This window comes from Pontibacter ramchanderi, from assembly GCF_002846395.1.
In the GTDB taxonomy this organism is placed as follows: Bacteria; Bacteroidota; Bacteroidia; order Cytophagales; family Hymenobacteraceae; genus Pontibacter; species Pontibacter ramchanderi.
The window spans coordinates 461166-518836 of record NZ_PJMU01000003.1; the positions used below are offsets into that span (position 1 = coordinate 461166).

Here is a 57671-nt window from a genome sequence, read left to right on the forward strand (position 1 = left end):
ACTGGCTCTGGTTCAGGCTCAGGTGCTTTTTCCTCGTTCGGAAAATTGAAGTTTTTGAAGCTGATTGTTTGCGCTGCCGTGATAAACACGAACAACGACACCGCGATCAGGATGGCTAGTCCGACACTACGTTTGAACATTACGGGGTACCTTTGGTTGGAAGAATGGCACGAAAATATGGTTAAACCGATAGAAATAAAAATATTTCGCAACACAATATTCAGATTATAAATATGTTGCAAACTATATTCAGGTACAGAATATAGCATCAAACACTTTTCAAGGCATCATCTCCAATTGTACATTTCCACATATATAGCAATGCAAATAACTAGCAATCAGAAAATTAGAGCTAAATAAAACTGGAGGATGCGGCGGCTCTTCTGAATAAAAAAATCTTTTATAACTTTGACCCTTATGAAAGCACTAGAAGGAAAAGTAGCCCTCGTAACCGGGGCATCAAAAGGTATAGGTCGCGCCATCGCCGAGAAATTGGTAGCGATGGGCGCACAGGTAGCATTCACCTACCTCTCAAGCGTTGAAAAAGGCCAGGCCCTGGAGCAGGAACTGACTGCCAACGGCGGCAAAGCCAAAGGTTTCCGTTCCGACGCCTCTGACATGGCGCAGGCTGAAAAGCTGATCGAGGATGTGGTAGCCGAGTTTGGCAAGATCGACATCCTGGTGAACAACGCAGGTATCACGCGCGACGGACTGCTGATGCGCATGACCGAAGAACAGTGGGATGCGGTGATCAATACCAACCTGAAATCTGTATTTGCTTTAACCAAAGGTGCCACCAAGCACATGATGCGCGCCAAGAGCGGCTCGATCATCAACATCACGTCCGTGGTAGGTATAAAAGGTAATGCCGGACAGGCCAACTACTCTGCTTCTAAAGCAGGCATCATCGGCTTCACCAAGTCGGTAGCGCTGGAGTTGGGTTCGCGCAACATCCGCTGCAACGCTGTAGCCCCTGGCTTCATCGAAACTGAAATGACCGGCGAGCTCGACCAGAAAGTGGTAGACGAATGGAGAAAAGCTATACCTCTGAAGCGTGGCGGTACGCCAGAAGATGTGGCCAATGCCGTAGCCTTCCTGGCATCAGACCAGTCATCGTACATCTCTGGCCAGGTGCTGCAAGTAGACGGCGGCATGCTGACGTAATAAGTGAGTGATTTTTGATTGAGTGAATGATTGAGGCACTAAAAATTTCTCATTATTCATTCATCATAAGTCATTAATAAAAAGACCAATGCTGTGGCGTTTACGTTAGTAGCATTGGTCTTTTTGTTTTATCTTTAATCTTGAGATTATTTGATTCTTTAGAAGGAGTACTTCTCAAACTCCTAAACTTTTTAACTCCCAAACTCTTTGGATTCTTTCCGCCTCATAACGACCTATTCGCCCTGGCTGATCCTGGCCTGTCTGGCTGTTGGTGCGCTCTATGCCTGGCTGCTGTATAGCAAGCGTATGCCCTGGTCGAAAGGTATAAACTATACCTTGGCGGCAGTGCGCTTTGTGGTGGTGAGTTTTCTGTGCTTTCTGCTGCTCGGCCCCCTGGTACGCTACGTCAAAAACAGCACGCAGGCGCCCACTATCGTGTTCGCTATGGATAACTCACAGTCTGTGGCGCTGTTTTCGGACTCGGTACAGCTGCAGCAGGCGCAGCAGGCCTTACAGAGTTTGCGTGACAAACTGCAGGAGCAAGGGATACAGACCGAAGTGCGGGTGCTGGGCGCATCCGATGCTCCTCAAAACTTAAGCGACCTAAAGTATGAGGCCGAGAGCACTAACCTGAGCGAATTGCTCCGCAACGTGCAGCTCGACTTTGAGCAGCAGAACCTGGCTGGCGTTGTGTTGCTCACGGATGGCATCGTGAACCAGGGCACCTCTCCTACCTACAGCAACTACAGCTACACCATCTACCCGGTCGCCGTCGGCGATACTGTGCCTAAGAAAGATATTGTGATGGCCTCTATGCGCTATAACAAGGTAAACTATAGTGGCAATCGTTTTCCGCTGGAGGCCGAGCTGCAGCAGCAGGGTTTCGATGGCAGGACTGTGACGGTGCAGCTGAAGGAAAACAAAAAAGTAATTGACCGCAAAACCGTGACCCTCAAAGCCGGCCAGCCACTGCAGCAGGTGCCGTTCCAGGTAATGGCCAGTGGATTAGGCAAGCGTCACTACGAGGTGGAAGTGCTGCCACAGCAGGGTGAGTTTACGGAACTGAACAACTCGCGGAGCGCTTACATCGATGTGGTAAAAGGCAAGATTAAAGTACTGGTGGCCGCCGCTTCTCCGCACCCGGACATCAAGGCGCTGCGTGCTGCCATCGAGTCGAACGAGAACTATGAAACGGAGCTGTTTATACCTGGACTGACTACCCTGAAGCAGCAGGACTATGATGTAGCGGTGCTGCACCAGTTGCCGGGCCGCACAGCCGGTGGCGATGCCGCGCTTAACCTCGTGCGCCAGAAGAACCTGCCCGCTCTTTACATCGTGGGCCCGCAAAGCGACATTGGCAATTTCAACCGCCTCAACGTCGGCATCCGCATCAACACACCAGGCCAGTCCGACGAGGTAACCAGCGTCATCAACCCGAACTTCAGTACCTTTAAAGTAGCTGAAGAGGCCACCGAGCGACTGCAGCAGTATCCGCCTGCTACGGTGCCTTACGGCGATTATCAGCTCACGCCTAATACGGAAACGGTGCTCTACCAGCAGGTAGGCCGCGTGCGCACGAACAAACCGCTGCTCACCGTGCAAACTGTGGGAGACAGACGCAATGCAGCCCTGCTGGCATCTGGTACCTGGCAATGGCGCCTCACCGAAACAGCCACCCACGAAAACGCCGCTGTATACGACAAGCTGATCACCAACCTGGTGCAACTGCTCACCGCTCCCCGCAACAAAAAGCGCCTGAACGTATACCCGCAGCTGAACGAGTACAGCAACTCCGACGAAATCCGATTTTCCGCTGAAGCCTATAACGAAGCGCTGGAGCCCATCTATGGTCAGAACATTACCCTCAAGATTCGAGACGCGGAAGGGGCAGAGAAGTCCTTTGAGTTTGCCAACGGCGAGAACCAGTCCGGGGTGAATATCGGCACCTTGCCGGGCGGCCGCTATACCTACAACGCCTCGGCCCGCATCAACGGGTCGCTGCAGCAGGACAAAGGCGAATTTGTGGTAGAAGAACAACAACTGGAAGCGCTGCATGCCGTGGCCGACCACAACCTGCTCTACCAACTGGGAACCAATACTGGCTCCAAACTCTACTACCCGGCCCAGCTGCAGCAGCTCGAGCAGGACATCCTGCAGGCAGAGCACAAAGACCTGATTTACAGCACGGAATCCCTGAATGACCTGGTAGACCTGAAGTGGCTGTTCTTCGTGATCCTGGCGCTGGTATGTAGCGAGTGGTTTGTGCGGAAGTACAATGGAAGTTACTAGCTTTACTGTAGCATGATGAAAGATCCGGCATTCCCCCACCCTGTTGTACTCGAAACAGAGCGCCTCTACCTGAGCGAACTAACGCCTGCCATCTACCAGCACCTGTTCACCGCCTGCAGCGATGCGGAAATAAGCGCTTACCTCGGGCTGAAGAATGCGGCTGAGTTGGCAGAGGAGAAAGACAAGTATAGCAAAGGGCTAACCACCTATTTCCACTCCTTCAAGAATTTCAGAATCCTACACAAGGAAAACGGTACGGTGCTCGGCCGCTGCGGCTATCATACCTGGATTGTGAGCCACCGCCGGGCCGAAGTTGGCTACGCCCTGCTCGAGGACAGCTACAAACAGAAGGGCTACATGAAGGAGGCCCTGGGCCCCATCATCGCCTATGGCTTCGAGGAGATGGGCCTGCGACGCGTCGAAGCCCTGGCCGCCGATTACAATACGCCTTCCATTAAACTGCTCAAACGGTTTGGGATGCAGCTGGAAGGCGTGATCCGGGAGCATTATGTGGTGAATGGCCTGAACGAAGACTCAGTGCTCTACTCCATCATCCGCCCCGATTACGACCGACTTAAACAATCATGGAACCTACAGTTTCAAATTCGTTATCCGGAGAAGGTGTAAATAATTAAATTGCTGAGGGTTAGGTGCAGCATTGGGTGGGTCGCCACCTCTGCCTACAGGAAAACGGAAAGGCTACGTAGCCCCACTACTTCATACCTCAACTTTCTACCTTCCCAACTTTTTACCTTTTTAACCCTAAGTACCTCTCAACTCTTAAATTCTTAAACTTGAAATACATTCTCGTTAATAAGCCTTACGAAGTCCTGACACAGTTTACCGACGAAGCTGGCCGTGCCACGCTCAAGGATTTTGTGCATGTGCCGAACATTTATCCCGTTGGCCGACTGGATTACGACAGCGAGGGCCTCGTGCTGCTCACCGATGACAAAACGCTGCAGCATCGTCTGTCTGACCCGAAATTCAAAATTGAGAAAACCTATTGGGTGCAGGTGGATGGTATACCTACCGAAGAAGCGCTGGAGGAACTGCGGCGCGGTGTGACGATCAAAAATACAAGGACGGCCCCTGCCAAGGCCATGCTTTTGGAAAACGAACCACAGGTATGGGAGCGCTCCAAACCAATTCGTTTCCGGAAAGAAATCCCGACGAGTTGGGTAGAAATTAAAATATCGCAGGGCATGAACCGGCAGGTGCGCCGCATGACCGCCGCGGTAGGCTTCCCGACCCTGCGCCTGATCCGGCCGGCCATTGGGCCACTTAACCTGGGCAAACTGCAACCCGGCGAATACCGGGAACTGACCGAAGAAGAAGCGGCCAGGCTTAAAAGCCTGACTGCGGGCAGTAGTTTTGGAACCAGTAACAGACCAAAGGGAGCCGGAGGCGCGATTAACAGACCAGGCAGTGCCCGCAAAAGCAATGGTGGCAGGCACTACGACAGCCGCAACAATTCCAGCCGAAAGAAGCGTATCGACCGATAACTTATTTTTTGAGTATATCCTGCACAATCTTCACAGCATGCTCCCGGGAGTTTTCGATAAACCACACATGCGTTTCCATGCCGCCGCACACTACGCCCGCCAGGTATAGCCCGGGCAAATTGGTTTCCATGGTCTCGGGGTTGTGATATGGGTGCCGGTAGAAGTCATCCGACAGCTTCACCCCCACCTTCTCCAAAAAGGCAAAGTTGGGCTGGTAGCCGGTCATGGCCATCACAAAGTCGTTGGGGATCGTTACTTTGCCCTCCGGCGTCTGGATATCAACTTCCTGCTCCCGAATTTCGGTCAGCTTGGAGTTGAAATAGGCCTTGATACTGCCTTCAGCGATCCGGTTTTCCAGATCGGGTTTGATCCAGTATTTGATGCGGCCCAGCTCGCTTTCGCGCACCACCATGGTAACTTCAGCCCCCTTGCGCCAGGTCTCCAGGGCTACGTCGGCCGAGGAGTTATTGGCTCCCACCACCAGTACTTTCTGCTTGTAATAGTAATGCGGGTCGTAGTAGTAATGGCGCACTTTGGGCAAATCCTCGCCAGGAATAGCCAGCAGGTTGGGGATGTCGTAAAAGCCGGTTGCCAGAATTACATAACGTGACTGGTAGTTGCCTTTGCTGGTGCTGGTCAGGTATAGCGCACCCTCCCGGCTTATACCTGTCACTTCTTCAAACAGCAGGATGTTCAGTTGCCCGATGTCAGCCACCCGACGGTAGTACTCCAGTGCCTCGCTTCGGTTAGGTTTGGGGTGAATCGACGGAAAGGGAAAGCCGCCTATCTCCAGCCGGTCAGCCGTGGAGAAGAAGGTCATGTTGAGCGGGTAATTGAAAAGGGAATTGGTAATGGTGCCTTTCTCGATGATCTGGTAAGAAAGCCCTGCCTTTTCAGCTTCCAGTCCGCAGGCTAAACCAATGGGGCCGCCGCCTACTATCAATATATCGAATGTGTTATTCACTGTTACGTGCCTGGTTATGGTAGAAAAACTGCCGCATGCTGGAGTTTATGAAAGAGTAATACGCAAGTTAGCTCAATTTACTCACGTTCTTTTCCCATGGCATAGGCAATGCCTCCCCACATGTGCTGTAGAAAAGCTGGCTCACTGTAACTTTCTTCGGTATGGCCCAGGCCGGTATAGAAAGCCCTGCCCCCATCGTAAGCATGGTACCAGGCAATCGGGTGATCATTCCCGTGCTTGCCCCCTCTGTAAGTTGATTCGTCGAGTTTGGCCAATACCTGTACCTCCGGATTCAGGTTTTTGAAATTATACCATTCATCGGTCCGATCCCATCTGGCTGGTAGTCCTGCTGTGGCCGGGTGGGCTTGGTTCACCACAGCTACCACTGCCCGTTGCACTTCAGGATGGCTTTCGAACTGCGCTCCAACAAGTTTTGTGTACCAGGGCCAGTCATACTCGGTGTCAGCTGCGGCATGTATACCCGCAAAGCCTCCTCCACCCCTGATATAATTTTCGAAGGCTGTTTGCTGCTCGGGGTTCAGTACATCAAGCGTCGTGTTCAGAAACACAACAGCCTGATACTTTTGCAGGGAATCTGCCACAAAATAGGTTGCATTCTCGGTTGTGTCTACTTTTACCTGATGCTCCAACCCTAGCTTCAGCAGCGCCTCCTTGCCAGCATGTATAGCGGCATGCCGAAATCCCGCTGTTTTGGAGAAAACAAGAATGCGTAGCTGATCTTCCTCAGGCTGTGTCGACAAAGGATGATCTTTTGAGTTACAGGCTTGAAAGCTGCCAGCTAAAAACCATACCAGCAGGTATAGGAGCAGGGTATACTTCATAGGTGCAAGTAAATAAGGTCTATAGGCTCCATCAAAAGCACTATACTAATTCCGGAATCCCGATTCTTTTTAAGAGATCATAAGTACCATCATAAAACGCAGGTTGCCTGCTGTGATCTTCACTATCACCATAAGGTATAAACAGTACCATACCCTGGCGAGCCCTTGTTAACAATACGCGATACGCATTAGCCAGGTAAATAGAAGCGAGCCGACTGTTGACATTCTGCCATTTCGTGCCTTTAAATTTCCGGCAAACCCACTGGTTATTCTGATACGAGAAATCACCGTCCCAGCATACGCAGCTCCAATCCAACTCTAGTCCCTGTATATCAAACTCGGTAGCTACTTCTTCCAAAAAGTAAGAAGCCCGCACATCCTCTTTATCGTTCAAAAACCAGATGGGCGCTTCGATTTTACTTTTCACATGCACACCAAAGGGCTTCAGTCTATACCCTCCGGAAGACGCCAGTAAGCCATACCTTTCTGAGCCACGGGCCTGCCCTTTTAGCCATCTTTTGGCTTTGGCGAGATCTCTGGTTAGAACAATGGGATAGTTATGCTGAATGGCTCCATACAGACTTGCAGCTTCCTGCTCTTCTCCAGCTATCAGCGCACGCACAAAATCCGACAATCTTTCAGAGCGAAACGACCTCACCGAGACAGCCAGATGAAGATCGTCCCGTGCAAAAGCCTTTTCAGCGGCCAATTCATGGAGCAAATTCTGGCTCCAGGTATACTCATACTTATCCAGCACATGACTGGAGTAATACACTTCCCAGTCCGGAAAATTCTGCTGCAGTGCCTGAAACCACGCACCTAGCCCGGCTTCTCCGGTGTTAATCTCCTGGCCGCCGCCAATCAGGCAGACAATCGTACACCAGTCCTGGTGCCTATCCATGACACTGATCAAAAACTCCGGTTCTGATTTGTCAAAATCAGCGACTCCTTTTTTGCGCCGCATAAAGCTGGATGCCTGCTCGGCTGTCCAGGCGCGCTGTGCCTCATCAAACACGACTACTTTTTCAATCGGTGGCTTTTCATTATCCACCAGCGCAGCGTCTCTGAAATGATGGATGTTCTGAATAAAACTCTTTACGTTTCGCTCGGCATCTATCTTTGAGAGTTTCTCTCCCGCCCCTTTGGCCTCCTCCACCCTGTTCCGGCTCAAAGCCTCCCGAAGCACATCAACCAAAGGCCCATTACCAGATAGAAAAACAGCATGCTCCTCCTCAGCTACTTTGTTGCGCTCGGTCGCAATGTTGAGCCCAGCCAATGTTTTGCCAGCACCAGGCACGCCGGTAACGAAACAAATCGCCTTGAGCGAATTTGTCTTGGCACGGTCGATAATGTCGGCTATACAGGCTGCAGTTTTGGAGAGATTTTCTGCTCCTGCATCCGATCGGGAGATTTCCTGCACGCTGTGCCCCCTATACAAAGCCTGCGCTGCCTCTACAATAGTAGGGGTTGGTTTGTATGCGGCCTGTTGCCAATCATTTACACAGAATTGCTGTGGCGCAACGTTTGCCAGCACTGCATCGATGACGTGGGGTAAGGTATAGCTGTTGGCTTTGAGTGGCAAGAACACATGGTCATCATGGTGCCGAATCTCGTTTTCAACTGATGGGGCTGAGGTGGAGACCAGGATCGGGACGATCATTTTGTCGTGGCTTGCAGCATGAAAATTCTTCAGGTCGAGTGCATAATCAGTCACCTGATCCAGGGCATGTTTCGGGTAATGCTTCTCTCCCACTTTATACTCGATCACAAAGATGACCCCGTCGATCACCAAAACATTATCCACCCGCTTTCCCATTCTAGGTATAGCAAACTCGAAAAAGATGTTTCCGCTACGGCAGGAATTAAGACAAGTCTTCAGGTGATCGATCTGGAAGACCCACGCATTTTTCTGCTGATCCTCCAGCGCATGCCCATGGTTTTTGCTCAGTAACCCGAAGATCTTTTCGCTCTCGTCGGTTAAAAAACTAGCTAGTGTACCTGCGTAGTACGATCTCATGTTGGGTCTTTTAGACAAGTAAAGGAATGAAAGCAGACGGCCTTTGAGCCTAATGTTACATATATTGAGGATTCAATATAACAAATGTTTTACAGGGCTGCTCTTTCTTCCATAATTGGGTTCAAATCCTTAGCTTTAGACACACAAGCTAATCTACGCGAACCTTTACCTACAACTACACAATGCAAAAACGTATACTTTCAGCAGCCCTGCTGGTGGCCCTGAGCGGGGGCGCTGTGCAGGCTCAGAAGAAAGCACCCAAGCAGCCTGCCTACACACCCGCCAAAGAACGACTGCAGGCATTCGACAAGCGGCAGCAACTCGAGCAAAGCTCCCTGGCCCGCAACGTGGCCTTCCGCAACGTGGGCCCGACCGTACAGAGCGGCCGCATCACCGACCTCGATGTAAACCCGAAAGACCCCACCAATTTTTACGCAGCCTATGCCTCTGGCGGACTTTGGAGAACTACAAATAACGGCATCTCCTTTGAGCCGATCTTCGATAACGAGGCGGTGATGACCATCGGTGACATTGCCGTGGACTGGAACAACAACGAAACCATCTGGATAGGCACAGGCGAAAGTAACTCCTCCCGCTCGTCATACTCGGGCGTGGGCGTATACAAGAGCACCGATGGTGGCAAAACCTGGCAGCACATGGGCCTCGACGACACGCACCACATCGGCCGCATCGTGCTGCACCCCACCGACCCGAACACCCTTTGGGTAGCGGCTGTGGGGCATCTGTACTCGCCCAACAAAGACCGTGGCGTTTATAAAACCACCGACGGCGGCAAGACCTGGAAAAAAACGCTGTACACAGACGACAACACAGGCGCCATTGACCTGGTGATTGACCCGAAAAACCCGAACAATTTGTATGCGGCCATGTGGCACCGCGAGCGCCGCGCCTGGGACTTCGTGGAGGGCGGCAAAACCTCTGGTATACACAAGTCCACGGACGGCGGCAACACCTGGACCCGAGTGAGCACCGAGGGCAGCGGCTTCCCTACTTCTGCCGGCGTGGGCCGCATTGGTCTCGACATCCATCCGGGCAACCCGAACATCCTTTACGCTTTCCTGGACAACCAGGAGCTGCGCCAGGTGGAGAAGAAAGAGCCGAAAGCCGGTGAACTGCAGAAAGACCAGTTCAAAAACATGAGCACAGAGGCATTCCTGGCGCTCAACGATAAGGACCTGAACAACTACCTCGACAACAATCGCTTCCCCGCCAAGCATACCGCCAAAACGGTAAAAGCCGATGTGAAGAGCGGAAAACTGAAACCGGCTGCTTTGGCCTCCTACCTGGAGGACCCGCTGGCCGTGACCACGGAAGCTCCGGTGAAAGGTGCTGAGGTATACCGTTCTGACGATGCAGGAAAGACCTGGAAGAAGACGCACGAAAAGCCGATCGACGACATGTACTCGAGCTACGGCTACTACTTTGGGGTGGTGCGTGTGGCGCCTTACAACCCGGATAAGATCTACATTTTGGGTGTGCCTATCCTGACTTCGGACGACGGTGGTAAGACGTTCCGCAACATCGAGGGCGACAACGTGCACTCCGACCATCAGGCCCTGTGGGTGAGCCCTGACAAGCCGGGCTACATCATCAACGGTAACGACGGTGGCCTGAACATCACCTACGACGACGGCAAGACCTGGGCGATTGCCAACACACCGGCCGTGGGCCAGTTCTATGCCGTGGCTGTGGACATGGAGAAGCCTTACAACATCTATGGCGGTCTGCAGGATAACGGTACCTGGTATGGACCGAGCAACTACAAAGCCAACACCTCCTGGACGCAAAGCGGTCGCTACCCGTACCAGCGCCTCGGCGGTGGCGATGGCATGATGGTGCAGATCGATACCCGCGACAACAACACGATCTACCTCGGCTCGCAGTACGGCAACTACGCCCGCGTGGACAAGCGCACAGGGCAGCGTGTAACCGTGAAGCCAACGCACGAACTGGGCGAGACACCGCTGCGCTTTAACTGGGAAAGCCCGATACACCTGAGCCGTCACAACCAGGATATTCTGTACTTCGGCTCCAACAAATTCCACCGCTCCATGAAGAAGGGCGAGGACATGCAAACCCTCTCAGGCGACCTGACCAACGGCGGCCTAAAAGGCGACGTGGGCTACGGCACGCTAACCAGCATCGACGAATCTCCGCTGAAGTTCGGCCTGCTCTATACGGGCTCCGACGACGGCGCGATTCATGTGTCGAAAGACGGCGGTTATACCTGGGAGAACATCTCCAAAAAACTGCCGCAGCACATGTGGGTATCTACGGTCGTGGCCTCTAACCACAGCGAGAACCGTGTGTATACCTCGCTCAACGGCTACCGTTGGGACGATTTCACGCCCTACCTGTATGTGTCGGAAGACAACGGCAAGAAGTGGGAGCGCCTGGGCACCAACTTGCCTGCCGAGGCCATCAACGTGGTGAAGGAAGACCCGAAGAACCCGAATCTGTTGTACGTAGGCACCGACCACGGTCTGTACGTTTCGCTCGACCGCGGCAAGACCTTCATGCAGATGCGCAACGGCATGCCGGCTGTGTCGGTGCACGACCTGGTGGTGCACCCGCGCGATAACGATTTGATTGTGGGCACGCACGGACGCTCGATTTACATCGCCAATGTGGAGCACCTGCAGCAACTCACGCCAGAAGTGCAGAACCAGAAACTTCACCTGTTTGCCTTCCAGCCGACGAACTACAACCCGCGCTGGGGACAAACCTGGGGCGCCTGGGGTGAGCCAGCCGAGTCGACACTGGAGATTCCGTTCTACACCGCCCAGGCAGGTACCACCACTATCCGCATCAAAACGGATAAGGGCCAGGTGCTGAAGGAGCTGAAAGACGAGAATGAGCGCGGCCTGAACTACGTGACTTATAACTTCTCGGTAGACGAGGCCAAAGCCAAAGCCTACGAAACCGCTCTAAACGGCAGCAAGAAAGACGGCGAGGAAGCGACGAAAGTAGAAGCCGCTGCAAACAAGGTGATTTACCTGCAGCCTGGCAAGTATACCGTAGAAGTAGAGACAGCCGATGGTGGTAAAGCAACGTCGGAGTTTACACTCAAAGCACCCGAAAGAAGAAGCCGAGGCTAGTTTTTAGCTTTGGCTATATGATAAGGCAAAGGCAGTTCCGAGAGGGGCTGCCTTTCTTTTTTATACCTACAGCTCTGAATAAAAGGAGGCTTGGCACACATCTTGTTATTAAATATTTACTATATTAGATACGTATACTGCAACAATTATTTAATACTAACACTTAACTCATCTTTATGAACAGCAAACTTTTACTTCTCGCCCTTTTTCTCTTCACTTCTATTACAGTTATGGCGCAGGACAAATGGGCACCCAAATTGGGCTACGGCATCGTATATGCGGGCAACGGCGATATACCTGGCCACTGGTTTATGGCAGGTATGCAAACGCACCTGTCGAAACGCTCGGGTATTGAAATCATGGCTAGCGGCACATACATTGAGCAGACCCGCCGCTGGGGACAAGGCTACGAAACCTTTCAAAAGTCAAACGGGGTGGCACTCGAGGGGTCTTACAATCTATTCTTCAATGCGGGCCCTGTGCAGATTTACCCGGCTGTGGGTCCGGTGCTGAGGTATGCCAGCGAGCGCGACCTGAACGGGCTTTCGATACACACCGACGGGCAAGGGAACATCACAGAATTCAGCGCCGATATGCGTTCCAGAAACGGCCTGCAGGCAGGCTATGTACTGGCGCTAAACCTGGACGTAAAAGCAACACAATACCTCACTTTCGGTCTACGGGGCTCCGTGCAAAGCTTTCTTGATGGGCAACGGCTGGCCGCGGTGGGCATCACCTTGAAAAATGTGCGGTGGTAGTTGCCTTGAGCCAGGCGCAATAATCAGCGATTCGCCTTTCTTTGTTTTGAAGCGCTATACCTCCCCTGTATGAAAAACCCATCTGCCTGTTGCTCGGCAGGGCCACCAAAGTAACTACCGGGGCAGTAATAAAAGTTAAAACGAAGCCCGAAGCGACAAAATGAAATTTCGGCCAGGGGCAACTATACCTGAGGAATAAGGGCGATAGCGTACGTTGGTGATGTTTTCGATGCCTGCGCTCGCTGCCAGGTGCTGGCTCAATTGGTAGCGAGCCTTCAGGTTGAGCGTGGCCCAGGCGGGACTGTAAGGGTTTCCGTTTGCATCGGCAGCGTAGAGGTAGGCTTTGTCCTGTTCTTCTGGGGCCAGCTGGCTATACCTGATGGCCCCGTTGTACTGCGCATACACATCGGCTTTCAGTCGGTTGCGGGTATAGGTAAGGCGGGTAAGGCCAAACGACGGCGCCGCATGCCGCAAGGGAGCCTCTGTGCCGTTGTCGAGCTCCTCGCGCCCGCGCTGCAGGTTATATCGGGAGGAGAGCCCAAACCCCGCTGGCAGTTTCATCTCTATACCTGCCTGCACACCCCACACCCTTACAAAAGCGGCATTCTGAATCGCCTGCACCTGACTCCACTCGCCCTCGTATTCGATGCTGCTCTGCCCACTCAAGGTATAGTCGCGTCGCACCAGCGCATCCTGCAAGTAGGTATAGAAAGCGGTGGCGTCCAGCTTCAGCACATCCCCAAACGTTTTGGCAAAACCCAAATCGGCATTGTAAGCATACTCCGGCCTAAGATCGGGATTAGGCACCACGACCAGGCCAGGCGCCGAATCGAAAATCTTGCCGATGTCATCCACGTTTGGGGACCGGAAACCGGTGGACAAATTCGAGCTCAGCTGCCAACTCGGTTGTGCACTGTATACCAACCCGGCACTTCCGGTCACAGCACCTGCGTTGATGTCGGCGGAAGTGAATGGCAGGTTGTAGAATCTTTTATCGAAGTCTGCATGGAGCAGCACGTGGTTATACCTGGCTCCGGTGAGCACTGTGAGCTTCTCTCCGGCTTTGAAGCGGTAGGTCAGAAAGGAAGCATAAGAACTCCAGTCGGCGCCGTTAGGGTAGCGGGACGGCCCCGGAACTAAGTCGCCTGTACTGTTATTTTCGTCAGTGCCCGTGGAGGCTACCTTGTTGTAGATCGCCTCTAGCCCATAAAAAAGATGATGCCGCTTGTCCAGCGCTTTTTCAAAATCAAGGTTGGCTGAGAAGGCGTTTACTTTTTCGTAGCGGTTATACCGGGTCGGCTTGCCCAGGTCACGGTTATGGCGACTCTCCTCAAACAACTGGTACGCCAATCCAATATTCAGCTGATCGAAGAATTTGCTGCCCGCCTGGCGCCTGGCCTGCAGGTGCTGCATGGCCCATACCTGCGGACCGTAGTACCACTCCGCCGAACGCAGCTTGCCGTTTTTATACAGCGTCAGGCGGTCGTAGCGAGGTACGTCGGAAGTGGTGGCGTAATGGAAACCGTATTGCAGGTCCCAGTTCTCACCTGGCCTATACCTGATCTTCTGCATCAGGTTCAGTTGCTCGTAGCCCGTGCGCACCTGCAGCCTCGGATCAGTGTTGGTGAGTACTTCGTCCTGGCCGTTATGGCTGCGGACATATTCCTTTCGCAGATAATCATCCGGGCCATGCGCCCCCATACGCAGGTCACCGAAGTCGCTGAAGGTGGCACTGGTCAGAAAGGCCCATTCCTTAAAACCCAAACGCAGGTCCAAGTGGCCGGTTTTTTCGCGGTTAGCCGACGACCAGCGGGTGGTCGCGCTGCCTTTCAAAAGCGGCGAATCGTCTGTTGCAAATGCAGGCGTCAAGGTATAGAAGTTCATCACGCCCCCGATGGCATCGCTGCCAAACATCACCGAGCCTGGCCCAAAGAGTACCTCCGTTTTGGCGATGGCAAAAGGGTCGAGTGAAATAACATTTTGCAGGTTGCCACTCCGGAAAATAGCCGTGTTCATGCGCACACCGTCCACCGCGAGTAATACCCGGTTGGCAGCAAAGCCACGGATCATGGGGCTTCCGCCTCCTCCCTGGCTTTTTTGGATATATACCTCTCCGGCCTGCCCCAGCATATCGGCCGCGGTCTGGGGTTGCTGCAACTGCACATCCTTCGATTCGATGGTGCTCACCCGCTGCGGCACTTCCTTTGCGTCCTGTTGCCAGCGGGTCGCCGAAACAACCACCGTGCGCAGCGAAATGTTGTTCTCGTGCAGGTATAGCTCAAAGCCCTGCCGCTCCAGTTGCGCATAAGCCATAACGCGTTGGTCGTAGCCCACCAACCGAACCACCAGGCTGTCGAGGATGCTGAACGAACTGATATCGACCTGTCCTTTCCTATCGGTAAAGTGGATCTGGTCCGACGTTTTGCCGGAGAGCTGCACCATTTCCAGGGGCTGCTGCGTGACCTGATCTCTTACAGTCAATATTTGTGAGAAGGTGGCAGTAGGGAGCAGGCACAACCCTCCAATCAGGAATAGAAGCTTCCTCATGCTTTACTCGCTCTTGATCTTTCGGATTTTCCGTGGGTAGAACCACAGGAAGAAACCTGTGATGGAAAGGATCAACAAGCCGAAGCCCAGCACGTTCATGGAAATCAGCTTGAACAGATCGCTGATAATGGAGCCGTCGTGCACTTTCTCTATCCAATCAGAGTGGCGACGGGCCACCGAGAGCACTTTGCCGGTGCTGGCGTCGAGCTGCACTTCCCAGCTTCCCTCCTTAAAAATAGTCTTCACAATGCCTTTGTCGAGCCGCGCCTCGATGCGGTCGATGGGGTTATTGTTGATAGCCGCGGCCGAGTCCAGACCGGCAAGCGATCGCGCGGACAGCTCAGCCAAGGGCAGCCACTGTTGCAGGTCGGTACTGGAGCCCTTTTGAGTAAGTGGCTGGAGCAAGTCCACGTCCTTTTTCCAACCCAGTAGTATACCTGTTGTGCTGCTTATGAGAACAAACACGCCCAGCACAAGCCCCAGATAGCGATGGTATACCCGAAAATTGCGCAGCCGTTCAGCGAGCGTTTTCACTTTCTGTTTTACAAGGGTGGCGGTACTGGTACTCACGTAGATAGATTAGAATAGGGATGAAAGCCCAATATCTGACAATTGAAGCAGATAAACAATGTGGCGACACCAGTCTTTAAAATTTGCACACTAATTGCAACCATCCACCGTTTTAAAGGCTCTTACGGTTGAATAACCTATACTACTATGATTAAACTGTTTTATCCACTGTTGGCGCTGGCGCTCTTTACCCAATGCCAGCAGGAAGAAGAGACTTACGAAACGACGGAGTTCACAAAACAAACCGGCGATTTGAAATTTGGCCAGGAGGCGCTCCTGTCGCAATTCGGGCAGATTACGCTTTATGGCGAAGAGGTGCCCCGCCGCCTGATCGTTTCCTTGAAAAACATCGAAGACTCCCGCTGCCCCACCGACGTTAACTGCGTGACGGCAGGAAATGCCACAGTTGCGCTGCGTGCCTCCAACAGCCAGGGCATCAATGAAAACATTACCCTCTGCATCGGCGACTGCGGCACAGATGGGGCAAGAGAAACCCATACGGTAGAGGCTGAAGTGGGCGAAGTAAACTATAAGTTCACGCTAAGAGGTGTGAAGCCATACCCTGGCGAGGCACATGAAGGGGAAGTGCAAAAGGCGCAGTTAGTGGTCGAGAAGCTTTAACCTCTTCAGCTATACCTGCACCCGATTTGCATACCTATTATTAGGCAGAAATGTACCTGCTTCATCAACAGACTTGACTTAAAATCTAACAAAACAGAAAGCCCTGTCATTACTGACAGGGCTTTCGTGGTTTCAGCTATAAGCAATACCTTATAAAGAACCCGTTGCCGGAGCAGTCTCTGCTTTCTTCACCGAGATGGCATCCACGCCTTTCTCCTTCACGAGCCTGTTCAGCGCCGGCACATCCTGCGACTGCACCTGCTTGAACAGGTTAAGCTGCTCGTCAATCTGGGCGGTGATCTCTTGTTTAAAGGCATAGGCCTGATCCGTTGGACGGAAATCGCCGGTACTCACCTGCCCCACCAGGTTCGCCAGTTTGTTGTTCAGGCGGATCGGGTAGTTAAGCGGGTCCTGGCCGCTGCGGTTCTTCGTCTGGTACAGCGCTTCTTCAATAGCCGTGATCTTTTTATCGATAGCCGTGGCAGACTCCACAACATCTTTGTAGCTCTCCTGCCCTTTCAGGTTGCCTTTGAGCGTGTTGAGCTGGGCCCGCATGGTTCGGATGTCTTTGATCGCGTCATGCGTTTCAGTGAGCTTGTCACGCACCTCGGTCAGGAAAGCGAACTGGGCGGCGCGGTCTTCCGGCGTGGCCTTGGTGCGCGGGTCCGGCAGGATGGTAAAGGCTGTCTCCTGGCTCTCCTTGTTCACGGTCAGCTTTGCTTTGTAGTTACCAGGTATAGCCTTAGGTCCCTGCAGACCGCCTCCCCACAGAATGATGCCATCAAACTTACTGGCCTCGGGGTAGCGCATGTCCCACACGAAGCGGTTCAGGCCTTCCTTAATTGTTAGCTTGTCCTTGTTCTCCTTGGCATTGCTGGCGTAGCTGCGGATCAGTTTGCCGTTCTGGTCCATGATCTCGAGCTGCACCACCGTAGCTGAGTCGGGTTTAGTTGGCAGGTAGTAATGCACCATCACACCGCCCGGGTGGTTCTCGCCGGCAGTCTTGGAAAGTCCCCGGTTGCCACCATCCATTTTGTAACTGTCGAGTGGTTTGTACAGGTGGAATTTCGCCTTGGCTATACCTTCGTTCAGTTGGTGCAGCGGCGTGAGGTCGTCGATGATCCAGAAGCTGCGGCCCTGCGTGGCGGCAATCAGGTTGTCGTTTTTGATCGTCAGGTCCGTGATCGGCACGATCGGCAGGTTCAGCTGGAAGGGTTGCCAGCTCTGGCCGTCGTTGAACGACACGTACATACCATACTCGGTACCGGCGTAGAGCAAACCGTCGCGTTTCGGATCGGCACGCACCACGCGGGTAAAGTGGTGGCCCTGTATACCTGTCGTGATCTTCGTCCAGGTCTTGCCGTAGTCGATTGTCTTGTACAGATAGGGGCTGAAGTCGCCTGACTTATACATGGTCGCAGCCACATAAGCGGCTCCTTTCTGGGTTGGGTGCGCCTCCAGGCTGTTGATCTGGATCCACTCCGGCATACCTTTCGGCTGCACCTTTGTCCAGTTCTTGCCGTTGTCGCGTGTCACATGAATCAATCCGTCGTCCGAACCAGTCCAGATCACACCCGGCTCTACCGGCGACTCCGCAATGGCGAAGATAGTGCCGTAATACTCCACGCTGGTATTGTCCTTGGTGATCGGTCCGCCGGACGGTCCCAGTTTAGTAGGATCGTTGCGGGTCAGGTCCGGACTGATCAGTTCCCAGGTTTGCCCCTCGTTGTAGGTCACGTGCACGTGGTTGGAGGTGGTGTAGAGCTTCTTCGGATCGTTTGGCGAGAACATGATCGGGAAGTTCCACTGGAAGCGGTACTTCATGCCTTCTGCACCATGGCCCATCGGGTTGTCCGGCCATACGTTGATTACCCGCTCCTGCCCGTTGCTGTGATCCACGCGCGACAAAAAGCCGCCGTAGTTGCCGCCATACACGATCTCCGGGTTCTCCGGATTTACGGCCAGGTGCGCACTCTCCGATCCGGCTGTTTCTTCCCAGTCTTTCTCGGTGATGCTCCAACCGGAAGAGCGGTGGCTGATGCGCACCGTGGAGTTATCCTGCTGCGCCCCGTAAATGCGGTAAGGGAAGTGGTTGTCGGTCACGACGCGGTAAAACTGCCCTGTCGGTTGGTTGTCCATCGTGCTCCAGTTCATGCCGCCGTCTGATGTGACCTGTGCACCACCATCGTCGGCTATCACCATGCGCGACGAGTTCTCCGGTGCGATCCATAAATCGTGGTGGTCGGAGTGGCCGGCATAGGCGGAGCTAAAAGTTCTGCCACCATCTTTGCTGCGGTGGTAGGCCACGTTCAGCACGTACACCACGTCCTCGTCTTTCGGGTCGGCATACACGCGGGTATAGTACCAGGCCCGCTGGCGCAGGTTACGGTCGTCGTTCATCTTCTTCCATGTCACGCCGCTGTCGTCGGAGCGGAAAAGCCCGCCTTCATCAGCTTCTACCATGGCGTATACCCTGCTCGAGTTGGCAGGCGATACGGCTACGCCAATGATGCCCAGTGTGCCCTTCGGCAATCCTTCGTTTTTCGAGATGTCTTTCCAGGTTTCGCCACCGTCGGTGCTCTTCCAGACGCCCGAGCCCGGTCCGCCTGAGGATAGGCTATACGGATTACGGCGCACGTTCCAGGTGGTGGCGTAGATATGGCGCGGGTTATTCGGGTCCAGGATCAGGTCCACGGCACCGGCGTCTTTATTGGCGAACAGCGTGCGCTTCCATGTCTTACCGCCATCCGTGCTTTTGTATACCCCACGTTCTTCATGCGACTTGTAGAGGTCGCCCATCACGGCCACATACACGATGTCGGGGTTGGTTGGGTGGATGCGGATGCGGCCAATGTGCTTCGAGTCTTTCAGTCCGATCGACTCCCAGGTTTTGCCGGCATCCACTGAACGCCACATGCCATGGCCTGACGACACGTTGCCACGTACCGTCTTCTCCCCTTCGCCTACATAAATTACGTTCGGATCAGACTCGCTTACGGCCACTGCCCCTATCGAGCCGCCGTAGAAACCGTCGGAGATGTTCTCCCAGGTAGCACCGCCGTCAGAAGTGCGCCATACGCCACCACCCACGGTGCCCATGTAGTATAGGTTTGGTTTGCCCGGAACGCCGGTTACGGTAGCGGAGCGGCCACCCCGGAACGGGCCGATGGAGCGCCAGGTGATGCCGTTGTAGAGTTTTGCATCAAAGGGTGCGGTTGTCTCTTTTTGCTTGCTGCTGCGTGGCTTCTGTTTCTGCGCCGTCGCATCCGGCGACGACAAGGTAAGAGCCAGTAGCAGACACGCCGTAGTGCCTGTTCTGAAGAATGTGCTTTTCATGTAAAGGTGAGCGAGAGGTTTAGCGATTCGTTTGTTTGGAATAATGATTTAGAAAAGTTTAGCCTAAAAAGCAAATGATCCCCTTCACCATTGCAGGATCCGTAGCCTATACCCAATCACTTTCGAAGTGAAGCTCTTAACACAGGGGCTCAGCACAAATCTTAAACAGAGCTACCTGGCTACCCTCAGCTTGCCCTTCCCTATACCTTTAGTCGAGGTCACTTTGCAGGTATAGCCCTCTGTGCTATCAAAAAAATATTCTGGTATAAATGCGGAGCAGGCTTATTAAAAAAAATTATATAACACAATATGCGTTCAAACACTAACATTAAACCATTTGGAAAATATCCAATTTTATCGTCACTATGTTTAATAAAACAAAGACTTGTTAGATAAAATTTTTACAAATTCCAAACATGCATCTTGAAATTAAAATGCCTGACAACAAGGTGTTTAACCATTAAAAAGTGTGAAATACTTAAAATTTAATCCAAGCCTTTTTAAAAAAAACCAATATAGTGCAAATTAAGTATAGAGCGGAATAACTATAACGTGTAAGTAGTCACCTTATACTTACCCGAATTCCATCCAATTTTTAACCAAAACAACTCTTCTATGAACAAATTGTTTACCTTGATTGCTGCCCTCTTCTTCCTGACGGGCAGTGCATTTTCACAGGCAATCGTAGACCCTGAGTTACAACAGGCGCTGCGTTCTTCCATCCTACCACAACAGGTCATTGTCACGTTCCATGGCGACAAGGCCCCGAGCGCTTCCAACATCCTGTCGCTCAACTTACTGGGTATTACAACAGGTGTTTCCATGCAGACGCTTCCTATTGTTGGCGTGCTGGCCACAGCCACACAGGTTAACTCCCTGGCTGCCAACAAGCAGGTGCGCTCCATCTACCTAAACAAACGACTCACCTATTTTAACCACCACGACACGCACCTGACAGGGGTACAACGACTCCGCAACGACATGGAGATGACCACCCGAAACGGTGGCCTACCGGTGTCTGGCAAAGGCGTGACGGTGGTGATTAACGACAGTGGCGTGGACGGCACACACGAAGACCTGAAACTGGGCAAAAACCTGAAGCAGAACGTAATGGGCACCACCAACCTGAACGGACTTTCAGCCCTGTTGCCACCTGTTTGGCTGGAGAACGTGCCGAACACCGACAATAACTCTGGCCACGGCACCCACTGCGCGGGCACTGTTGGCGGCTTGGGCACCATGTCCAAGGGCAAGTATGCTGGCGTGGCTCCGGGCGCTGACCTGGTCGGTTACGGCTCTGGTGCTGCTCTTTTCATCCTGGATGCCATTGGGTCCTATGACTGGGTGATGCTGAACCAGGCCCGTTATGGCATTCGGGTAATCAGCAACTCCTGGGGTACGTCGGGTGCTTTTAACCCGAACCACCCAGTAAACGTGGCTTCTTTGGCCGCTTATAAAAAGAACATCATCTCTGTTTTCGCGGCCGGCAACGAAGGTCCCGGCTCTGACACACATAACCCTTATGCCGTGGCTCCGTGGGTGATCTCGGTAGGTGCCGGCGACCGCTACGGCAGACTGGCCAGCTTCTCTTCCAGAGGCGTGAAAGACCACAAGGAGACACTTACTTTTGATGGCAGAACCTGGACCGTGGAGAACAGACCAACCGTAGTGGGCCCTGGTGTGGATGTGGTATCTACCAGAGTGATCGGCCCTGTTGCCTCACTCGGCATTCAGCAGGACATCGAAACGCTGGAGCCTTCTGAGGTACCGTTCTACACCCACATGGACGGAACGTCAATGGCAACGCCGCACGTGTCTGGCATCATTGCCCTGATGCTTGAGGCCAATCCACGCCTTACACCAGATCAAGTAAAAAGCATTCTGCAACAGACCGCCACAAACATGCCCGGCCGTGAGCCTTGGGAAGTGGGCGCAGGTTACGTGAACGCTTATGCCGCCGTGGACCATGTATTCAGAAACACGTCTTTCGGTTCTCAGCTGAACATCAGCAGAAAATTCAACAGCAACATTAATTCATCGGCTGCTGAGCAGACCCTGCGCATCGACTACAACCCGGCCACGACAGCTACGAACGAGCGCACCTTTGATGTAGCCAGTGGTGTGACAGGTATAGAAGCCAAGATGTTTACCACGGGAGCGCTGGGCGAAACAGGCAATACCGTTGGATTGCGCCTGGTAGCGCCAGACGGTACGACTTACGGTTCGGGCATCTCTGCGCTGTTCACCTTGTATACTGACCGTGCTGTGGCAGTAGCTAACCCTATGCCGGGCCAGTGGAAAGCCGTGGTATATGGCTTGCAGGGAGCAGGCTTCCCGGAAACGCTGGACGTGAAAATCACGCAAACCCAGATCTTGGGCGCCACCGGACTGAACGATATTGCCAGCCACCCGGCCAAGTCGGCCATCGAACTCGCTGTGGATGAGCGTCTGGTTGACGGTTTGAGCGATGGCACCTACAAGCCGGATGCCCTCTTGAAGCGCATTGAGTTGGCAGACTACCTGATGATGGGTCAGGGCGCCCGCCAATTTATACCTACAGATGGTACTGAGTCATTCACAGACGTATCGGCCGCTCAGAAACTGCTGGCGGAATCGGTGACAGCCAAAGGCGCTGCCCTGCGTGACAACTTCTATGCCTTCAATGGCCTGATGACGGCCGCTTCAGCCGGCAAATTCAACCCGAATGGCACTGTGAGCCGCGCCAGCCTGGCCTACTCGCTGGTGCAGGCACTAGGTCAGGAGACAGAAGCGCTCAAACGCAATGGCTTGGCACCAACGGTTACGCTTAATGGCACCACCTACCCTATCGAAGACGCCAAGGACATACCGGCAGGCCTGGAAGGCTATGTGAGTGTGGCACTGGAGCTGAACCTGATCAACGCCTTCTACCATGTGACGCAAGTACCTTACGACCTGCAGCCGGTAGTGCATGCCACCTTCAAACCGACTGCCAGTGTGACCCGTGCCGAATTAGCCGTGATCGTGACCCGCACGTTCACCGGCTGGAATCAGTTGGCTGCCGCTACAACTTCGGCGATGCAAGTAGCAGAAGCGACCAATGCGAAGGCGATCGCCTACCCTAACCCATTTGCTGAAACAACAACTATCCAGTTCGGTATGGCAAACGACGGATTCGTGACGGTGGATGTACTCGACATCATGGGCAAAAAGATCAGAACGCTTGTTTCGGAGACCAAGCAGTCAGGCAACCATGAAGTGAAGTTCGATGGCAGTACGCTTCCAAGCGGCACCTACCTATACCGCATTCAGACACACGGAAAAACATCGACGATGAAAATGGTGATCGCACGCTAGCTGAACAGCTAAGTCCTTTGAAAAGCTCTCCGCATGGAGAGCTTTTTTTTATGGGCGGTAACTTGGTTCTCTGCTAATCGTTTAGCCTGAGTTAGTGTATGTGTAGCAGGTGCCAGCAGGAAAATATGGCGGAGAATTATATAGCTTCTTCCGGCAAAAACGACAAAAGGAAACGCAGCTTCGTTTCTTGTGACAGAATGACAGGCAAAATAAGCGATTTTAGCATTGGCACATGCCTTGATAGACTGCTACCAACAGTAAAAAAGAAATTGAATCTCGAATCATTATAAAACTATAGAATGGGAAAGATAATTGGTATTGACTTAGGTACAACCAACTCCTGCGTTGCCGTAATGGAAGGTAACGAGCCGGTGGTTATTCCTAACAGCGAAGGCCGCAGAACTACTCCGTCTATCGTCGCTTTCCTGGATGGTGGCAAAGGCGAGCGTAAGGTAGGTGACCCTGCCAAACGTCAGGCAATCACAAACCCGCAAAACACGATCGCTTCGATCAAGCGCTTCATGGGCCACAGCTACAACGAGGTGAGCGAAGAGGCGAAGCAGGTGTCTTACAAAGTGGTGCAGGGGGGCAACAACACTGTGCGTGTAGAAATTGGCGACCGCCAGTACACACCACAGGAAATCTCTGCGATGGTGCTTCAGAAAATGAAGGCTACGGCAGAAGACTACCTGGGCACTACAGTAACGGAAGCGGTTATTACGGTACCGGCTTACTTCAACGACGCACAGCGCCAGGCCACGAAAGAGGCCGGCCAGATTGCAGGCCTTGAAGTGAAGCGTATCATCAACGAGCCAACGGCAGCAGCGCTTGCCTACGGCCTCGACAAAAAACACAAAGACCAGAAGATCGCGGTATTCGACTTAGGTGGCGGTACGTTCGATATCTCTATCCTGGAGTTGGGTGACGGCGTGTTCGAAGTACTTTCTACGAACGGTGACACGCACCTGGGTGGTGACGACTTCGACCAGAAAATCATCAACTGGCTGGCGGATGAGTTTAAGAACGACGAAGGCCTGGACCTGCGCAAGGACCCAATGGCTTTGCAGCGTCTGAAAGAAGCCGCTGAGAAAGCTAAAATCGAGCTTTCTTCTTCTAACGAAACAGAGATCAACCTGCCTTACATCATGCCGGTTGACGGTGTGCCGAAGCACCTGGTACGCAAACTGACGCGTGCTAAGTTCGAGCAGTTGTCTGACGACCTGATCCGTCGCTCAATGGAGCCTTGCAAGAAGGCGCTCCAGGACGCTGGACTATCAACCTCCGACATCGATGAAGTGATTTTGGTAGGTGGTTCTACCCGTATCCCAAGAGTGCAGGAAGAAGTAGAGAAGTTCTTCGGCAAGAAGCCATCTAAAGGTGTGAACCCGGATGAGGTTGTGGCCATCGGTGCTGCAATCCAGGGTGGTGTACTGACAGGTGAAGTAAAAGACGTGCTTCTGCTGGACGTAACCCCACTTTCACTGGGTATCGAGACCATGGGTGGTGTGATGACGAAGTTGATCGAGTCTAACACGACCATTCCTACGAAGAAGTCTGAGACATTCTCCACGGCATCGGACAACCAGCCATCGGTAGAGATCCACGTACTGCAGGGTGAGCGCCCCATGGCGAAAGACAACCGTACGATCGGTCGTTTCCACCTGGACGGCATTCCACCAGCACCACGCGGCGTTCCACAGATCGAAGTAATTTTCGACATCGACGCCAACGGTATCCTGCACGTAACGGCCAAGGACAAAGCGACTGGCAAAGAGCAGAAGATCCGCATTGAGGCTTCTTCTGGTCTGAGCGAGCAGGAGATCGAAAAAATGCGTCAGGAGGCAGAAGCCAACGCCGAAGCTGACAAGAAGGCGAAAGAAGAGATCGAGAAGCTGAACGCAGCTGACTCCATGATCTTCCAGACCGAAAAGCAGCTGAAGGAGTACGGCGAGAAACTGTCGGAAGGCAACAAGTCGAACATCGAGAGTGCACTGGGTCAGCTCAGAACAGCACACGGTGCGAAGGACATCGCCGGAATCGACGCAGCGATCGAAGGTCTGAACAATGCCTGGCAGGCGGCCTCTCAGGAGATGTACGCAGCCGGTGCCGGACAGGAAGGCGCAGCCGGTGGAGCCGGAAACGGTCAGCAGGCGGGTGGTCCGCAGGGCGCAGGTTCTGACGACGGCGGTGTAACCGACGTAGACTACGAAGAAGTAGACGGTAGCAAGAAATAAGCATTAAATCAAAATAGTAGAATCCCCTGTCGAGTATCTCGGCAGGGGATTTTTTTTGCCTTTCAAACCCGCTTAAAATTCTGGAAGAAAATCTATACCTGGCACCAAAAAAATATTTATTTATTTCTATATTTCATGGTAATACCTCACACCATGAAAACAATAAACCTCTTCTTCCTGGCCATGCTGATAACCGGCAGCGCCTTTGCCCAACTTCAGCCAGGTACCAGGTTCTCCGGCATAGGCATAGGCATAGGCATCGGCTTTAAAAAACCTGATGAGGGCAGTAAGACCTTCTCCTACGAAGCAAGGTCCTCGGCCGGAAGCTTCGTAGCAGACAATCTGGTGGTTGGCCTAAGCATGGGCTACTACCGCGCAATCCAGCGCTTGAAACAGACAGAAAGCCCTCCTGACTATAGCAGTCATTATCGTTCTGAGAATGAAACAATTACACGGATTTACAACCTCGGCCCTATGGCCCGCTATTATTACAGCCTGGGCAATCGGTTCGCCCTATTTGCGGAGGGCACGGCGGGTTTGCAGACCGCTAAAGTAAAAACAGAAAGCTATTTTTCCGGCGCCGGGCATCCCGACGGCTCCTGGGACCCGGCAACGGGTGGGGAGTCTGTTTATAAGTCGGAAACGAATGAGGTCTCCCTCTACGCCATGGTCTCGCCCGGCCTGGTATATTTTCCGACTGATAAAATAGGTATAGAACTGAAGGCCAATCTCCTGCGCTACCAGCATGGCTTTGGCCGGGGCCACTACACAGATCTGGACTTCGACCTGAGCAGGACGAATCTGGGTGTGGGCTTTTATTTTTAACCGCTCCCTATACCAAAGTATATGCTATCTGTAAGTTTAGCTATATTCGCCGATTAATTATCTGAAAACAACTTAATGAAACACTTCTACCTTACCCTCCTGCTTATAGCTGTATTTATTGCTCCTGCCTTTTCACAGAAAGATTTCAGGCCTGGTTACATTGTTCAGAACGACGACACGCTTCGTGGTTTTGTTGACTACCGGGGCGCTGTACGCAGTTCCAAAACCACCACTTTCAAAACCGACCTGAATGCCACAGAGCAGGATTTTGACCCTACGCAATTGGCTGCGTATGGCTTTGCGAAAGAGAACAAGGCTTACGAAGCACAGGTTATACCTGCAGAGGAGGGGCAGCCGGCGCAGCGCTTATTTCTGCAGGTACTGGCAAAAGGAAAGGTCTCTATCTACACGCATCGGGACGATTCAGATCTCGACCGGTTCTACCTGTCAAAAGACGGTGCCGAACTGGTGGAGCTGAAAGCACGCGTCTACAATAAAAAAGACCCAAAGACCGGCAAAACTTTCCGGATGGTGGAAAATCTATACCTGGGCGTGCTGGGATCCGCTTTCTTTGATTGCTCGGCTCTGTCAGAAGAGCGCCTCAGGAACACAACATTACGCCATAGCTCCCTGACCAAAATAGCCAACGACTATAATGAATGCATGGGCGGCGAGCAGTACACACAGCCATCCCGAAAAACAATTGTAAAACCTTACCCGCTGCTAGCTTTCTCAAAGGCAACGCTGCAAATGTCGGGGGAGCACCCCTATGCGAAAGCCACTTTCCAGCATACTGGCTTAGGCCTGGGAGGCGGTTTGGGCCTGGAGGTTACCAACCCCACCATCAGCGAAAAGCTGTCGTTCATGCTTGAACTGCTCTATGCCCCCTATCGCTATGAAGGTGAAATCAGAAACATAACCAACCTGGGGCGTACCACCAACTACGACATCCTGCTCGATTTGCACTACCTGAAAGTACCCGCCCAATTGCGCTATACCTTTCCCAAGGGTAGAATAAGACCATTTATCAATGCAGGTGCTTCTTACGCTTATGCAATCAGTACCGATAGAGTGGAAACCAAAAACAGCACGTTCCAGAACACCTCATACACGGAAGTAACGGAAGCTATGCCGGACGGCATTTACAAACAGTATATGTTTGGTGCGCAAGCAGGTATAGGCCTTGTATACCCTATTCGCGGACGGGCACTCCTCATCGAGACGAGGTATGAAACCACCGAAGGCATCTCCAGTGTCCGTAGTCTGAGTAGCAGCATCAAGGGGTTCAGTTTCCAGGCTGGGTATAAATTCTAGCCTCACAGATACAAAGTATAGATAAAACCTCACCTGTGGTTTCCAACAAAGAAGGCCCGCAGCTTTATGAGCTGCGGGCCTTCTTTGTTGGGGTGAGCTATACTTTAATCCAGATCCCGATCCCCTCTTCTCAGTTCCTCTACTGAGCGCATCACTTTGTCTTTCAGGCTCACTTTATATTTCTCCAGTTTGTCGGCCACGGCGGCGTTGGAGGTGCCGATGATCTGGGCGGCCAGTATACCTGCATTCAGGGCACCATCCAGCGCTACAGTGGCCACTGGCACACCACCCGGCATCTGCAGGATAGACAGCACAGAGTCCCAGCCATCGATGGAGTTGCTGGACTTCACCGGTACACCGATGACAGGCAGTGTCGTAATGGAAGCCACCATACCTGGCAGGTGTGCCGCGCCGCCAGCTCCGGCAATGATCACCTTCAGTCCTTTTTTGCGGGCCTGCTCAGCGTACTCGAACATCCGGTGTGGGGTGCGGTGCGCCGAAACGATGGTGATCTCAAAAGGCACGCCCAGGTTTTCCAGTATTTCAGCGGCCGCTTCCATTATTTTCATGTCAGACTGGCTGCCCATGATGATGCCTACCAACGGCTGCTGTGTTGTTTCATTTGCCATATTATGCGATTACTTTGATGATATTACGAATAGATTCGGCCCGCTGCTGCGCTTCCTGCAGGTCGGTGCCCAGCACGGTGATGTGGCCCATCTTGCGGGCGGCACGGGTATACTTCTTGCCATACAGGTGAATGTACACACCCGGTACGGCCAAGGCTTGCTGCAAGCCTTCGTATTTTGCCTCCCCGTCATAGCCCGGTTCGCCTAATAGGTTCAGCATCACAGCCGCACTTTGGATGTCGGTGCTGCCCAGCGGCAAGTCCAGGATGGCGCGCAGATGCTGCTCGTACTGGGATGTATAATTTGCCTTGATGGTGTGGTGCCCGCTGTTGTGCGGACGCGGCGCCACTTCATTCACCAGTATCTGTCCATCCTTGGTCAGGAACATCTCTACAGCAAGTATACCTACCATGTCAAATGACTCGATCACGCGGGTCGCAATCTCAATTGCGAGGCGCTGCAGTTTGTAGGGTACATTGGCTGGTGCGAAGAGCGAGTCTACAAGGTTGTGCTCTGGATGGAAGCTCAGCTCTACGACCGGGAAAGCCGTCACCTGCCCGCCGGCGTTGCGGGCCACGATCACAGAAATCTCCTTCTCAAAATCCACCAGTTTCTCCAGCACCGAAGGTTCTGTGAAACCCTTGCCCAGATCGGCTTCGCTCTGCAGCCTTGTCACGCCACGGCCGTCATAGCCTTCGCGGCGCAGCTTCTGGAAAGCTGGCAGAAAGTCGGTGTTCGCGGCAAGTTCTTCGGCATCTTTCAGGATTCTGAAGTCGGCAGTAGGTATAGCGTGCTTGCTGTAAAACTCCTTTTGCAGGCCTTTGTCCTGAATGGTGCGTACCGTCCTGGCGTCCGGGTATACCTTCACGCCTTCCTGCTCCAGTTTTTCCAGGGCGTCGGCGTTCACGTGCTCAATCTCGATGGTGAGTATGTCGCAATTCCTGCCAAACTCATACACCGTATCGAAGTCGCGGAAACTGCCCACATAGAACTCATGGCACACGTCCTTGCAAGGTGCGTTTTCGTCAGGGTCGAGCACCAGGGTATAAATATTAAAATCGAGCCCGGCCTGGATGAGCATGCGCCCCAGCTGGCCGCCGCCCAATATGCCAAGCTTTACTTCTCCTTTCATGGTATGTTGCTTTGGGTGTTGTTCTACCCAAAATTAAGGATTATGTTTTAATCGCGCAGCCTTCCGCTTCTTTTCTATACCTGTCAGGTGTGTGTCTTTGGTTTTATATTGATTAAAAACTATATTGGAGGTTCTACGTTTATCGCACCCATGGAAATTATTCTTGCTACGCTTTCTGCCCTTTTCTCCGTTGTGAACCCCTTTGGGGCCATGCCGGTCTTCCTGACGCTCACCCAAAACGATACCCCTGCCCAGCGTAACCAGCAGGCCCTCAAGGCTTGCCTCTACATGGTAGGTATACTGGCCGTCTTCTTTCTGGCCGGGCAGTACGTGCTCAATTTCTTCGGCATCCGCATCCACGATCTGCGCATTGCGGGCGGTCTTATGATCATGAAAGCCGGTTTCGACTTGCTCACGCCGGGTGGCAGCAATAAAAAGGTATCGCCGGATGTGGTAGAAGAGGCACAACACAAAGAGGATATTTCCTTTACCCCGCTGGCCATGCCCATGCTCTCCGGACCGGGTGCCATCGCGGTGAGCATCGGTCTGTTTACCACGTCCCTCTCGTTCTTCGACATGGTGCTGATTTTGATCGGTATTATTCTGCTGGCCGCCATTTCCTACGTTATTCTGCGTTTTTCTACCCAACTCACCCGTTTCATGGGCAAGGCGGGTCTGTCAGCATTGTCGCGCATCATGGGCTTTATCGTGCTCTCCATTGGAGTTAATTTTATAGTCTCGGCTATTTATGCGCTGTTTTTGTCGTAATCACGCCGCATGTATTTCACCCAGAAGCCTTTCCTGAGGCTGGCCCTTGGTTGAGTATAACTGCCTGCACTGTAATGATAGAAGGGCACTATAATATGGCGACTGCACGTGCAGAACGGAGAAAGCCTATGTCCGGCAAAAAACCAAGCATGTGAGCACCAGCACACGCTGCCTATACCTGCAACTTGCCACATACGAAGAGCGGTTTCCCCCCCGGAAAGCCAGCGAGTGGGAGCCCTTTGCTGTTGGTGACTCACTGGAGTTAACGGTGGGGACAGGCGATCCCGGCTATACCTACATCTTTCTTTTCAGGCCGCTCAATCAGGCAAGTGGTGCTTTAAAATGATGCTTACTTAAATAGCGCCTTTTGCGCCAATCGGCTATACCTGTATTTTCTGCTCCTGTCAGTTCTGCTTTCCCGCAAGACACTTAACAATCATACAACACAGCGATAACCCAGGCATAATTTCGTCGGCATAGTTTTGCAACAGAAAACAACCTGACCAAGCTATGGAAATGATGCTGGCCACATTCTCGGCCCTGTTTAGTGTGGTGAACCCTTTTGGTGCCATGCCCGTTTTTTTAACGCTCACCCAAGACGACTCCCCTACCAACCGGAACCAACAAGCCTTACGCGCCTGTATTTACATGGCTCTGATTCTGGCGGTGTTCTTCCTGGTGGGGCAGTATGTGCTCAACTTTTTTGGCATCCGGCTGCACGATATCCGCATTGCCGGCGGACTCATGATCATGAAAGCTGGTTTTGAGCTACTATCCAGCAAAGCACACCGCGGCAAAAAAGTATCGAAAAGCGTACTGAAGGAGAGTATGCAAAAGGAGGACATCTCCTTCGCGCCGCTGGCCATGCCCATGCTCTCCGGACCGGGCGCCATTGCCGTGAGCATCAGCCTATACTCCGATGCGCTTCGGTTTATTGACCTGGGCTTGGTGGTAGTGGCTATTGTCGCGCTGGCTGTAGTAGCTTACCTCATCCTGATCTTCTCGCAGCAGTTGTTGCAGTTTTTAGGCAAGGCCGGTTTGTCGGCGCTATCCCGTATTATGGGCTTCATCGTACTTTCGATCGGGGTAAATTTCATCGTGACAGGTATACAAGCCCTGTTCTTCTCCTAAATTTCCTGATCACTGTTCCGCCCCTGCAATTCACTTCATCAGCGCTGCATTCGGAAGCTTCGCACTCGTGTTCTTGTTTGTCCAGGGAGAAGCATTATGTTACTTCGATTCTATAGGCATAGAAGATAAAGAAGCTGTAGTTATTGTATCCCTGCGCACGATTGACATCCCCCTCCCCTACCTTATCCAAGGGCCCTACCCCAGGCGGGGAGACTACTACCGCCTTTTCAAGGTATAGGCGCTGTTGGATAAACCACTGGCACGCTTCGAAAGACTAACGTGCCCCTCCAGCAATGAAATAAATGGCTTTTGCCAAGTGCAAAAACTGACACTCCACTGTTGGGGGTGAAGGCCCCCCCCTGTCAAAAGCGTTCAGCGAGTGGGGGTAGGGGCCCTCGATTTGTGTCAAGGAAAAAAGTAGGTGCCCGCCGCACAGGCGAAGCTATAAAACAGTACAGTTTAAGGTATAGAAAAGCAGCAGCTACGCCGGGTATAGGTATTGTCATTTGGCCAGCTCCACCTGGGCCAGAGGCCCCACAATAGCAGACTCAATCGAAGACGCTGGCACCATTTAAAAGCCCCGCTGGCAAAGCGAAAATCAATTCTACCTCAACCATAGGCAAGAGTAAAACGTCTTGGAAGAGAAAGAACACCCCTGTCCGTTTGGTGATAACAATCATCTTCCGACAGTCGGTATTTTTAACGTATCTTTGTGCCATGCAATTGAAGAATGACCTGCTTATAAGAGCCGCCAAAGGAGAAACCGTAGAACGTACTCCGGTGTGGCTGATGCGCCAGGCTGGCCGCATCCTACCTGAATACAGAGCCGTACGCGAAAGCCTGAGCGGATTCAAGGAACTGGTGGAAACACCTGACCTGGCCGCCGAAGTAACCATTCAACCCGTGGATATCCTGGACGTGGATGCCGCTATCATTTTCTCTGACATCCTGGTGGTGCCCGAGGCGATGGGCTGTACCTACGAAATGGTGGAGAAGCGTGGCCCGTGGTTCCCGAAGACGATCCGTACCGAAGCCGACCTGGCCCGCCTGCGCGTGGCCGATCCACACGAACATTTGGGCTATGTGCTGGAGGCCATCAAGGTAACCAAAAAAGCATTGAACGGACGTGTGCCACTTATCGGTTTTGCCGGTGCTCCGTGGACCATTCTGGCCTATATGGTAGAGGGTAGCGGCTCCAAGACATTCTCGCATGCCCGCGGCTTGCTTTATACCAACCCAAAGCTGGCGCACCAGATGCTGCGCATGATCACCGATACCACCATCGCCTACCTAAAGGCGCAGGTAGAGGCAGGTGCCAACCTGATCCAGGTTTTCGACTCGTGGGCAGGTATACTCCCGCCGGCGCATTACCGCGAGTTCTCACTGCCTTATATCAGCGAAATTTGCAACGCCATCAACGAGGTGCCGGTAACGGTATTTGCCAAAGGCGCTTTCTTTGCGCTCGAGGATTTCAGCAAACTCAACTGCGAAACCATCGGCCTGGACTGGAACATGGACATCAAAACGTCCCGTGCGCAGGTTGGCCCGAACAAGACCCTGCAGGGCAACATGGACCCTTGCCTACTCTATAGCTCGTTCGAAACGATTCAGCACGAGACCATCAAGATGCTGAAAGAATTCGGCCCGCAGCGCCACATCGCCAACCTTGGCCACGGCGTATACCCTGACACCGACCCGGAGAAAGTAAAATGCTTTATCCAGACGGTGAAAGAGTATAGTGCCAGTATCAAAGTTTAGGAGTTAAAGAGTTGAGGAGTTAGAGAGTTGAAGTGACGTTACACGATAATATCGTGGTGCCAGCATATTCTTCTAATCGAATACAAAATCCCCCTTGGGGGTAGGGACTCTCGATAAAGGAGAAGTTAGGGGTAGGCTAACCGTGCACCACAAAATCAACGATTTGACCATCAACCATTTAACCTATACCCAAAAAGCTGTGACGAGAACCATTGTATTAGCCCTACTCCTCCTAAGTTCCATCACCGCATTTGCGCAAACAGATACCACTATGTCGGCAAGTCCTGAAGTTCGCTTCGAAGGGTTTGCCGACATTTTTTATGCTTACGATTTCAACAAGCCTGCGGTGGGCTACCGGCAGCCTTTCCTCTACAACCACAACCGACACAACGAGTTTAACCTGAACCTGGGCCTGGCGCGGGCGGCGGTGGAGCACAACAGGTATAGAGGCGCTCTGGCCCTGCAGGTGGGCACCTACGCTTCTGACAATTATGCCGCCGAAGAGGAGGTGATGCGCCATGTGTTTGAGGCCAACGCAGGTATAGCGCTGGACAGGCAGGCCAAGCTTTGGCTCGACGCGGGCATCATGGGATCGCATATCGGGTTCGAAAGTGCCATCTCAGCCGACAACCTGACCCTGAGTCGCTCTCTTCTCGCAGAAAACTCGCCTTATTTTCTATCAGGTGCCAAGTTCAGCTACAGCCCTACCCCAAACTGGACATTGGCAGCGCTGGTCGTAAATGGCTGGCAGCGCATTCGACGGGTGCCTGGCAACTCGCTGCCCTCTTTTGGCACGCAGGTCAACTACGCGCCCCATGACAACCTCACTTTCAACTGGAGCACCTTTATTGGCACCGACGACCCGGATGCCACCCGCCGGATGCGCTACTTCAACAATTTTTATGGGCAGTTCGGACTGGGAGAAAAGTATACACTTATCGCCGGGTTCGACATCGGGGTGCAGCAAGAAAGCAAGGGGAGTAGCCACTACCATACCTGGTATAGTCCCGTGCTGATTGCACAGTATAAGTTGAGCGACATTTGGGCCATCGCTGCACGCGCCGAGCATTATTCCGACAGAAACGAAGTGATCATCACGGCTCCAGTCAGTACCAATGGTTTCAGAGCTTCCGGCCTCTCCACCAATGTCGATTATCATCCTCACCCCAACGTGGTCTGCCGGGTAGAAGCCCGCTGGTTAAAAGGCCGTGGCAATATTTTCGAGAAAGAGGAAACCGCAACAAGCAACAACTTCACTTTGTTGTCCTCCATTGCTATCCGACTGCGGAAGTAAGTTTCTATTCGTTGAAAGATAGGTGTTTATATTGCTGAAAGATCTAGAGGACGTAGTACTATCACCCGAACAGGTATAGCACAATTAACAGAGGTCGCGACCAGTCCCAAAAGCACTTTTACTATCTGCTAACTTTCAAACTTCTCACCTTTCTAACGCCACGCCACAGCTCTCTTACCCGACAGGCACATGCGTTTCCGGATACTTGTAGGCGGTGGTGGTGGCGCGGGTACTCAGTGCGAGTGCCAATGTGAGTGTTCCTACCCTTCCCATAAACATCGACAGAATAATGACACTCTTGCCCGGATCTGAAAGGCCGGCTGTTATACCTGTGCTCAGCCCTACTGTGGCAAAGGCCGACACCTGCTCAAAGGCCAACCTGAAAATATCGAACTGGGAGTCGGTAATGGTCAGGATGAAGAGAAAGAAAATGTTGATCATGGCGGCAAACGTGAAAACCGAAAAGGCTTTGTAGGAAACTGAGTGCGGAATAGTCCGTCTCCCGATTTCTACGTTTCGCTTGCCACGGATCGTAGCCCAAACCGATAACAGGATAATGGTGAACGTCGTGGTTTTGATACCGCCGCCTGTGGAGCCCGGTGATGCGCCAATGAACATCAGGAAAATGAACATAAGCAGGGTAGGCACATTCAAGGCAGAAATATCCAACGTATTGAAACCGGCGGTGCGGGTGGTTACTGCCTGAAAAAAAGACGCAATCACAGCCTCCACAAAACTTAAGTGAGCCAACGTGTTGAAATACTCCAGTAAGAAAAAGCCCACCGTGCCCATTGCGATCAGGGCGGCTGACGTAAAAATTGTAATTCGTGACAGCAGTCTCCAGTTCTTCCAGGGGGTACGCATGCGGGAACGCATGGCTTTTGGTGAGAGTACATCAATGATGGTTGGAAAGCCAATGCCACCAAACAGGATCAAACCGGCCACCGTCAGATGCAGCACATAGGCAAACCGCACAGGCTCGGTATACAGCCCCTCCGGGTATAGCGAGAGCCCGGCATTACAGAAAGCGGACACAGCATGAAACACCGAAAAGAATATCTTACTGCCCACACTCTCGAACTCTGCATTAGGCCCCCACGTCATGAAAAGGATGACAGCTCCGATCGCCTCAATCGAGAAAGTCATCAGGACGAGTTTGCGCAGTAGGTTTTTGGTCGAGAAAAGCGACTCGCTCTCCATAAGCTCGAACATGGCCACGTGCTGCTTTATACCGATCCCCTGCCGCATGAGGGTGGCAAAGAAAGTGGCGAAGGTCAGAATTCCCAAACCGCCCAACTGCACCAGCATTAGCAGCACTACCTGCCCCGAGAAGGTAAAATAAGTACCCGGATCCACGACCGCGAGCCCGGTTACACACGAGGCACTGGTCGCCATAAACAGCGCATCGATGAGGCGCATGCTGCCCGGAGAATTGGTCATGTTGGGCATCATCAGCAAACCTGCCCCAGCCAGTATCAGAAATAGAAAGCTGAGCAAAAAGGTAATGGTAGGCTTGATCTGCAGCGTTTTGAGGTGCACCCGGGTTTCGAGCAGTTCAATCAGCAGCAGCAGCAACATAAACAGCGACACCGCCACCCGGTACAGTTCCTCCGAGAGCGGAATATCGAACCGCTCTAGAACAGTATAGATAATGGACTCCCCGAGGCCGTAGGTAGTTACTTCATTGATGAAAATGAGCGCCATGAGCACCCCCTCAAACCAGGTGCGTTTCAAGAACTTGACCCGCTCAAACGCATACAAAATACGCAGCAGGTAAATCACAACGAAGATCGACAGGATGGCATCGATGGCGTTGAACAGCAGCTGGATAGTGGCAGGTTCCTGCGCAATGCCGTGGGCATAGATGAGCAGGCCCACCGAAAGAATGGCAAGCAGGTATGTGGTCCGCCGCATCAGAGCGTAGGCCTTGAGTTTACTTCCGTATAACGCTCTGTTCAGCCCTTCTGTACCCATGTAGAATTAAGTTCAAGTCTCAAAGCTAATACAGCCTTAGCCAATCGCCAAATGCGTATCCGGATATTTGTAAGCAGTGGAAGGAGCCCGGGTACTGATAGCCAGCGCCAATGTCAGCGTGCCTACCCTCCCAATATACATCGACATAAGAATCACGGTTTTACCTACATCCGAAAGGCCAGCGGTTATACCTGTGCTCAGGCCTACTGTGGCAAAGGCCGATACCTGTTCAAAGGCCAGGCGCAGGATGTCGAACTGCGCGTCAGAAATAGAGAGGATGATCAGGAAAAAGATATTGAAACCGACCGCAAATGTAAAAACAGCAAACGCTTTGTAAGATACTGAGTGCGGTATCGTGCGCTTTCCGATCTCGATGTTGCGTTTGCCCACGATGGTTGTCCACACCGATAGGATGATAACCGTGAAAGTCGTCGTTTTGATACCGCCGCCCATGGAACCTGGAGAAGCACCAATGAACATGAGCATCATCATGATCAGCAGCGCCGGCACCGAAACAGCCGAAATGTCCACGGTATTGAAGCCAGAGGAGCGTGTAGTGGCCGACTGGAAAAAGGACGTGATCAGGGCCTCGGCAAAGTTGAGGTGCGAAAGCGTGTTAAAGTACTCCAGCAGGAAGAAGGTAACTGTACCAAAGGCCAACAGCGCCGCCGATGCATAAACGGTCACGCGGGTCATCATCTTCCAGTTGCGCCATGGAGTTGCCATGCGGGCACGCATTGCTTTGGGCGAAAGGATGTCGAGGATGGTCGGAAAACCGATACCTCCCATGATGATCAGGGCGGCAATGGTCAGGTGCAGCACATAGGCTTTCTGGAGCGGGTTACTGTAAAGGCCCTCGGGGTATAACGAGAAACCAGCATTGCAGAAACCCGAAACGGCGTGGAACACCGAGAAAAAGATCTTGCTTCCCAAGCTTACAAACTCCGCCTCAGTACCCCAAGTCATAAAAATAATGACAGCTCCGATTGCCTCAATCGTCAAGGTCATGACGATGAGTTTGCGCAGCAGCCCCTTGGTAAAGGAAATCGACTCACTTTCCATGATCTCGAACATGGCTACGTGCTGCTTTATACCGATCCCCTGCCGCATGAGCGTGGCAAAGAAAGTAGCAAAGGTCATCACCCCCAAGCCGCCGAGCTGCACCAAAATCAGCAGCACCACCTGCCCCGAAAAGGTAAAGTAAGTACCCGGGTCCACCACAGCCAGGCCCGTGATGCAGGATGCGCTTGTGGCCATAAAGAGGGCATCGATAAAGCGCATACCTTCCGGGGCATTGGTCATTTTAGGCAACATGAACATGGCGGTACCCAGAGCGATCAGCGTCACAAAGCTCATCAGGAAGATAACGGCAGGCTTCACTTGTAGCGTTTTGAGGTGCACCCGGGTTTCGAGCAGCTCTACCAACAGTAACAGCAGCATGTAAAGCGATACCAGTATGCGGTATACCTCTATTGAAAGCGGCATCCCCAAACCTTCGAAGATGTTGTAAATAATCGGAAAGTTGAAGAGATAGGTACTGAGGAGATTGACCAGGATAATCCCCATCAGGATACCTTCAAACCAGGTACGCCTTAGAAATTTGGCACGCTCAAATCCGTAGAGAATCCGCAGCAGGTAGATCACGACAAAGACGCCGAATATGGCATCAATGGCGTAGAAAATCATATGAAGTATTTCAGGGTCCGTTACGACACCGTGTGCATACAGCAGCAAGCCTATCGCCACGATGGTGAGCGTATAAGTGGTGCGGCGCATCAGCATATATGCCCGCAGCTTGCTGCCGTATAGTAGCCTGTTAAGCTGTTCGGTGTTCATGGGTTTCGTACAGCCTGTTCTCTTTCGCTTCTTCGAACAAGCGTGCTCTGTCGACAGGCACCACGCCTACCTGTTCGCACACCAATCCACCGCCCAAGTTGCTCAGGCCGGCCATAAACGGAAGCGAGGTTTTAAGGGCCATACAAAGCGCCGCAATGCTGATCACGGTATCGCCCGCACCCGACACGTCGGAGATGGAGCGGCGGTGTGCAGGTATATACGTCTTTGCCTCACCATCAGCCACAAATACCCCTCGCTCTGAGAGCGTTACCAGCACCTGTTTTGTTTCCAATCGCTTCTGCAGTTGGGCTACGGCCTCTTCAAAGGCATGCAGGTTTTCGTCCGCGAAGTCTACTTTCAGGCCCTCTTTGAGCTCTTTCAAGTTAGGTTTGAAGAGTGTACACCCCTTGTAGCTCAGGAAGTTTTTCTTTTTCGGGTCCACCACGCTCGGTATGCCGCGCTCGTTGGCCAACTGAATGAAGCGGGCAATATTCTGCTCTGAAAACACGCCTTTGTCGTAGTCTTCAAACACGATCACATCAGCCTTGTCAAGCAGTTTCAGGTAGTGCTCTTCCAGGTAGCGTTCTTCGTAGTCGGTCAGGTTATGCTCAATCTCAGCGTCCACGCGCAGCAGTTGCTGGCCTCCGGCTATAATACGGTGTTTGATTGTGGTTACTCGCTCCGGGCTCTGCACGATGCCCTCTGTGGAGAGAGTACGTTCTTCCATCAGGCGCAGGAAATCACCGCCGTCCGGGTCGTCGCCGATGACAGAGCAAAGCAATGGCGTTGCACCCATGGCCTGCACATTCAGAGCCACGTTGGCGGCACCGCCGAGTCGCTTCTCGCGCTTTACCACGTTCACGATCGGTACAGGGGCCTCCGGCGAAATGCGCGTCGACTTGCCCCACAGGTATGAGTCGATCATCACATCGCCCACGATAAGCACGGTCAGCCGGTCGAAGGCGCTGAAAATATCTTCTAAATTGGTATGCTGATTCATTACTGCAATTTGGCGAGACTCTCCTTGATGCGGCGGAGTGCCTCAATTAGTTTATCGTCGGATGTGGCGTAAGAGAAACGGATACACTGCGGTGCACCAAAGGCCTCGCCACTCACCAACGCCACATGTGCGTCGGTGAGAAGGTATAGGCTCAGGTCGAGTGCACTACTGATGACGTTACCGTTGTAGCTCTTTCCGAAGTAGTAGCTCACATCCGGGAAAATGTAAAATGCGCCGGTCGGCACGTTGGTCTTAAAGCCCGGTATACCTTGCATGATCTCAAGTACCAGGTCACGGCGGCGGCGGTAAGCGTCACGCATTTCCAGGGCCGATTCGTTTCCACCCAACAGCGCCGCATGGGCCGCTTTCTGGGCGATGGAGCAGGTACCGGACGTAATCTGGCTCTGCATTTTCTCGCAGGCAGTTGCGATGTCTTTGTGCGCCGCAATATAGCCCACACGCCAGCCTGTCATGGCATAGCCTTTCGAAAAGCCGTTCACGGTGATCACACGGTCTTTGATGAAATCGAAACCAGCCATGCTAGCGTGCTTTCCGCCAAAGTTGATGTACTCGTAGATCTCGTCGGCGATGATGTATACCTGCGGATGCTTCTCCAGCACTTTGGCAATCGCCAGCAGCTCCTCCTCGTCGAACACCGAACCGGTCGGGTTGCATGGCGACGAGTACATGACCACCTTTGTATTGGAGGTAATGGCGTTCTCAAGTTGCTCCGGCGTTACCTTGAAGTCGTTTTCCAAACGCCCCTGCAATGGCACAGGCACGCCCTCTGCCAGCTTCACAATCTCTTCATAGGACACCCAGTAAGGCGAGAAGATGATCACCTCGTCGCCCGGATTCACCAGGCACATCACCGCATTGGCAATGGATTGCTTGGCACCCGTTGACACCACAATGTTCTCCGGACCATAGTCCAGATTATTATCGCGCTTAAACTTATCGGCAATGGCCTGACGCAACGCCGGGAAGCCTGGTACAGGGGTATAGAACGTGAAGCCTTCATCAATCGCCTCTTTCGCAGCGTCCTTGATGTATTGCGGTGTCTGGAAGTCCGGCTCCCCGAAGCTCAGGTTGATGATATCGTGTCCCTGCGCCGCCAACTCACGACCTTTCTTGGCCATGGCAATGGTCTGTGACTCCGATAGGGCGGTGATTCTGTCGGATAATATATGGGATGCTGTGTTCTGCATGTAATTCTGAATTAAGCCCCAAAGTTAATATAATGCAAGAGATTTCCAGTGAAGTAGGGGTGGTAATATGGCGCACACGCTTGCTTGTATACTTCGGACATCAACGCTTATGTATACTATTGTGGAACCTCTGGCCCCTAAGTCACCTCCCCCCAGCCCCCTCCTTTATATAGGGCTTCTACCCCCAAAACAGGAGGGGGAGCTCTGGGAATGATTCGAGCGGGGTATATTTGTCTGAATCAGGATTTACAGGATTTAAGGATTAACAGGATTCTCTTGCACGATTATACCCACCCCTGCCCCTCCCAAGAGGGGAATTATGCCATTGTCAATTTAATAGGTATAAGCCCTGTAGCACATACCACTGGCACGCATTGAAAAAGGTAACTCGCACTCTGACAATGAAACAGACAGCTGCGCCAGGTGCACCAACTGACACTCCACTGTTGGGGGTAAAGGGGGCCCCCTGTCAAGAGCGTTCAGCGAGTGGGTTAGGGCCCCTCGATTTGGAGGGTCTTGACTTTTTTGCTTCCTTCTTGTGTCAAGACAAAAAGGAAGGCCCGCCAGGCCAGGGCAAGCGATGAAACAGCTCAGGTTGCGACTAAACTAAAGCTGTTACTATACCCACCAAAAAAAGGACATGCTTTCACATGTCCTTTCCCAGCTATTATAAGCCGCGAGTTTAGTTCTTCCCGTAAGACGTCCGCTCTACAATGCTGCGTCCCAGGGTAATCTCATCAGTATATTCTAACTCTCCCCCTACCGGCACACCACGAGCAATCGTAGTAATGCGCACGTTATGGTCGCGGAGTTTGCGGGTCAGGTAAAAGGCCGTGGTGTCACCTTCCATGGTCGGGCTGATAGCCAGCAGGATCTCTTTTACTTCGGAGTTCGGCAGACGCTCCAGTAGCGAATCGATGTGCAGGTCGGATGGGCCTACGCCTTCGATCGGAGAAATCACACCGCCCAGTACGTGGTATAGGCCTTTGAACTGCGAGGTGTTTTCGATCGCAATCACATCGCGGATGTCGCTTACCACGCACAGCAGGCTGCGATCACGCAGTGGATTGAGGCAAATGCCGCAAACTTCAGTATCGGAAATGTTGTGGCATTCCTTGCAGTGCTTTACCTCGGTGCGCATTTTCACGAGCGCCTCGGCCAGCAGGAACGTCTCTTCAGACTCCTCTTTGAGCATGTGCAGGGCCAACCGCAGGGCAGTCTTGCGCCCCACACCCGGGAGTTTCGCCAGCTCCTCCACGGCGTTTTCAATCAGTTTAGACGGAAATTCCATTTAACCTCCCGCTACTCGATGTTGGCCGAAAGGTCTTTGTCGTGAAGGGCGGTGCACATACCTGCCAGCTCTTCGTAAGACCCTACCTTTACGGTGCACTTGCCTTTGTAGTGGATCAGCAGCGTGCATTGCTCCGCCTGTTCCGCCGAGTGGCCGCATACCTTGATGAGTGTGGCGATCACATGGTCAAATGTGTTCACGTCGTCGTTATACACAATCAGGTTGCGCAGATCGGTGCTCTCTTCGAGCAAGGCTACCTCGTCCTGATGTAAAATTTCTGTCTCAATATTCATAGTGCAAAATTACGAATTTTCACGGAGCTATGGAAGCAGAAGCAACTATAAAACAGCACTTCCCGTCCAGCTCCGGCTATCCAAAAAAGGTATAGGTTAAAACAATCTGGAGTCGGGCATAATTCCAGTCAAGGCGGTTATTATTCTGTCTGAATCAGGATTTTTAGGATTAAAAATAATTTAGAGGATTGAGTTACCCTCTCTAGAGAATATTGTAATTTTAAAACAAGGTATAGCCAAATTGTTTTCACCTCGCCCCATCTTGAACAGCAAATCAATTTTACCTAGTTTTACAGGTATAGCCAGCAATTACGCAACTAACATCACCAGCGCCCGTTTTGCCGGATTATACCTTAGCTTATACCTTATGCCCACCGTCTCCACTGGTTTTAAAAAAGCTGTCAAGCAGCTGAGCGATAAAGAAAAGGAAGCCATCATCCTCAAAGCCGCAAGACGTGACGGGGAGCTTTATGACTTGCTGGCAATTGAGCTGGGCGAACTCACACCGGAAGAAGCCTACGACCAGACCGCCGAGAAAATCCACGAGCTAATGATTGGCACCACTGGTCGTTACCTCGGCCGTGCCCTTACCAAGTCGCTTCGCAAGTCAGCTAAGGAGATCGCCCGTTTCAAGCGCGTTACCAAGGACGTGAAGCTGGAAACCGACCTGCACCTATACCTGTTGCGCCTGATCTTCGACAATTTCACCGGCCAGTTCGACAGCTACTACAAAGCCTTTTACACCGCCACGGCGCGTTTGCTGCAGCGCACGATCCAGTTGATCCGCAAGAACCTGCACGAAGATTACCACCTGGAGTACAAAGACGAATTGGACAGTTTCCTGGAGCAGATCCACAGCCGCAACAAGCCTTTGAGTTTTGATTTGCCGTGGGAGTTTGAGGTGGAATAAGGTATAGGAATCAATTTATCTGTAGGGACAGGTCGCGACCCAATGCTGTCGACTTAATTCTTTTTTGTCATTCCGACAGTATGGAGGAATCTGAAGTATTGCCATTGCGTGGAACGAATCCAGATCTCTCCATTCTGTCGAGATGACAATTTAAGCTCATTAGCTCTTAAATTGACAGCATTGAGCCGCGACCTGTCCCTACACCCCTTACCCCTCCTACATCATCAATCCTGCCCATCCCTTTTAAACCTTTTCTGATTTCTCCCCTCAAATCCTTAAATTTGAGAATCTAAACTAATCTAATCGACAACACACCCTGTCATGAAGAAGCATACCTATTTGAGTATGTTCCTGGCGGCGGCGCTTGCCTTACCTTTGGGCTCAGCCTCGGCGCAGGACAAAAAAGACAATAAGTGGAACGTGGAAGAAGCCCGCGGTCCGCAAAAAGAGATTACCGTAACAACCGACGAAGGCACCTGGATGAGCCTGGATGTGAGTCCGGACGGCAAGGAGATCGTGTTCGACATGCTCGGCGACATTTACATCATGCCTATTTCTGGTGGCAAAGCTAAACTCCTTCGCAGCGGCCGTGCCTACGAGGTGCAGCCCCGCTTCAGTCCCGATGGCAAGTTCATCTCCTTCACTTCCGACGCAGGCGGCGGCGACAACATCTGGGTAATGAAGCGCGACGGCTCCGATGCCAGGCAGATCACCAAAGAGAACTTCCGACTCCTGAACAATGCCGTTTGGACGCCAGACGGGGAATACCTGATCGCCCGCAAGCACTTCACGGCCTCCCGTTCGCTGGGTGCCGGTGAGATGTGGATGTACCACAAGTCGGGTGGCAGCGGTGTGCAGCTGACCAAGCGCAAAAACGACCAGCAGGACGCCGGTGAGCCGGTGGTATCGCCTGACGGCAAGTACGTGTACTTCTCCGAAGACATGAGCGGCGGCACTACCTTTGAGTACAACAAAGACCCGAACGGACAGATCTACGTGATCCGTCGCGTGGACCGCAACACAGGCGAGATCGAGAACGTGGTGACCGGCAACGGTGGCTCGGTTCGCCCGGTCATCTCCCGCGACGGCAAGCAGCTAGCTTTCGTGCGTCGCGTGCGCACCAAGTCTGTGCTCTTCATCCACGATCTGAAAACAGGTGAGCAGTGGCCGATCTACGACCAGCTGAGCAACGACCAGCAGGAAGCCTGGGCCATTTTCGGGGTATACCCATACTTCTCCTGGACGCCCGACAACAAGAGCCTCGTGTTCTGGGCCAACGGCAAGATCAACAAAATTGACGTAGCCAGTCAGAAAGTAACCAACATTCCTTTCGAAGCCACAGCCACGCACCACATCGCCGAAGCCGTTCGCCATGACTTCAGCAAAGAGGGCGTTTCGCCGGCACAGTTCACCGCCAAGGCTATCCGCCATGCCGTGACCTCGCCTGATGGCAAGCTCCTCGTATTCAACGCCGCTGGTCATATCTACAAAAAAGAGCTACCAAACGGTAAGCCGGAGCGCGTGACCAATGGCAAGGACTTCGAATTCTACCCGGCTTTCTCACCAGATGGCAAAACACTGGTATTCTCTACCTGGGACGATGAAAACCTCGGTGCGCTGGTGAAAGTGGACATCCGCAAGAAAAACGCAAAGCCGGTTAAACTGACCTTTGAGAAAGGCTTCTATACCAACGCCTCTTTCTCGCCGAACGGCAAGCTGATTGTGTACAGCAAGGACGGCGGCAACAACCACATGGGCTATGCGCACGGAAACGAGCGCGGCACCTACTACATGACCGCAGAAGGCAAAAACCCGACGCTGATCATGAAAAATGGCTTCAATCCACTGTTCAATGCTTCGTCTGACCGCATTTTCTTCACGTCCGGCGGTGGCGGCAAGTATACCTTTAAGAGTGTGAACCTGAACGGCAACGATGAGCGCACGCACTATACCTCTACTTACACCGATCAGTTCTACCCGAGCCCGGACAACAAGTGGCTGGCATTTGTAGAGCTCTTCAACGGCTATGTGGTGCCGTTCTCGGCCAACGGTGCCGGTATGGAACTGAGCGCTGAGACCAAAGCCGTACCGGTGGCCCGCTTCACCAAAGACGCCGGCACGAGCGTGCACTGGTCAGGCGACAGCAAGAAAGTGAACTGGGTGCTAGGCGATGAGTATTTCTCCAACGACCTGAAAGACCGCTTTGCTTTCCTGGAAGGTGCTCCGGAGAAACTGCCTGCCATCGACACGACAGGTATAAAAATCGGGTTAGAGTTTAAAACAGATAAGCCACAGGGCAAAGTAGCCTTCACCAACGCCCGCATCATCACCATGAAGGGTGATGAAGTGATCGAAGGCGGTACGATCGTGGTGGACGGCAACCGCATTGTGTCGGTAGGCAAAGGTATTGCCGTGCCGAAAGACGCGAAAGTGATCGACGCCAGCGGCAAAACCATTATGCCGGGCCTGGTGGACGTACACGCGCACCTCGGCACGTTCCGCAATGGCATGAGCCCGAAGCAGCAGTGGTCGTACCTGGCCAACCTGGCCTATGGTGTAACCACGACGCACGACCCTTCTTCTACCACCGAAATGGTGTTCAGCCAGTCAGAGGCCGTGAAAGCTGGTCACATGGTAGGTCCGCGTATCTACTCAACCGGCACGATCCTGTACGGCGCTGATGGCAACTTCAAAGCCGTAATCAACAGCCTCGACGACGCCCGTTCGCACCTGCGCCGTATTCAGGCTGCCGGTGGTTTCTCGGTGAAGAGCTACAACCAGCCACGCCGCGAGCAGCGCCAGCAGGTGATCCAGGCAGCCCGCGAACTCAACATGACCGTGGTACCGGAGGGTGGTTCGACGTTCTTCCACAACATGAGCATGATCCTCGACGGACACTCCGGCATTGAGCACAACATCCCGATCGCGCCGCTTTACAAGGACGTGGTGGAGGTATGGAAAGCCTCGAACACCGGCTATACCCCTACCCTGATCGTGAACTATGGCGCGACGAGCGGCGAATACTACTGGTACCAGAACACCAAGGTATGGGAAAAAGAAAGACTCCTCAAGTTCACGCCGCGTTCCGTAATCGATGGTCGCTCACGCTTTGTGATGCAGGTACCTGACGAGGAATACCGCAACGGTTACTTCAAAACATCTGAAGCCTGCAAGGCCCTGACCGACGCCGGTGTGAAAGTGAACCTCGGTGCACACGGCCAGCTGCAAGGCCTTGGCGCGCACTGGGAGCTGTGGATGCTGCAGCAAGGCGGCATGACAAACATGGAAGCCCTGCGTGCCGCTACCCTGAACGGTGCCGAGTACCTGGGCATGGGCAAAGACCTCGGCTCACTCGAGGCAGGCAAACTGGCCGATCTGATCGTGCTGGACCAGAACCCACTGGAGAACATCCAGAACTCCGAGCACGTGCGCTACACCATGGTAAATGGTCGTCTGTTTGATGCCGCTACCCTGAACGAAGTAGGCAACTACGAGCGCAAGCCGGGCAAATTCTGGTGGGAGAACAACAAATACGCTTCAACCTTTGATTGGCACGAAGGTACTGACACCCGCTTCGAAGGTATAGCCGGAGAGCATTGCACCTGCCGTCACTAATTAATCAGGTATAAACTAAAAAAACGCCCCGGCTCAGGAGAGTCGGGGCGTTTTTTTATTGTCAGAATCAGGATTTTCAGGATTCAAGGATTGACAGGATTTTCGCAGATGCCAGGTCACCCCCTGCCCCTCAGATCTGCGCTCGCAACCTTCGAACTCACGTTCTCGATCGTCCAAGGAGGGGAACACGTTATTGCCAATTTAAAGGTATAGGCGCTATAGCAACAAATTCTTGCAATTTCGTTTATAACTATTAATTTAGTTTAAAACTTAAGCAACCTCTCCTATGCCGCTATACCTGTACAGCTTACTCTTCATCATGCTCACGGCCTGCGGCTCCAAAGCTGAGCAGCCAGCGGCTAATATACCTGAAATTGTGGCAGAGCCAGAAGTGCTGGTACACCCTGAAGGAAAGACGATAGCCGAGCGGTTCTCCCCGCCAAAGGGATACGCGAGAGTATTACAGTCTGAAAACAGCTTTGGGGCCTATTTGCAGCATTTCCAACTAAAACTATATGGCGCCCAGGTACATTACTACAACGGGGCGGTAAAACCAAACGATGGTATTTATGATGCTGTGCTTGACATTGACGTCGGCAACCGTGACCTGCAACAATGCGCTGATGCCGTCATGCGCCTGCGGGCGGAATATCTGTATGGGCAGGAAAGGTATGATGCCATCCACTTCAACTTCACGAGCGGCTTCCGGGCCGACTATAGCAAGTGGCGGCAAGGATACAGAATAAATGTGAGAGGAAATGATTGCTCCTGGGTGAAGAAGGCAGCCCCATCTAACGCCTATACCTCTTTCAAGGATTACCTACAGGTAGTCTTCACCTATGCCGGCACCTTATCGCTCGAGAAAGAAATGAAAGCTGGTTCGATAAATGATATGCAGGTAGGTAACGTGTTCATCAAAGGAGGAAGTCCCGGCCATGCTGTGATCGTGATGGACATGGCAACTCATAATGAGACAGGCGAAAAGCTTTTTCTACTGGCCCAAAGCTATATGCCAGCGCAGGAGATACAGATTCTGAAAAACCCCATGAATCCAGGCATAAGCCCATGGTATAGCACCAATTTCAGCGGTCCGCTTTTCACGCCGGAGTGGACTTTCCAGCGGAGTCATTTGAAGCGGTTTTAAGGTATAGCACGAGCAAGATGTCCATACCTTCTCACGAAATAAAACAACAATCAACAATTAACAATCAGCAATTAACTTACTCCTTCACCGCCGCCAGCACTCGCTTAATCAACTCATCCGGATTCCCATCATGCCAGCGCCACACGATCACGATATCATGCTCCGGATCCACCCAGATCGTATTCTGACCGGCGCCTAAGGCAGCGTAACTGGTAGTGGGCGCACTTGGCCAGGCTTTGCCCTCGGTGTTAAGCCACCACAGGTAACCGTAATCCGGGCCGACAGGACCTCTAGCGGTCGTTGCTTCTTTCACCCACTCCTCCGACACGATCTGCTTGTCTTTCCAGCGGCCGTCACGCAGGAAAAGGTAGCCAAAGCGGGCTTCGTCGCGGGTACTGATCCAGAGGCCACCGCCCCAGCGGGTACCGCCGCTCACCGAAGGCATGCGCTTGCCATCGATCTCAACATAGGAGTTATGGTAAGGCACATACTTCCAGGTGTTGGAAGCGTCGATCGGGTCCATCACTTCATCTTTAAACACCTCAGGTATAGGCTTTTTCCAGAGGCGCAGCAGCGACAAGGCAAAACGGTTGATGCGCACGTCATTGTACTCGTAGAAAGTGCCCGGCTCCTGCAGCTCACGCGGCTTGCGCTCGCCGCGGCCGTATTCCTCCTTGCCAACAAAGTCGTGCTTCTTGCCCCAGAGTTCGCCTTCCCACTCACTTGTCTGCCGCACGTGGTGCTCCCAGGTTACCTTGCGGTTCTGCTCTGAGTCGTAGCCGCCGTCCTGCACGTAGTTTGCCACCGGGTCTTTGATGTCTTTGATCAGTCCCCGGTCAATAGTTATACCTAAAATAGTAGAAAGCACACTTTTGGCCACGCTGTAGGTCGGGTCCACCCGCTCCGTTTCGCCCCACTCCGCCACAATGTAGCCGTTCTTCAGGATGATGCCGTTGGTACTGGCCCGATCGCTAGGTATAGAGCCGAGCATTTTACCGAAGATATCTTCCTGGGTGGAGAAGTCTTTGGGCATTTGTTTTGTTTCCTGTTGCTTCGCCCACGCCACCGCTTCCTGCAGCAGGGCTGCATCCATACCCAGGTCTTCCGGTTGCTTCTTCTCCCAATTGTCACCCTTGCCCGGATAGTATACCTTCGCTTCAGCCTGTTGCGTGCCGGAGGTCGTGGTCTGCTGCGGTTGCTGCTGACAGCCGCCTAGGCTCAAACTCAGGGCAAGAGCCAGGTATAGGAGTTTACTTTTTGTCATCGTGTCAGGTGCGTTTAGATCGTGTTGCTAATTTACCCAAAGAAAGGTATAAAGCTAGTTTGGTTACGCCATCACAAACAAAAGGCTGGTCCATGCGGTAGAATAAGTTCATCTACAGAAAAACGATGCTACAAATAAAAGTATATTCGGATTACGTTTGTCCCTACTGCTTTTTTGGTGAACAGGTGCTCGCGAAGGCCTTGCAAGGTATAGAGGATCAGGTGCAGGTAGAGTGGTTGCCGTTTGAGCTTCGGCCTTACCCGAACCCGACGCTGAAGCCGGAGGGTGAGTATTTGCAGACGACCTGGGAGAACTCGGTATACCCAATGGCAAAGCAATTAGGTATACCCATTGTACTACCCAAGGTATCGCCCCAGCCCTACACGCACCTGTCGTTCGAGGGGTACCAGTATGCGCAGGAGCAGGGAAAAGGCGAGGCCTATACCCACCGCATGTTTACCGCTTTTTTTCAGGAAGAGCAGGATATCGGGGATATAGATGTGCTTACCAAACTGGCAGGTGAGGTTGGTTTGAATGAAAAAGAATTCCGGCAGGCGCTGGCGTCGCGCAGGTATAAGGAGGCGCACCAAAAGTCTTTACGCCATGCTTATGAAGAAGTAGGTATACAGGCTGTTCCGACCTTTATCATCGGCGACAAACTGGTACGGGGACTGCTGCGGGAAGAGGACCTGCGAAGGCTAATAAAATTAGAGCTGGAGGTATAGCTTACCCCCAGCTCTAATTTTACAGTTATATCTATACGCCTAACCTATACCTACCAGCCAGTGCCTCCACCGCGTTTGCCGCCCAGCAAACCTCCAAGCAAGCCACCCAGTCCGCCGGAGCCCATGCTGCCGTAACGGCTACGGCCATTCAGCCCACCCAGCACCGAGGCCATGGAGCCCAGGCCGCTAGTGGATCTGCGACCACCGCCCATCAGACCGCCCCGACCCATCATCATGCCACCGAGCAAGCCACCCAAAAGGCCACCGCCCATGCCACCCATCATGCCACCGCGCCGGCGTCGGCCGCCGCTCATCAGGCGGGCCAGCACAATCGGGGCCGCTATACCCAGTATACCCTGCACCATCTGCGGGGAGATACCTGCGTTCTTAAACATGTCGCCAAAACCATTCTTGCTCATAAAGGCCTGCGAACTGGGGTCCTCCCCGTGTTTCTGCGCTTCGTCTGCCTTGTCTACAAACTGTTCCAGCAAGCTGTACTGCTTTTGGTCTACACCCAGGTAACTGGCCATTTCCTGGATGCGTTTCTGCTCCTCCTGGGTATACTCTCCATCAGCTTTCGCAAAACTGATGATGTCGGTAATAAACGAAAAGCGCAGCTGGCTTTTTTTGAGCACATCCAGCACACGCTGCACACTAATCTGCGAAGGATTCCTGGCAATCGAAATCACCTCCTCTTCCACATTCTCAGGCATTTCGGCGGCCTCGCTCAGCACACGCAAAAACTCCAGTTCCTCTTCAGAGGCGTGTCCGTCGGCAGAGGCAATAGAAGCCAGGGCCGCCAGGTAAGCGCCCTTTTCTTCCATGGTATAATCTTTCAGTAATGAGGTTTGTTCTTGTTCCATAGCTTTTAGGTTTTCTTACACAATTTAAACGCGTAGCCCTGCCAGAAGTTGATGTGGCCAAACGGAGCGTTTAAATTAAGTTCTCACCCGGTCCAGGGTATCGCTCAAGTGCTGAGCCTCGTCTGCCGAAAGGTTCTTAAAGGTGTCCTCCTCCAACTGTTTCATCAGCGGGTCCAGGCTATCGAGCAGCTTCAAGCCTTTGTCTGTGATGGCAATTTCTACCTTGCGCCTGTTCTGCTCACAGAGTTCGCGCGTAACCAGGCCTTTCAGGCGTAGCTTTTCCACCAGTCGGGTGGCATTGCTCATGCGGTTGAGCATGCGCTCCTGTATGGCAAAGAGGTTGATCGGTTTCCCCTGTTGGCCCCGGAGGATGCGCAGCACATTGTATTGCTGCGACGAGATATCATAGGGTTTGAGCAGGCTGTCGACGCGCGCCATCATCCACTCGCCCGTAAACATCAGGTTCAGGGAGGCCTTTTGGTATGGGCCGCTGAACCTCGGCATTTTTAATTCGTCTTCTAACTTCATGTGAGAAACAGCTGAGTTTAAAGTGCAATAACGTTTGCAATAATTGTATATACTAACATATTCAGTCATTTAGTTATGTTCTCTCTATCTGTACTTTTTCCATATTTCACTTTGCTATTATTTTTTTAGGATTAACCTGAATTAAAAATATAATATGCATTTTTGAATTGCTATATTGCAATGATCGTCCGCGCCGAAACTGCTGCTCATGGAAAATAAACGCCTCCTCTACCAAGCCGCCACCAACGAAAACCTGTTCGGCTCTTCGCCACAGGTACTGGCTGCCATGCAGCAAGCGCTCAACAGCGTGCATGGCTATCCTACCCCCGACGCAGCCGACCTGCGACACGCTTTGGCAGGAAAACTGGGCGTGCAGGCCAATGAGATTGTGATTGGAAGCGGCTCAGCAGAACTGATCTCGCTGCTGGTGCGTCGGTTTTGCGGACACGACAGAGAAAGTGAGGTGCTGACCTTTACACCCTCTTACCCCTTGTATTGCCATGAGGCGCAGGCGCTTCGGATCTCCTGCACCGAGATTCCGCTTACAAGCAGCTACCAGGTTGATGTGCAGGCGCTCAGGCGCCAGCTGCGGCCCACCACACGGCTTTGCTTTATCTGCAACCCAAACAACCCGACTGGCACCTACCTCACCAGCACCGCGTTGGAGGAAGTGCTCGACTGCCTGCCGGCGCACGTTACCACAGTGGTCGATGAGGCTTATATAGAGTATGCCACCGCTACCGACTGTGCCGATGCAGTGGCTATGCTGGCACGTTATCCCAATCTGGTGGTATTGCGCACTTTTTCCAAAGCCTATGGGCTGGCCTCTGTCCGGATCGGGTACATGGTTGCGCAGCGCCACCTGATCGAGCAGGTACTGGAGGTGAAACAGCCTTACAATGTAAATCAGTTGGCCCAGGTCGCTGCGCTGGCGGCTCTGGAGGACGAACATTTTCTGGAGATGACCGTGGAAGCCACCCAAACCGGGAAAGCCAAACTGGAGAAGGCCCTGCTCAAAATGGGCGTTCAGTTCTGGCCATCGCAGGGCAACTTTCTGCTGCTGGATGCCGGTGGCTACAGCGCCGATGACATCCACAACTACCTGCTGGCAAACAACATCCTGGTGCGCCGCGCCGATCAGCATACCCTGCGCCTCACCATAGGCCCGGACGAACATCAGCTATACCTCCTGCATATGTTACAAGAATTGCTACATCCCTCCCGCGTTTACGCCGATCAACCACTGCTGGCAAAGGTGCTTGACCTTGGCCACCAATTGCAGGAAGAGCCTGAAGAAGCCGCTGCCCAGCTGCATACCTTGCTGCATCAGGCGGCCGAGCAGCCGAATGCGGATGGTCGTATCGCACAGGCGTTTGCGCGGGCGCTTATTTTGCGTAGCCAGCAGGACAAGCAGGCAGCCGCAGGCAATTTGTATGCGACTAATTTCGGTGAAATGGACATGATTGCGGCCTTCAATGTACTGGTGACGGCTACCCCACTCGTTACTTTCGGGCACCGTTTCGCCAACCACTCCATCCTCTCCGCCATGGCCGGAAAGCCTGCCGTATACCTGCTCGACCTGGGTATAGGCAGCGGCTTGCAGTGGTTCCATTTTATGGATTTGGTGGCCTCTCTGCCGGGTGAGCGCCCAAAATTCCACCTTACCGGCATCGATATTCCGGACAGCAGCAACGCTGACCCCGCTTACAAGCTTCGGGCAACAGGCGAACGACTGGCAGCACATGCTGCTCGTCTGGGCCTGGACTTCAGCTATACCTACGTGGCCACCCGCCTCGAAGACTTCGATCTGCAAACACTGGAGATCGACTCATGCTATACCTTGGTTGTGAATGCGGCGCTTACGTTGCACCACCTGGCCGATGAACTGGTGGCTATACCTGACCAGCGCGACCGGGTGCTGCAACAGATCCGCGCACTTCGACCGCAACTCATCACCCTCACCGAACCTGATTCAGAGCACAACCGCCTCGAGTTTCTGCCGCGCCTGCGCGAGTCGCTGCGCCATTACCATACCGTGTTTGATGTGCTGGACACACTGCTGCCAGCCGACATGCCGGAGCGCCGTGTTATCGAGCAGGAGTTTTTTGGAAGGGAGATCCTCAATGTAGTGGCCTTTGAAGGAATTGACCGGGTGGAGCGCCACGAACGGCAGGATGCCTGGCAACACCGCCTTTTACGCAATGGCTTTAAGCCTGCCCCATGCCAGGTAACTGCCGCCCAGATCAAACAAGAGTTGGATCTGCACCCGCAGTTCAGTCTCGCTGCACACACGGCAGGCTATACCCTGCACTGGAAAGGCACTAACATCATTGCGGCCACCGCCTGGCAGGTAGCAGACTAAAGCCCCAACTTGCGGAGCGCCAGCAGGCATAGCGCCACCGAACCTGACACGTGTATCTGTCCGCTGAGCGCCATTTGCGCCACTTCCTGCAGGGGCACTTTCAGCACCTCAATGTACTCACTTTCGTCCAGGTTCTGTGCAGCTACTTCGCGCGCGTTGCGCATCAGGAAAAAGTAGATCTTGTTCGTGTCTTTCGTCGGATTGTCAATCACTTCCAGGAGCAGTTCCAACTCGTCAGAGGTATAGCCGGTTTCTTCAAGCAGTTCGCGGCGGGCTGCTTCCCTAGGATCGGTTTCATGGGCATCGATCACACCACCCGGTAATTCGATGAAAATATCGCTGGCGGCGTGTTTGTACTGCCGCACGAAGAGTACATGTCCGTCATCGGTGATCGGGAAGGTCAGTACCACATCAGGCCGCACGCTCACAAAATAGTCGTCCATCTGGTGGCCGTTGGGCAACTCCACATGGTCGCGTCTCAAGGTATACCACTTGTGGTCGAACACCACCTGCGACTTGAGCGTTTTCCAGCGTTCTATTCCTTTTTTTGTCATGGTTTGTTCGTTAATCTGGCAGGGCCTTAGGCTCCTCTTATTACACAAAGAACAGCCATACCTGCTGCATGCAGGTATGGCTGTTCTCAGTTAAACAGGTATAAATCAGCTGACTGTCTCCAGCCTTTCTTCGTTCGTGGTGCCGAGGGTCATGAGTTCTCCCACATACGTCTCCAGTTCGTGTGCTCGATGCGCGGCTGTATGGTGGGCCATCACGTTGCGGCGGGCACGTGTGCCAATGGCTTTGCGCTCCGAGGTGCAGATCTCGCGTAGGTAGCGCAGCGTTTCAGTAGCGCTTTTAGTGATCAGGATCTCAGACTCAGGCTCAAAAAGCGTTTCTATACCTTCCCAGTAGTCCGAAATAACAGGAGTGCAGCAGGCCGCGGCTTCAAATAGTCGCATGCTTGGGGTATAGCCAAACCGGCTGGTGCCAGCGCGGGCTATGCTCAGGGCAAAGCGCTGGCTGTTAAAGAAATCGCGGTGCTCGACTGGTGTGAGGTGGTGGAGCATGGTAATGTTGCCTGGCCAGCCCATGTCCTCCGGGTACTTCGTGCCGGCCACCGCAAAACGCCCGGCAGGCCACTGTGCTGCGGCATCCACCATCAGTTTTTGCAGCGTGGACTGGCGATCTTCGGAGTAAGCGCCCAGGTAGCCCAGGTCCCATTTTATCTCGCGGTACTCGTGGTGGTACAATGCCGGGTCAACCGAAAAATAAAGGGGCCGCGCCATGCGGGCACCATACTTCTGCTCAAACAATTCCAATGCCGGGCCACCTGTGCAGGACAGGTATAGGTCGAAGGCAGGAATCAGGCCTGCCTGCAGGTATGCGGGCCCCTGCCCTTCCAATTCGGTCAGGGTGGCAGGAGCATCCAGATCGTAAAAGGCCTTGATGCCCTTTGCTGTCTCGATCACCCACTTGCCTATGGCGCTGCCTTCCGTAAGACTGGAACCCACGATCACCATATCGGCCTCGCGCACCTGTTCCGTATACTGCTGCAATTGCTCCATCGAAGCGTAAGTGCCAAGCTGGCAAAAATCCGGCTCCCCCAGATCTGGCGCGGTGCGATGTGTTAACTCTCTCTCCAGGAACAGGATATGGTGTGCATTGGCATGCAGCGCCCGTACCAGGTTACGGTAAGTGGTGGCATGGCCGTTGCCCCATGAGGTAGTGATCGAAAGGCCAAGTATAACAATGTTCATGTCGTGGTCTGACAATTTTTGGGTAAAGATAAGCTAGATTTTCATTTTGAGACCGGAATCGGTGCCTCGACCAACTGTCCGTACAGGTAATTGTAATCCTGGGCCATCTGGTCGGCGGTATAGCCATGCGAGCGCTTCACCGAGCGGCAAGCCATGATGTTTCGGCAAAACTCGTCATTTATCAAATCCTCGATCGTATCGCGCAGTTCATCTGCACTGGCCGGGTCTACGTACTTGGCGGCGTTGCCCCATACCTCGGCCATGCTCTCGGTTTTGCCAACTACCAGTGCACAACCCGACATAGCCGCCTCCAGCACCGTTAAACCGAATGGCTCATACTTGGCTGGCAGTGCATAGATAGAGGCTCTCGACAACCAATCCGTCACTTCTTTGTTTGTAAGATGGCCCAGAAAGAACACGTTTTCCAGCTCCATGGCCTCCCCTGTTTCCGGGTGCTTGCCTTCGCCGGCTATGTACACCGGCCACTGCAGGTCGGAGGCAATGTGCGCCAGCATCGAGATGTTCTTGGCCTCGTCCCATACCCTGCCCAGGCTGAAAACAAAAGGCTCTTTGCGGCCGAACTGGAAGTACTGCTGTCTGCGGCCGTTGTACACCACTGCGCTTTGTTTGAACGGCCCATAAAGTTCCTCAGCCTGGTGCATCATGGCCTGTGTCGGGGCCACCACTATATCGGCAGCCTGGAGTCCCTGACGCACCATTTCGCTATACCTGCTCCATTTCTTTGGGGCCTCTTCCTGCTTCACGGCTCGCCACCAAGACAGCACGCACGAATGTATAACAGCCAGTACGGGCTTGCCCCAGTCCAGGCTCCCGAAGCTCATGTGGTTGAGGTGGATCAGGTCGGGTTGCACCTGATCGCGCAGCTGCAGCAGCCATTCGCCGGCCTTTGCTACATCCTCCCAGGGCTTGTCCATCCACTCGAGTTTATACTCGCTCTCGTATACCGCGAGGTTCGGAATGCTTTCAGCCTCTGCGCGCTGTTCATCGGTTAAGGGCTCTCCCATAGTAGCCAGCGCTACGTTGGTGCCGTGTGCTGCTACGGCTCTTGTTAGCTCCAGTGCATAAGTCCATACGCTGCCAACCGTATCGGCAGTCATCAGGATTGTCGATGGATGATGAGGTGTTTTCATTATCTGTTCTGTAGATATATATGACATCATGTTTTGATTCGGGTCAGTACACCATCTCCATCAAGGTGCGGAAAGGCATGGGGAGACAGGTACAAAATGGGTAAGTGTGCCAGTCAGGTTACAGGATGGGCCAATGACTGACCTGCCGGCCTTTACCGACAGTGCATTCTATTACGCGTGCAAGCCCTATTCCGTTAGTGTGAAGGCCGCTTTTTTATGTTTTTTTATCCTTCCTACATCCTATACTCTTTTTATTCATACAGATCCGTGCATTATTCTGCTTCTGATACCGGTGAACAGGCATCGTAGGCTTGCTCCTTGCGTATAACATGTCTGTGAATCACGCGCCCTCTGCCTTGAAAGGATTAGCCGAAACCAGCCATACAAAAGCACGTATCTTCCTGATCCGCCATGCAAGGCCCATGGTGCCCAAAAAGGGTTACTTTAACAAGGCAGCGGCACAGGGGTACATCAGCGACTACGATGCAGCGGAAGTAGAGCAGTTTGTCATGGAGCACGAGTCCATCCCCTACCAGGAGGTGAAACAGGTATACTGCAGCACGCTGGTGAGGTCGCAACTCACTGCCCGCCAGATATTCGGCGAGAAGGTAGAGTTGATTGTGCGGCACGAGTTCCGGGAGTTTGAGCGGCGGATTTTCTCACTGCCCCTGCTACGGCTTCCCATCCGGCTCTGGCTGGTGAGTGCCCGGGTCCTCTGGATGATGGGCCTGAACAGCAAGGGAATTGAATCGTTCCGGCAGGCGAAGCAACGGGCGCGGGAAGCGGCTTCCTTTTTGGCAGAGCAGGCAACGCAGAACCCACCTGTGGTTTTGGTAGCGCATGGCCTGCTCAACAACTTTTTACGCTGGTACCTGCAGGACATGGGTTGGAAATCGATCCTACACGAGGGAAGCGGCTTTTTGAGCGTGACGATGCTGGAAAAGAAAGGATGAGGCTACAGGCGGGCAAAAGGGCAAGAACAAGTTTGAAGAAAACTAAGCCACACGTACATAACACTTTATACCTCACTTCGGTTACTAATTATAATAAATCCCATATTTTAAAAGAATATCTAGGGACTTCTTGTTTAAATTTGCGAAATTAGTAAAGGCGCTCTTTCATTTTTTTCGATTTAGCGGCTGAACTGACTGTATTACCTAAATCAATTTTTTATCAAACTTAACTACTATGAAGAAGAGTATACTCTTGAGCTTCTTTTTAGTCCTGGCGCTTGTAGGGAGTGTCTGGGCTCAGACTCAAACTGTATCCGGTAGAGTGACCGCAGCCAATGATGGCTCCGCGCTACCAGGTGTTACCGTGCTGGAACGGGGCACATCCAATGGTGTCACCACAGGCATCAACGGCGAATATACCTTAACCGTGCAGCCCAACGCTACCCTGGTGTTTAGCTTTATCGGCATGCAGCGCCAGGAAGTACCCGTAAACGGACGCTCTACCGTAGATGTGCAGCTTGCTGCCGACGAACGCCAGCTGAGCGAAGTAGTGGTAGTGGGTTACGGTACGCAGGAGCGTCGCGAAGTAACCGGTGCCACTGCCAAAGTAAAATCAGAAGACATCCAGAACCTGCCGGTGGTTGGTG

At 52.9% G+C, this 57671-nt stretch carries 44 protein-coding genes (2 of these 44 cut by a window edge); 23 read left to right on the top strand and 21 right to left on the bottom strand.

Translation table 11 applies throughout. The features are described from left to right. Window positions 1-140, bottom strand: partial view of a M23 family metallopeptidase gene (locus tag BD749_RS14600; protein WP_101445651.1) — the beginning only. Its footprint begins 1198 nt before the window's first position; only the first 140 of its 1338 coding nucleotides appear in the window; its start codon is at window positions 138-140; its stop codon lies beyond the left edge, outside the window. A gap of 277 nt (window positions 141-417) precedes the next feature. Here BD749_RS14600 and fabG point away from each other — a divergent pair, with 277 nt between their 5' ends. From fabG to BD749_RS14620, 4 genes are all read left to right on the top strand, one after another. Then, a complete protein-coding gene (fabG, locus tag BD749_RS14605) occupies window positions 418-1164 on the top strand; it encodes a 3-oxoacyl-[acyl-carrier-protein] reductase (RefSeq protein WP_101445653.1) in 747 nt (248 codons plus the stop codon). Window positions 1165-1371: 207 nt separating this feature from the next. Further along, the gene (locus tag BD749_RS14610) at window positions 1372-3453 is read left to right on the top strand and encodes a hypothetical protein (RefSeq protein ID WP_101445655.1); all 2082 of its coding nucleotides are present in this window, start codon (window positions 1372-1374) and stop codon (window positions 3451-3453) included. Window positions 3454-3465: 12 nt separating this feature from the next. Continuing rightward, window positions 3466-4080 carry a GNAT family N-acetyltransferase gene (locus BD749_RS14615; RefSeq protein ID WP_245869239.1) on the top strand — a complete coding sequence of 205 codons (615 nt, stop codon included), beginning with the start codon at window positions 3466-3468 and terminating at the stop codon, window positions 4078-4080. A gap of 167 nt (window positions 4081-4247) precedes the next feature. Beyond that, window positions 4248-4958 (top strand): pseudouridine synthase, encoded by a 711-nt coding sequence (locus BD749_RS14620; RefSeq protein ID WP_101445657.1) that lies wholly within the window; start codon window positions 4248-4250, stop codon window positions 4956-4958. A gap of 1 nt (window position 4959) precedes the next feature. Here BD749_RS14620 and BD749_RS14625 read toward each other — a convergent pair whose 3' ends face one another. The 3 genes from BD749_RS14625 to BD749_RS14635 form a co-directional block, all read right to left on the bottom strand. Then, window positions 4960-5922 carry a YpdA family putative bacillithiol disulfide reductase gene (locus tag BD749_RS14625; RefSeq protein ID WP_101445659.1) on the bottom strand — a complete coding sequence of 321 codons (963 nt, stop codon included), beginning with the start codon at window positions 5920-5922 and terminating at the stop codon, window positions 4960-4962. Window positions 5923-5999: 77 nt separating this feature from the next. Next, entirely contained in the window at window positions 6000-6764 is a 765-nt protein-coding gene (locus BD749_RS14630) for a ThuA domain-containing protein (protein ID WP_101445661.1), read from the bottom strand. 40 nt (window positions 6765-6804) lie between these two features. After that, window positions 6805-8781, bottom strand: coding sequence for a DUF2075 domain-containing protein (locus BD749_RS14635; RefSeq protein ID WP_101445663.1), 1977 nt, complete (start codon window positions 8779-8781; stop codon window positions 6805-6807). 182 nt (window positions 8782-8963) lie between these two features. On the opposite strand from BD749_RS14635, the gene BD749_RS14640 reads away from it, so the two are divergent. Both BD749_RS14640 and BD749_RS14645 read left to right on the top strand, forming a co-directional pair. After that, on the top strand, window positions 8964-11900 hold the full coding sequence (locus BD749_RS14640) for a WD40/YVTN/BNR-like repeat-containing protein (RefSeq protein WP_101445666.1): 2937 nt from the start codon (window positions 8964-8966) through the stop codon (window positions 11898-11900). A 176-nt stretch (window positions 11901-12076) separates the two neighbouring features. Then, window positions 12077-12658, top strand: coding sequence for a hypothetical protein (locus tag BD749_RS14645; protein ID WP_245869242.1), 582 nt, complete (start codon window positions 12077-12079; stop codon window positions 12656-12658). Window positions 12659-12793: 135 nt separating this feature from the next. Here BD749_RS14645 and BD749_RS14650 read toward each other — a convergent pair whose 3' ends face one another. Further along, window positions 12794-15205, bottom strand: coding sequence for a TonB-dependent receptor plug domain-containing protein (locus tag BD749_RS14650; RefSeq protein ID WP_101445670.1), 2412 nt, complete (start codon window positions 15203-15205; stop codon window positions 12794-12796). A gap of 3 nt (window positions 15206-15208) precedes the next feature. After that, window positions 15209-15739, bottom strand: a complete 531-nt coding sequence (locus tag BD749_RS14655) for a PepSY-associated TM helix domain-containing protein (RefSeq protein ID WP_245869245.1) — start codon at window positions 15737-15739, stop codon at window positions 15209-15211. 183 nt (window positions 15740-15922) lie between these two features. On the opposite strand from BD749_RS14655, the gene BD749_RS14660 reads away from it, so the two are divergent. Beyond that, window positions 15923-16396 carry a hypothetical protein gene (locus tag BD749_RS14660; protein WP_101445676.1) on the top strand — a complete coding sequence of 158 codons (474 nt, stop codon included), beginning with the start codon at window positions 15923-15925 and terminating at the stop codon, window positions 16394-16396. Between the two features lie 150 nt (window positions 16397-16546). Here the strand turns inward: BD749_RS14660 and BD749_RS14665 are convergent, their stop codons facing one another. Then, window positions 16547-19732, bottom strand: coding sequence for a WD40/YVTN/BNR-like repeat-containing protein (locus tag BD749_RS14665; RefSeq protein WP_101445680.1), 3186 nt, complete (start codon window positions 19730-19732; stop codon window positions 16547-16549). A 615-nt stretch (window positions 19733-20347) separates the two neighbouring features. On the opposite strand from BD749_RS14665, the gene BD749_RS14670 reads away from it, so the two are divergent. The 4 genes from BD749_RS14670 to BD749_RS14685 all read left to right on the top strand — a co-directional run bounded on the left by BD749_RS14670 (window position 20348) and on the right by BD749_RS14685 (window position 27441). Next, entirely contained in the window at window positions 20348-23068 is a 2721-nt protein-coding gene (locus tag BD749_RS14670; protein ID WP_101445683.1) for a S8/S53 family peptidase, read from the top strand. A gap of 299 nt (window positions 23069-23367) precedes the next feature. Then, the gene (gene dnaK, locus BD749_RS14675) at window positions 23368-25302 is read left to right on the top strand and encodes a molecular chaperone DnaK (protein WP_101445686.1); all 1935 of its coding nucleotides are present in this window, start codon (window positions 23368-23370) and stop codon (window positions 25300-25302) included. Window positions 25303-25455: 153 nt separating this feature from the next. After that, a complete protein-coding gene (locus BD749_RS14680; protein WP_101445689.1) occupies window positions 25456-26127 on the top strand; it encodes an outer membrane beta-barrel protein in 672 nt (223 codons plus the stop codon). A gap of 75 nt (window positions 26128-26202) precedes the next feature. Beyond that, window positions 26203-27441, top strand: a complete 1239-nt coding sequence (locus tag BD749_RS14685; protein ID WP_101445693.1) for an outer membrane beta-barrel protein — start codon at window positions 26203-26205, stop codon at window positions 27439-27441. 104 nt (window positions 27442-27545) lie between these two features. Here BD749_RS14685 and purE read toward each other — a convergent pair whose 3' ends face one another. Both purE and BD749_RS14695 read right to left on the bottom strand, forming a co-directional pair. Next, the gene (gene purE / locus BD749_RS14690) at window positions 27546-28070 is read right to left on the bottom strand and encodes a 5-(carboxyamino)imidazole ribonucleotide mutase (RefSeq protein WP_101445696.1); all 525 of its coding nucleotides are present in this window, start codon (window positions 28068-28070) and stop codon (window positions 27546-27548) included. Between the two features lies 1 nt (window position 28071). After that, the gene (locus BD749_RS14695) at window positions 28072-29202 is read right to left on the bottom strand and encodes a 5-(carboxyamino)imidazole ribonucleotide synthase (protein WP_101445700.1); all 1131 of its coding nucleotides are present in this window, start codon (window positions 29200-29202) and stop codon (window positions 28072-28074) included. A 150-nt stretch (window positions 29203-29352) separates the two neighbouring features. Between BD749_RS14695 and BD749_RS14700 the strand changes: the two genes are divergently transcribed. The 5 genes from BD749_RS14700 (at window position 29353) to BD749_RS14720 (ending at window position 34153) form a co-directional block, all read left to right on the top strand. Next, a complete protein-coding gene (locus BD749_RS14700; RefSeq protein ID WP_101446639.1) occupies window positions 29353-29970 on the top strand; it encodes a MarC family NAAT transporter in 618 nt (205 codons plus the stop codon). 151 nt (window positions 29971-30121) lie between these two features. Further along, a complete protein-coding gene (locus tag BD749_RS14705; protein WP_101445704.1) occupies window positions 30122-30316 on the top strand; it encodes a hypothetical protein in 195 nt (64 codons plus the stop codon). 164 nt (window positions 30317-30480) lie between these two features. Then, window positions 30481-31101 (top strand): MarC family NAAT transporter, encoded by a 621-nt coding sequence (locus tag BD749_RS14710; protein WP_101445708.1) that lies wholly within the window; start codon window positions 30481-30483, stop codon window positions 31099-31101. 717 nt (window positions 31102-31818) lie between these two features. Then, entirely contained in the window at window positions 31819-32859 is a 1041-nt protein-coding gene (hemE, locus tag BD749_RS14715) for a uroporphyrinogen decarboxylase (protein WP_101445712.1), read from the top strand. Between the two features lie 271 nt (window positions 32860-33130). Next, complete coding sequence (locus BD749_RS14720; RefSeq protein WP_101446642.1) at window positions 33131-34153, top strand: porin; 1023 nt, start codon at window positions 33131-33133, stop codon at window positions 34151-34153. 174 nt (window positions 34154-34327) lie between these two features. Here BD749_RS14720 and BD749_RS14725 read toward each other — a convergent pair whose 3' ends face one another. The 6 genes from BD749_RS14725 to BD749_RS14750 form a co-directional block, all read right to left on the bottom strand. Next, window positions 34328-36127: a TrkH family potassium uptake protein gene (locus BD749_RS14725; protein ID WP_101445715.1), complete on the bottom strand. Its 1800-nt coding sequence runs from the start codon at window positions 36125-36127 to the stop codon at window positions 34328-34330. Window positions 36128-36163: 36 nt separating this feature from the next. After that, entirely contained in the window at window positions 36164-37963 is a 1800-nt protein-coding gene (locus BD749_RS14730) for a TrkH family potassium uptake protein (protein ID WP_101445718.1), read from the bottom strand. After that, window positions 37944-38963 carry a bifunctional heptose 7-phosphate kinase/heptose 1-phosphate adenyltransferase gene (locus BD749_RS14735; RefSeq protein WP_101445720.1) on the bottom strand — a complete coding sequence of 340 codons (1020 nt, stop codon included), beginning with the start codon at window positions 38961-38963 and terminating at the stop codon, window positions 37944-37946. The genes BD749_RS14730 and BD749_RS14735 overlap by 20 nt, the downstream gene beginning before the upstream one ends. Next, window positions 38963-40171 (bottom strand): pyridoxal phosphate-dependent aminotransferase, encoded by a 1209-nt coding sequence (locus BD749_RS14740; protein ID WP_101445722.1) that lies wholly within the window; start codon window positions 40169-40171, stop codon window positions 38963-38965. The genes BD749_RS14735 and BD749_RS14740 overlap by 1 nt, the downstream gene beginning before the upstream one ends. A gap of 682 nt (window positions 40172-40853) precedes the next feature. Beyond that, entirely contained in the window at window positions 40854-41462 is a 609-nt protein-coding gene (recR, locus tag BD749_RS14745) for a recombination mediator RecR (protein ID WP_101445725.1), read from the bottom strand. Between the two features lie 11 nt (window positions 41463-41473). Continuing rightward, window positions 41474-41755, bottom strand: a complete 282-nt coding sequence (locus tag BD749_RS14750) for an ATP-dependent Clp protease adaptor ClpS (protein ID WP_101445728.1) — start codon at window positions 41753-41755, stop codon at window positions 41474-41476. A gap of 262 nt (window positions 41756-42017) precedes the next feature. Between BD749_RS14750 and BD749_RS14755 the strand changes: the two genes are divergently transcribed. From BD749_RS14755 to BD749_RS14765, 3 genes are all read left to right on the top strand, one after another. Next, the gene (locus tag BD749_RS14755) at window positions 42018-42665 is read left to right on the top strand and encodes a hypothetical protein (RefSeq protein ID WP_245869246.1); all 648 of its coding nucleotides are present in this window, start codon (window positions 42018-42020) and stop codon (window positions 42663-42665) included. A 321-nt stretch (window positions 42666-42986) separates the two neighbouring features. Then, window positions 42987-46280 (top strand): amidohydrolase family protein, encoded by a 3294-nt coding sequence (locus tag BD749_RS14760; protein WP_245869249.1) that lies wholly within the window; start codon window positions 42987-42989, stop codon window positions 46278-46280. A gap of 286 nt (window positions 46281-46566) precedes the next feature. Beyond that, complete coding sequence (locus tag BD749_RS14765; RefSeq protein ID WP_101445734.1) at window positions 46567-47424, top strand: DUF4846 domain-containing protein; 858 nt, start codon at window positions 46567-46569, stop codon at window positions 47422-47424. Window positions 47425-47500: 76 nt separating this feature from the next. Here BD749_RS14765 and BD749_RS14770 read toward each other — a convergent pair whose 3' ends face one another. Next, a complete protein-coding gene (locus BD749_RS14770; protein WP_101445737.1) occupies window positions 47501-48688 on the bottom strand; it encodes a serine hydrolase domain-containing protein in 1188 nt (395 codons plus the stop codon). Window positions 48689-48813: 125 nt separating this feature from the next. On the opposite strand from BD749_RS14770, the gene BD749_RS14775 reads away from it, so the two are divergent. Next, window positions 48814-49413: a DsbA family oxidoreductase gene (locus BD749_RS14775; protein WP_101445740.1), complete on the top strand. Its 600-nt coding sequence runs from the start codon at window positions 48814-48816 to the stop codon at window positions 49411-49413. 50 nt (window positions 49414-49463) lie between these two features. Here BD749_RS14775 and BD749_RS14780 read toward each other — a convergent pair whose 3' ends face one another. Both BD749_RS14780 and BD749_RS14785 read right to left on the bottom strand, forming a co-directional pair. Next, complete coding sequence (locus BD749_RS14780; RefSeq protein WP_101445743.1) at window positions 49464-50276, bottom strand: tellurite resistance TerB family protein; 813 nt, start codon at window positions 50274-50276, stop codon at window positions 49464-49466. A gap of 75 nt (window positions 50277-50351) precedes the next feature. After that, entirely contained in the window at window positions 50352-50804 is a 453-nt protein-coding gene (locus BD749_RS14785) for a MarR family winged helix-turn-helix transcriptional regulator (protein ID WP_218972556.1), read from the bottom strand. 208 nt (window positions 50805-51012) lie between these two features. On the opposite strand from BD749_RS14785, the gene hisC reads away from it, so the two are divergent. Further along, entirely contained in the window at window positions 51013-53166 is a 2154-nt protein-coding gene (gene hisC / locus BD749_RS14790) for a histidinol-phosphate transaminase (protein ID WP_245869252.1), read from the top strand. Here hisC and BD749_RS14795 read toward each other — a convergent pair. The 3 genes from BD749_RS14795 to BD749_RS14805 form a co-directional block, all read right to left on the bottom strand. Continuing rightward, entirely contained in the window at window positions 53163-53720 is a 558-nt protein-coding gene (locus BD749_RS14795; RefSeq protein WP_101445749.1) for an NUDIX hydrolase, read from the bottom strand. The genes hisC and BD749_RS14795 overlap by 4 nt on opposite strands. Before the next feature lie 105 nt (window positions 53721-53825). Beyond that, entirely contained in the window at window positions 53826-54920 is a 1095-nt protein-coding gene (locus tag BD749_RS14800) for a CgeB family protein (RefSeq protein WP_101445752.1), read from the bottom strand. A 41-nt stretch (window positions 54921-54961) separates the two neighbouring features. Beyond that, complete coding sequence (locus tag BD749_RS14805; RefSeq protein ID WP_245869257.1) at window positions 54962-56071, bottom strand: glycosyltransferase; 1110 nt, start codon at window positions 56069-56071, stop codon at window positions 54962-54964. A gap of 329 nt (window positions 56072-56400) precedes the next feature. On the opposite strand from BD749_RS14805, the gene BD749_RS14810 reads away from it, so the two are divergent. Both BD749_RS14810 and BD749_RS14815 read left to right on the top strand, forming a co-directional pair. Then, window positions 56401-57024 carry a histidine phosphatase family protein gene (locus BD749_RS14810; protein WP_101445757.1) on the top strand — a complete coding sequence of 208 codons (624 nt, stop codon included), beginning with the start codon at window positions 56401-56403 and terminating at the stop codon, window positions 57022-57024. A 235-nt stretch (window positions 57025-57259) separates the two neighbouring features. Further along, window positions 57260-57671, top strand: partial view of a SusC/RagA family TonB-linked outer membrane protein gene (locus BD749_RS14815; RefSeq protein ID WP_101445759.1) — the beginning only. Its footprint extends 2666 nt past the window's final position; 412 of the gene's 3078 nt are visible here — the first part of the coding sequence; the start codon lies at window positions 57260-57262; its stop codon lies off the right edge, out of view.

Excerpts from the sequence above, each read along its gene's own strand:
- fabG (WP_101445653.1), top strand. The coding sequence starts at position 418 with ATGAAAGCACTAGAAGGAAAAGTAGCCCTCGTAACCGGGGCATCAAAA.
- BD749_RS14740 (WP_101445722.1), bottom strand. The coding sequence starts at position 40,171 with ATGCAGAACACAGCATCCCATATATTATCCGACAGAATCACCGCCCTA.
- BD749_RS14775 (WP_101445740.1), top strand. The coding sequence starts at position 48,814 with ATGCTACAAATAAAAGTATATTCGGATTACGTTTGTCCCTACTGCTTT.
- dnaK (WP_101445686.1), top strand. The coding sequence starts at position 23,368 with ATGGGAAAGATAATTGGTATTGACTTAGGTACAACCAACTCCTGCGTT.
- hisC (WP_245869252.1), top strand. The coding sequence starts at position 51,013 with ATGGAAAATAAACGCCTCCTCTACCAAGCCGCCACCAACGAAAACCTG.
- BD749_RS14635 (WP_101445663.1), bottom strand. The coding sequence starts at position 8,781 with ATGAGATCGTACTACGCAGGTACACTAGCTAGTTTTTTAACCGACGAG.
- hemE (WP_101445712.1), top strand. The coding sequence starts at position 31,819 with ATGCAATTGAAGAATGACCTGCTTATAAGAGCCGCCAAAGGAGAAACC.
- BD749_RS14650 (WP_101445670.1), bottom strand. The coding sequence starts at position 15,205 with ATGAGGAAGCTTCTATTCCTGATTGGAGGGTTGTGCCTGCTCCCTACT.
- BD749_RS14645 (WP_245869242.1), top strand. The coding sequence starts at position 12,077 with ATGAACAGCAAACTTTTACTTCTCGCCCTTTTTCTCTTCACTTCTATT.
- BD749_RS14670 (WP_101445683.1), top strand. The coding sequence starts at position 20,348 with ATGAACAAATTGTTTACCTTGATTGCTGCCCTCTTCTTCCTGACGGGC.
- BD749_RS14630 (WP_101445661.1), bottom strand. The coding sequence starts at position 6,764 with ATGAAGTATACCCTGCTCCTATACCTGCTGGTATGGTTTTTAGCTGGC.
- BD749_RS14800 (WP_101445752.1), bottom strand. The coding sequence starts at position 54,920 with ATGAACATTGTTATACTTGGCCTTTCGATCACTACCTCATGGGGCAAC.
- BD749_RS14765 (WP_101445734.1), top strand. The coding sequence starts at position 46,567 with ATGCCGCTATACCTGTACAGCTTACTCTTCATCATGCTCACGGCCTGC.
- BD749_RS14700 (WP_101446639.1), top strand. The coding sequence starts at position 29,353 with ATGGAAATTATTCTTGCTACGCTTTCTGCCCTTTTCTCCGTTGTGAAC.
- BD749_RS14725 (WP_101445715.1), bottom strand. The coding sequence starts at position 36,127 with ATGGGTACAGAAGGGCTGAACAGAGCGTTATACGGAAGTAAACTCAAG.
- BD749_RS14735 (WP_101445720.1), bottom strand. The coding sequence starts at position 38,963 with ATGAATCAGCATACCAATTTAGAAGATATTTTCAGCGCCTTCGACCGG.
- BD749_RS14785 (WP_218972556.1), bottom strand. The coding sequence starts at position 50,804 with ATGAAGTTAGAAGACGAATTAAAAATGCCGAGGTTCAGCGGCCCATAC.
- BD749_RS14730 (WP_101445718.1), bottom strand. The coding sequence starts at position 37,963 with ATGAACACCGAACAGCTTAACAGGCTACTATACGGCAGCAAGCTGCGG.
- BD749_RS14685 (WP_101445693.1), top strand. The coding sequence starts at position 26,203 with ATGAAACACTTCTACCTTACCCTCCTGCTTATAGCTGTATTTATTGCT.
- BD749_RS14660 (WP_101445676.1), top strand. The coding sequence starts at position 15,923 with ATGATTAAACTGTTTTATCCACTGTTGGCGCTGGCGCTCTTTACCCAA.
- recR (WP_101445725.1), bottom strand. The coding sequence starts at position 41,462 with ATGGAATTTCCGTCTAAACTGATTGAAAACGCCGTGGAGGAGCTGGCG.
- BD749_RS14810 (WP_101445757.1), top strand. The coding sequence starts at position 56,401 with ATGTCTGTGAATCACGCGCCCTCTGCCTTGAAAGGATTAGCCGAAACC.
- BD749_RS14680 (WP_101445689.1), top strand. The coding sequence starts at position 25,456 with ATGAAAACAATAAACCTCTTCTTCCTGGCCATGCTGATAACCGGCAGC.
- BD749_RS14760 (WP_245869249.1), top strand. The coding sequence starts at position 42,987 with ATGAAGAAGCATACCTATTTGAGTATGTTCCTGGCGGCGGCGCTTGCC.
- BD749_RS14805 (WP_245869257.1), bottom strand. The coding sequence starts at position 56,071 with ATGAAAACACCTCATCATCCATCGACAATCCTGATGACTGCCGATACG.
- BD749_RS14780 (WP_101445743.1), bottom strand. The coding sequence starts at position 50,276 with ATGGAACAAGAACAAACCTCATTACTGAAAGATTATACCATGGAAGAA.
- BD749_RS14710 (WP_101445708.1), top strand. The coding sequence starts at position 30,481 with ATGGAAATGATGCTGGCCACATTCTCGGCCCTGTTTAGTGTGGTGAAC.
- BD749_RS14750 (WP_101445728.1), bottom strand. The coding sequence starts at position 41,755 with ATGAATATTGAGACAGAAATTTTACATCAGGACGAGGTAGCCTTGCTC.
- BD749_RS14665 (WP_101445680.1), bottom strand. The coding sequence starts at position 19,732 with ATGAAAAGCACATTCTTCAGAACAGGCACTACGGCGTGTCTGCTACTG.
- BD749_RS14640 (WP_101445666.1), top strand. The coding sequence starts at position 8,964 with ATGCAAAAACGTATACTTTCAGCAGCCCTGCTGGTGGCCCTGAGCGGG.
- BD749_RS14795 (WP_101445749.1), bottom strand. The coding sequence starts at position 53,720 with ATGACAAAAAAAGGAATAGAACGCTGGAAAACGCTCAAGTCGCAGGTG.
- BD749_RS14615 (WP_245869239.1), top strand. The coding sequence starts at position 3,466 with ATGATGAAAGATCCGGCATTCCCCCACCCTGTTGTACTCGAAACAGAG.
- BD749_RS14695 (WP_101445700.1), bottom strand. The coding sequence starts at position 29,202 with ATGAAAGGAGAAGTAAAGCTTGGCATATTGGGCGGCGGCCAGCTGGGG.
- BD749_RS14720 (WP_101446642.1), top strand. The coding sequence starts at position 33,131 with ATGTCGGCAAGTCCTGAAGTTCGCTTCGAAGGGTTTGCCGACATTTTT.
- BD749_RS14770 (WP_101445737.1), bottom strand. The coding sequence starts at position 48,688 with ATGACAAAAAGTAAACTCCTATACCTGGCTCTTGCCCTGAGTTTGAGC.
- purE (WP_101445696.1), bottom strand. The coding sequence starts at position 28,070 with ATGGCAAATGAAACAACACAGCAGCCGTTGGTAGGCATCATCATGGGC.